Here is a 57,671-nt window from a genome sequence, read left to right as displayed (position 1 = left end):
TCAGCCAGCCGTCCGTGACCCGCTTCGCGGTAGCCCTCGGCTTCGACGGCTACCCCGCCCTGCGCAAGCACCTGCGCGAGGTCGCGCCCACCGAACAGACGGCGGGCTCGGCGTCGTACAACGAGTACCAGCAGGCCGTCGAGGCCGAGATCGAGAACCTGCGGCACCTCGCGGAGCTGCTTGCCGACCCGCGGCCGGTGCAGAGGGCGGGCCGGCTGCTGGCGGCCTCGCGGCCGCTGGCGGTGCTCGGCCTGCGCGCCGCCGCCTCCCAGGCGTACGGCTTCGCGTACTTCGCCGCCAAGGTCCATCCGGACGTCCGGCTGCTGAACGAGGGCGGCACGATGATCCACGACCGGATCGACGCCGCCGTACGGGCCGGCGCCTCGACGCTGCTGTGCTTCGCGCTGCCCCGGCATCCGCGCGAGGTCGTGGACACGCTGGCCTATGCGAAGGAGGCCGGGCTGAGCGTGGTGACGGTCGCGGACTCGGCGTTCGCGCCGGTCGCCAAGGTCTCCGACCTGCTGCTGCCGGCCGCCGTCGGCACGGGCCTCGCCTTCGACACCGCGTGCGCGCCGATGCTGCTGGGCCGCGTCCTGCTGGAGGCGATGTGCGACGACCTGCCCGACGCGCAGGCCCGCCTGGAGGAGTTCGACGCGCGCGCGGCGGCACGGGGGCTGTTCGTGGAGTAGGCGCGCTCTCAGACTGGTCTCACGTTCACTCGTTAGCGTGACCGGTCAATGAGACTTGCCTGATCCAGGAGGAGGCGGAAGGTGGCACGCGGAGGTCAGGGGCTGGCCCGGGTGGCCGTCGTCGTACGGGCCGGGGCCGCGCCGTTGTGGTGGTGCGGAGTGTTCGCGGCGGGGGTCGGCGTACTGCCGCCCGGCGTCACGGGCCGTCGGATCGGAGTCATGGCGGGGGCCGCACTGTTCGTCGTGGCCCTCGCCGTCGTGGCGTTGCGCGGCCGCAGGCGCTATACGGGGCTCGCCGCGAGCACCGCCCGCGCGAGCAAGCACGACGTGCTCCAGGACCGGGCGGTGACCGTCCGCGCCTGGCGCCGGGGCCACCGCTGGTGGCTGCTGCTCGCCTTCGCTGCGGCGCTGGGCAGCTCCTTCGCCGTGCCCGCGACTGCGGGCCTGCTGCTCGCCGGCTGCGGCGCCGGGCTGCGGCTGAAGGCCGCCTGGCTCGGCCGGCGCGAGCGGGACGGGGACGCGCTGCTGTGGGTGCGCGTCGACTGGCTGGACCGGCGCGGCGGCCGCCCGGCGGGCAAGGCCGTCAAGGCGTACCGCAGCACCGGCGTCGCCGCGGGCGACGCGGCCCCGGGCGGGGCCCGCCGCCGCACCGCGGCTCTGGTCTGACCGGTCCTGAGGGTTTCTAGACCTCCAGGTCCTCCTCGATCTTCTTCAGCTGGTGGCGGGCCATCGCCAGATTGGCCCGCTTGGCGTCCAGGACGAGGTAGAGGAACAGTCCGTTGCCGCCGCGGCCGCTGATCAGCCGGAGCAGGTGGTACTGGTCGGAGAGGGTGATCAGGATGTCCTCGATCTGCGCCTTCAGTCCGAGATGCTCCATGGTGCGCATCTTGGCGCGCACCACGTCGGTGTTGCCGGCGGCGGCGACGTTGAGGTCGAAGCCCTTGCTGCCGCCCAGCGTGCCCAGCGCCATGCCGCTGGTGTAGTCGACGAGCGCGACTCCGGTCGCGCCCTCGATCGAGGCGAGACACTCTTTCAGTGTGGTTTCGGTGTTGGCCATGACGTTGCTCCTCGGTTCCTAACTTTCCGTGGTGGTGCGCGCGTTGGTGGTCGCTGAGCCGCGCGCCGATCTGGTCCGTACGGTGGGGGTCTTGGCGGGCGTCCGCAGGGGCGCCTTGGCAGGTGTCTTCGGCGGGGCGGGGACGGCGGGCTTCGGCTCCCGCGCTCTCGCTTCGCGGGCCTTCGCCTCCAGCGCGTCGACGAGCTCCCCGATGCGGGCGCCGGACCGGCGGCCCTCCAGGTGCAGCCGGCCGACGTTGACCCGGTCCTGCGCGAGCAGCGTCAGTACGGCGCTGTCGCCGGCCGCGTAGGTCGCCACGTAGCCGTACGCGCCGCGCACCAGCAGCTCGCGCAGGTCGCCCCGGCCGGTCGTGTCCGCCATCCGCACCGCGACGCCGAGGGCCGCGGCGGTGAGCGCGGCGAGGACCTCCGGTTCCACGCCGGGCGTGTCGTGGGCGAGGACGAGGCCGTCCACGCCGGCCGCCAGCGCGCCGGTCAGCTGGGGCACGCGGGCCCGCAGCCGCCGCAGCTCGTCGAGCAACTCCGGCTCGGCCGCCATCAGCTCTCTCCTCTCGGCGTTCTCGGACCTCTCGGCGCGTGCGGCGCTTCCGGTGCGCGTCGTGTCTTCGGCGTGTGTCGTGTCTGCGGCGCGTGCGGGGTCTGCGCCGCGTGCGGGGTCTTCTGCGTCCGGGGTGAGGGCGGCGCCTGTGGTGAGGGCGGCGCGCTCGGCCGGTACGGCGTTCTCGGTGCGCGGTCGCTGCCGGTCAAAGGGCCTCCAGCGCATCCCTGAGCCTCTTCAGCAGCGTGATGTCGGGGTCGTTGACGCGGGGCAGGGAGACGCCCGGCGGGTGGTCGGCGGTGGGTGACGCCGTGGGTGACGCCGTGGGCGACAGGGGGGACGGCGGCTGGGACGGCGGCTGGGACGGCGGTATGAGGGGCGGCGGCAGGTGGGGCAGGGGCACATGCGGCACGGGCCCATGGGCCGGGGGCGGCGGGAAGAGGGCGGTCAGCAGGCCCGCGGCGGCCAGCCGGCGGACGTCCACCAGGGTGTGGAAGGCCAGCCGGCCCAGCTCCCGGGCGATGTCGGAGGCGGTGCGCACGCCGTCCACCAGGGCCAGTACCGCGCTCTGCCGGGCGGTCGGCGCCGGCGCGGCGACGGCCTCGGCCCGCCGCAACGGCGCGCCGTCGGTCAGCGGATCCGGCCACAGCCGGTGCAGCAGCTCGCGCCGGCGCACCGTCTCCCGCTCCAGGGCGTCGACCGGGACCGGTTTGAGCGCGCCGAGCCAGTGTCCGGCGCCGTACCGGAAGCGGCCGGGTGTGCTGCTGGGGGTGAGCGCGAAGTACGCGGCGTCGTACAGCGCTCCCAGATGGCACAGCTCCAGCGCCCCGCGCGGGATCCGGTCGGCGTCGAGCAGCATCCGGGCGGCGCCGTGCTCCTCGTCGGCCCGGTCCACCGCCTGCCGCCAGGAGTCCGCGTCGAGCGTGCCGTGCGTCAGCAGCAGTACGTCGAGGCCGGGGGCGAGGGGACTCTCGGCGTGCACCACCCGCCCGTCGGCGAGATAGAGCGAGCCTCGCTCGCGCTCCAGGACGCCGGTGGCCCGCTCGGCGGCGAGCCGGGTCAGCATCGGCGACAGCCCGCTGCCCGGGAGGCCCTGGGTCGCCGTCTTCTCCCGCACCGGCAGCCGGGGCGGCGGGGTCGTGCCCGGCGGGGTCGTCTCCACCATGGTCATCCCAGCACCAGCCGTCCGGCCATCTCGCCCAGCCGGATCCGGGCCAGCGCGAGATTGCCGTCCGACCGGGCCAGCCACACGTGCAGGAACACACTGCTGTCGAAGGACGTCGGCACGAAGCGCAGGACGTGGTAGCTGTCCCGGTTGCTGATGATCAGGTCCTCGACCGGGGGGTCGGCGGCCTCCTCCGTGTCGTCGTCCGGCGTGAACGCCCGCTGCTCGGCGGTGAGCCGCGCGACCTCCGCGGCCTCGGCGGCCGCGGCCTCGTGGTCCCCGCCCGGGAACTCCCCGACCGCGCCCAGCGCCAGCCCGCTGGTCCAGTCGACCAACGCGGCTCCCCGTGCCCCGGGCAGCCGCATGGCCTCCAGTAGGCACTCGTCGATTCCGGGCACCGTGGCTCTCCCCTCCCGCCTGCGGTTCGGCTGAGTGATGAGGAGGCTACGCAACGTATGCGCGAGGGGTGAGTCTTCTGGCATTTTCCAGCGGAACATGCGCTGAGTGGCTAGGGTGTCTCGGCTGACCCCGATTCCGGCCGCTTCAGTCCCCCTCGGCCCCCTTTCAACACCCGACCCACCGGCGCGCGTCAAGGGCGCGCGAGCTGGGGATGGGTGGTGAGTACGAAGGTGTGCGCCCCTTTCGCTCGACCCCTCGGGGGATCCCTCCCGCCCCTTCGGCCCGCCTTTCCCGCCTTCCCTCCCGGTCCCCGCCCCGCCCCTCGACCGGCTCCATCCCGCCTTCCGACCGGCCCCGTCCCGCCTTCCGGCCGGCTCCATCCCGCCTCCCGACCGTCCCCGCCCCGCCCCTCGACAGGCCCCCGTCCCGCCTCCCCGCGCCCCGGACTCCCCTCACGCCGTCCCGCTGATGTATTGACTAGATCTATTCAGCGAGTCAGGATGTGAATAACAACAGCAACAACCGTCGGGATCTCCCCACCGACCGCCGGGATCACCCACCCGCAAGGAGGCAGACCATGTCAGGACCCCGCCCCGTACGAGCGCCCCGCGGTACGGAACTGAGCGCCCTGGGATGGCAGCAGGAAGCCGCCCTGCGGATGCTGCAGAACAACCTGGACCCCGAGGTCGCCGAGCACCCCGACAAGCTCGTCGTCTACGGCGGCACCGGCAAGGCCGCCCGCGACTGGCGCTCCTTCGACGCCATGGTCCGCACGCTGCGCACTCTCAAGCAGGACGAGACGATGCTGGTCCAGTCCGGCCGCCCGGTCGGCGTGATGCAGACCCACGAGTGGGCCCCGCGCGTCCTCATCGCCAACTCCAACCTCGTCGGCGACTGGGCCAACTGGGAGGAGTTCCGCCGTCTGGAGGCCCTCGGCCTCACCATGTACGGCCAGATGACCGCCGGCTCCTGGATCTACATCGGCACCCAGGGCATCCTCCAGGGCACCTACGAGACCTTCGCCGCCGTCGCCGCCAAGAAGTTCAACGGCACCCTCGCCGGCACGATCACCCTCACCGCCGGCCTCGGCGGCATGGGCGGCGCCCAGCCCCTCGCCGTGACGATGAACGACGGCGTCGCGATCTGCATCGACGTCGACCCGCGCGCCATCGAGCGCCGTATCGAGCACCGCTACCTCGACGTGAAGGCCGACTCCCTGGAGCACGCCCTCCAGCTCGCCGTCGAGGCCCGCGACGCCCGCCGCCCGCTCTCCATCGGCCTGCTGGGCAACGCCGCCGAGCTGCTCCCGCGCATGCTCGCCGAAGGCGCCCCCATCGACATCGTGACCGACCAGACCTCGGCCCACGACCCCCTCGCCTACCTCCCCGTCGGCGTCGACTTCGACGACATGGCAGACGCGGCCGCCAAGGACCCGGCGGGCTTCACCACCCGCGCCCGTGAGTCCATGGCCAGGCACGTCGAGGCGATGGTCGGCTTCATGGACGCCGGCGCCGAGGTCTTCGACTACGGCAACTCGATCCGGGGCGAGGCCCAACTCGCCGGATACGGGCGGGCGTTCGCCTTCCCCGGCTTCGTGCCCGCCTACATCCGGCCGCTGTTCAGCGAGGGCAAGGGGCCCTTCCGCTGGGCCGCCCTGTCCGGTGAGGCCTCCGACATCCACAAGACCGACAAGGCGATCCTGGAGCTCTTCCCGGAGAACGAGTCCCTGCACCGCTGGATCAAGATGGCCGGCGAGCGCGTCCACTTCCAGGGCCTGCCCGCCCGTATCTGCTGGCTCGGCTACGGCGAGCGGGACAAGGCCGGCGAGCGGTTCAACGACATGGTCGCCAGTGGTGAGCTGGCCGCCCCGCTCGCCATCGGCCGCGACCACCTCGACTCGGGCTCCGTCGCCTCCCCGTACCGCGAGACCGAAGCCATGCTCGACGGCTCCGACGCGATCGCCGACTGGCCGCTGCTCAACGCCATGGTCAACGTGGCCTCCGGCGCGTCCTGGGTCTCCATCCACCACGGCGGCGGCGTCGGCATGGGGCGCTCCATCCACGCCGGCCAGGTCTCCGTCGCCGACGGCACCGCACTCGCCGGCGAGAAGCTGCGCCGCGTGCTGACCAACGACCCAGGCATGGGCGTCATCCGCCACGTCGACGCCGGCTACGACATCGCGGAGTCCGTCGCCGACGAGCGCGGTGTCCGCGTCCCCATGCGCGAGGGTGACGACGCGTGACCATGCTCGACGGCGAACACGGCAGCTCTTCGGCTCCCGTACGACCCACCGGCTCGGCGCCCGTACCGACCGGCGGTACCTCCCGCTCCTTCCACGAGATGTGGCGCGACCTGCGCCCCATCGGCCGCCACGCCGACTCCGGCGGCTACCGCCGCTACGCCTGGACCGCGGCCGACGCCGACTGCCGGGCCTGGTTCAGGGACCAGGCCGAGGCGCGCGGACTGACGTACGAGCTGGACCGCAACGGCAACCAGTGGGCGTGGCTGGGGGACCCGGCCGCCGGGGACGCCGTCGTCACCGGATCGCATCTCGACTCCGTGCCCGACGGCGGGGCCTTCGACGGGCCCCTGGGCGTCGTGTCCTCCTTCGCCGCCCTCGACGAACTCCGCGCCCGCGGGGCCGAGTTCGCCAGGCCCCTCGCCCTGGTCAACTTCGGCGACGAGGAGGGCGCCCGCTTCGGGCTCGCCTGCGTCGGCTCCCGGCTCACCGCCGGGCAGCTCACCGTCGAGCAGGCCCACCAGCTCACCGACGGCGACGGGATCACCCTCCCGCAGGCCATGGCGGCCGCCGGTCACGACCCCGACGCCATCGGCCCCGACCCGGAGCGGCTCGCCCGCATCGGCGCCTTCGTCGAACTCCATGTCGAACAGGGCCGTGCGCTGGACCTGTCCGGCGACCGGGTGGGCGTCGCCAGCGCGATCTGGCCGCACGGACGCTGGCGGTTCGACTTCCGGGGCGAGGCCAACCACGCCGGCACCACCCGCCTCCTGGACCGGCGCGACCCGATGCTGTCCTACGCCGAGACCGTCCTCGCCGCCCGCCGCGAGGCACAACTCGCCGGAGCCGTGGCCACCTTCGGCAAGATCTCCGTCGAGCCCAACGGAGTCAACGCCATCCCCTCCCTGGTGCGCGGCTGGCTCGACTCCCGCGCCGCCGACCAGGACACCCTGGACACGGTGGTCACCGGCATCGAGAAGGCGGCCCGCGAGTACGCCGAGGCGCACGGCGTCGACCTCGACATCGTCCGCGAGTCCTTCACCCCCGTCGTCGAGTTCGACCACGCCCTGCGCGACGAACTCGCCCGCATCCTCGGCAGCGGCGCGGACCTGAAGGTCCCCGTCCTGGGCACCGGCGCCGGACACGACGCCGGAATCCTCTCCGACCGCATCCCGACCGCCATGCTGTTCGTGCGCAACCCCACGGGCGTCTCGCACTCCCCGGCCGAGTTCGCGGCGGAGGACGACTGCGTGGCCGGAGTGCACGCCCTCGCCGACGTACTGGAAGGACTGGCCTGCAGGTGACCTCCACGCAGCGGACACGGACGTACTGGCTGGAGCACGCCTGGCTCGACACCAACGTCGAGCCGGGCGTCGCCCTGGAGGTGACGGGCGGCAGCATCACCGCCGTCCGTACCGGGGCCGACGCCCCGCCCCCCGGCGCCGAGATCCTGCGCGGCCTCACCCTCCCCGGCCTGGCGAACGCCCACAGCCACGCCTTCCACCGCGCCCTGCGCGGCACCGTCCAGGTCGGCTCCGGCACCTTCTGGACCTGGCGCGAGGTCATGTACTCCGTCGCCGACCGGCTGACCCCGGAGACCTACCACGCCCTCGCGCGCGCCGTGTACGCCGAGATGGCGCTGGCCGGCATCACGGCCGTCGGCGAGTTCCACTACGTGCACCACGCCCATGACGGCACCCCCTACGCCGACCCCAACGCCATGGGCGAGGCCCTGATCGAGGCCGCCGCCGAAGCCGGCGTCCGCATCACCCTCCTCGACACCGTCTACCTCTCCTCCGGCTTCGGACAGCCCCCCAACGCCCACCAGCGCCGCTTCTCCGACGGCGACGCGGACGCCTGGGCCACACGCTGTTCACTTCTCAAGGAACGGGATCACGCGAGGATCGGAGCGGCGATCCACTCCGTACGGGCCGTGCCCGCAGACCAGTTGGGAACCGTGGCGAGCTGGGCGCAGGAGCGGCGGGCGCCGCTGCACGTCCACCTGTCCGAGCAGACCGCCGAGAACGACGCCTGCCGCGAGGCCCACGGCCGCACGCCGACGCAGCTCCTCGCCGACCACGGCGTCCTCGGCCCGCGCACCACCGGCGTCCACAACACCCACCTCACCGACGAGGACATCGCCCTCCTCGGCCGCTCCGGCACCGGCACCTGCATGTGCCCGACGACCGAACGGGACCTGGCCGACGGCATCGGCCCGGCCGTCGCCCTCCAGGCCGCGGGCTCCCCGCTCTCCCTCGGCTCCGACAGTCACGCCGTCATCGACCTGCTCGAAGAGGCCCGCGCGATGGAGCTGAACGAGCGCCTGCGCACCCGCACCCGCGGCCACTGGACGGCAGCGGCCCTGCTGCGCGCCGCCTCCGCCGACGGTCACACCGCCCTCGGCTGGGACGGCGCGGGCGTCCTCGAGCCGGGCGCGCCCGCCGACTTCACGACGATCGCCCTCGACTCGGTCAGAACAGCGGGACCGCGACCGCGCCTCGGCGCCGAGACGGCCGTATTCGCGGCGACCGCGGCCGACGTGCGGCATACGGTCGTCGGCGGCCGGCACGTCGTACGCGACGGAGCGCACACGCTCGTACCGGACGTGCCCCGAGCCCTCGCGCAGGCTGTCGAAGCCCTGCGAGCCTGACGACCACCCACGAGGACGCCATGAGCAGCACTGTCATCACCAACATCGCCACGCTGGTCACCAACGACCCCTCCCTCGGTGACGGCTCTCCCCTCGGTCTGGTCCGGGACGCGGCCGTCGTCGTCGACGGCGACCGCGTCGTGTGGACCGGTGAATCAAGCAAAGCACCCGCCACTGACAACCGGGTCGACGCCGGCGGCCGGGCGGTCCTCCCCGGCTTCGTCGACTCCCACTCCCACCTGGTCTTCGCGGGCGACCGCACGGAGGAGTTCAACGCCCGCATGTCCGGCCGCGGTTACACGGCGGGCGGCATCCGCACGACCGTCGCGGCCACCCGGGCGGCGAGCGACGAGGAACTCGAACGCAACCTCACGCGTTTCCTCGACGAGGCCCTCCGCCAGGGCACCACCACCTTCGAGACCAAGTCCGGCTACGGCCTGACGGTCGCCGACGAGGCCCGCGCCCTGCGCCTCGCCGCACAGCACACCGACGAGGTGACCTACCTCGGCGCGCACATCGTCTCCCCCGACTACGCCGACGACCCCGCCGCCTACGTCGCCCTGGTCACCGGCGAGATGCTCGACGCCTGCGCCCCGCACGCCCGCTGGATCGACGTCTTCTGCGAGAAGGGCGCCTTCGACGGCGACCAGGCCCGCGCGATCCTCACCGCCGGCAAGGCGAAGGGCCTGCACCCCCGCATCCACGCCAACCAGCTCTCCTACGGCCCTGGCGTCCAACTGGCGGTCGAGCTGGACGCGGCCAGCGCCGACCACTGCACCCACCTCACGGACGCGGACGTCGACGCGCTGGCGAACAGCGACACGGTGGCCACCCTGCTCCCCGGCGCCGAGTTCTCCACCCGGGCCGAGTGGCCGGACGCCCGCCGTCTGTTGGACGCGGGCGTGACCGTCGCCCTCTCCACCGACTGCAACCCGGGCTCGTCCTTCACGTCCTCCGTCCCGTTCTGCGTCGCGCTCGCCGTGCGGGACATGCGGATGACCCCGGACGAGGCGGTCTGGTCGGCGACGGCGGGCGGCGCGGCCGCCCTGCGCCGCACGGACGTGGGCCGCCTGGCCCCCGGCACGTACGCCGACCTGACCTTCCTCGACGCCCCCAGCCATGTCCACCTGGCCTACCGGCCGGGCGTGCCGCTCGTCTCGGAGGTGTGGCGGCGGGGCGTACGGGTGGTCTGAGCAGGCTCGTCAGACAGGGCCGGCCCGGAAGACCCGCCCGGCTCGGCAGCCACGATCGGCTCGGCAGCCACGATCGGCTCGGTCGGTTCGGCAGACTCGGACGGACGCCCCCGGTCCGCCGTCGCGCGCCCCCACCCGGTCCCCACCAGCACCAGGAGCGCGCCCGCCAGCCCCAGCCACCCCGGCCGGTCCCCGGCGAGCGCGATGCCCACGACCGCCGCCCACACCGGCTCGGTGCCCAGCAGCAGACTGACCCGGGACGGCGAGGTGCGGCGGACCGCCCACATCTGCACGAAGAACGCGAACAGCGTGCAGAACGCGGAGAGATACACCAGCCCCAGCCAGTCCCCGCCGTCGAAGTCCGCCGCGGCCGCCCACGGCGACGCGCCCGTCCCCGGGATCGCCGCCAGCACCGTGAACACGACGACCGCACCGCCCAGTTGGACGGTCGTGAGCGACAGCGAGTCAGCCCCGCGGACCGACTCCATCCGCGCCATGGCCAGCACATGCACGGTACGGGCCACCGCGGCCCCCAGCATCAGCAGATCGCCCCCGGACGGCGCCGTGAACCCGGCGCCCTGCGTCAGCAGCGCCACGCCGAGCACCGAGAGACCGGCGGCCGCCATGAACGCCCCCGGCAGCCGCACCCGGCGTGTCCGGCTCTCCGCGAGGGGCGTGAACACCATGGTCAGGCTGATGATCAGACCGGCGTTGGTCGCCGAGGTGTGGACAACCCCGTACGTCTCCAGCAGGAAGATCCCGGCGAGGATCAGCCCCAGCAGCCCGGCCCCGCGCAACTGCTCCCGGCTCAGCGCCCGCAGCCGCCGCCACCCGACGACCACCAGCACCGGCAACACCACGGCGAACCGCAGCACCAGCACCGCGAGCACGGTGTCCGCGGTGGTGACCCCCTTGGCGGCCAGATAACTGGACCCCCACACCACGGCGACCAACAGAACGGGAAGATCGGCCGACATCGGACTCCTCAAGGACGGGTGACCTCGCCCTGCTGCAGGTCAGAGGGTCGGGTCAGCGTAGTCATCCGGCGAAATCCCGCCACTGGGTTTCCACCATGAGGACAAGGCCCGCGTCAGCGCGTCAGAACGGGCGGGCGTACGGATGCTCGTTCACACGATCGAGGATCGCGCGCAGCCACGGCTGCCGTACGGCGGGCAGCCGGGCCAGCGTGCGCAGAAACACGGACGAGTCGGGCCGGAACGGCCCCCAGGGATGCGCCGGCAGCGGATAGTCCCGGAAGACACCGTCAGGCATGCCGCCGACGCCCCCGGTCACGGGAACCGGCAGCCGCTCCCGGTCGAACGCCAGATGCATCCACACCTCGGCGGCCAACGGCACGAGGTCTGCGCTGCCGGAGGACGGCCGCCAGACTTCGCCGGTCCGCGGATCCCGGGGGACGAGGAGGATGTCGGGGGTGGGCGTGGAGGTGGGGGAGGGGCCGGCGGAGGAGCTGGGACCGGGGACGGGCAGACCCGGTCCGGCCAGAGCCGCTCGCTTCACCGGCGATCCCGGCAGCCCTGGCGTTCCCGGCGGGAGAAGGGCGTCGAGCGGGCGGCCGAGCGTGTCTCTGACGAGCCCGCCGGGGACGGTCACCCGCCCACCCCCCGAGGCCGCCAGCAGATGGGCCAGCGCCATCCCGACCGCCGCCGAGAACGTCGGGCTCCACGACCCGGGCGACTCGATCGGCGGCGTGCCCTGCCACTCCCGCGCCGAGGCCTCCCAGTCGACCGTTCGCGGAAGGGGGTCGTCGCCGTCGCCGGGAACACGCCGCACGGCGTCCGGGGCGAGCCACACCGCCTGCCAGCACGAGCAGTCGTCGACGCGAGTCGCCACCGCCTGCCCGCAGCCGGCGCAGGCGAGGTTCGGCCCGTCCCTCCCGTCCAGCCCCATGCAGTGGCCGCCACAGCGCTCCGGGATCAGAGCCATGCCACGGGTATCCCCCGGCGCGACGACGACAGCGCCGGCCGCCCCGAAGGAGAGACCGTGCAGAACCGGCGCGAACACACCACGGGCCTGCGCCTCGCCCTCCCCGATCTCGCTCCAAGGCCGAACAGGCCACCCCGAAGGCTCCGGATCGACGGCGTACGTCCCCTGCTCCATGAGCGGAGGAAGCATGTCATGCCCGTACAGCTGATGCGCATGGACAGGAAGCGCGACCTGCGCCACAGAAGCAGTCAATACGGCGTCACACCGCGCGCACGCGAATACGGTCATGCGTCCTTCCCCCGGCCGGGTCCGAGCAGGGGATTATCCCGACGCGAGCACCAAGACCCAACTCCTTTTCTCCGTGCAGAGACTGCCTGCGCTGCACTGCCCCCTGCCGGAGACGTGGCCGTGCGGCCCGACGTTCGCTCACAGGCAGTCGGTGCGTGTGGCGTGCGGGAGCGGGGGCGGTCCAGTCACGCCGCCCCCGCTCCCGCCCGCCACAGTTGGTCCCCGGCCTCGTCCAGCGACTCCAGGGAAACCCCGCCGCCCGCGTCCGCTGTCAGCGCCGTCTCGATGGCGATCGCCGGTCGGATCGTGCCGTCGGCGTCCGCGGTGAACCGTAGGTTGTCCCCGTGATCGCCCTCCGCCGAGGAGCACTGCCACACTCCGACCCCGTCGTCGACGGAACCCCGGCTGTCCAGACAGAAGTCCGGGTCGGCGTACGACTGCACCACCCCGCGCGCCGAGTCGACCCGCCAGCGTTGGCTGGGGGAGGAGGTGCAGGGCACGGTGACGACGTCCGTACCGTTGTCGAAGTCGCCGGCCACCTCCAGGCAGCGTCCCGTGGCGATGTTCACGACCTGGGCGTACGTCGCACCGGGCGGGCGCGTGGGGGAGGGGGTGGGGGTCGGGCGAGGCGAGGTCGAAGTCGGTGTGGTGGAAGGGGACTTGCCGGACGACGCGCCGGTCGGTGTGGGCGCGGGGGCGGATATCGTCGCGGTCTCCGTCGCCGTCACGGTCACCGGAGGCGGAACGACCGACGGCCCGGTGACGACCGCGCCCGCCGCGCCCCGGTCCGGTGAGCCGCCCGAGGTCAGCAGCAGGATCAGCAGCGGAGCCACGGCCACCCCCAGCGCCGCCGAGGCCAGCACGACCCGGCGGGACGGCGGCCGGGTCCCGTTCCGTGAAGCGCGTGAAGCGCGTGAAGACCTCGTGGGGTCGGCAGGCTCGCGGTCGTCCATGACGTACGCCGTTCCGCCCCACGGCAGCAAGCCCTCGGCGAGGGCCGTGCGTGGGGTGTCCCGCAGCGCGCGCTGCTCCTCGTAGGCGGTCGCGCAGTGCGGGCAGTGCGCCCGGTGGGCCTCCAGGTCGGGGCTGTGACGCGCGCCGTCCGGACGTACGGACTCCTCGATCAGCCGGCGGAAGTCCCCGCAGCTGGGGTCGTCCGAGGCGGCGAGGCACAGCCGTAGGGAGGCCTGGGCCAGGGCCTGGAGCGCGGGGGCGGTTCCGTAGGCGACGTCCTCGGGGGTCAGGTCGAGCAGCGCGGCCGTCCGCTCGACCGGCTCGCGCTCCACGACGGCGTACCAGAGGAGCCCCTGCGCGCGGGAGGGCAGGGAGCGGAACGCGGCGAGCAGGGATGGGACCGGGCCGCCCGGTGCGGGCGCGGTGTTGAGGACGAGAAGCAGTCCCGCGTCCAGCCCGCCGGCCCGCTCGTCCCCGGCCCACTCCGCCGCCACCTGTCCGGCCAGGGTCAGGAGTCGGTGTCGCCAGGGGCCGCCGGGGTCGTTGCCGCGTGCCGTCTCCCGGGACGCGACGGTGAACGTCTCCGCCGCGAGTCGCCGCGCGGCCGGCTCGCCGGTCGTGCACAGACGGGCGTAGGCCAGGAGCGCGGGGTGGTGGTGGGCGCGGAGCGCGCGCAGCGCCGGGTAGGCGGCGGCGGGGGCGGCGCGGAGCCGGTCGGTGAGGCGGGCGTCGGAATCGCCGGAACCTTCAAAGCCACCGGGGCCACCGGGGCCACCGGAGCGACCGGGACCACCGGAACCGTCAAAGCCGCCGAAGCCACCCGAACCGCCGAAGCGACCGGAGCCACCGGGACCACCGAAGCCACCGGAACCGCCGGGATCGCCCGGATCGCCGGTGTTCGCACCGCTTCCGTCGGTACGGACCATCAGGCCGCCTCCTCGCCTGTTGCTGACGTACTGGTCAGTCTGGTGTGGGGGTGACCCTAGTGGCGAGAGGGGCGGCGCGGGGAGGTTTCCGGGGGTAACCGAAGGGGCCGTCGACGGGGGCGAAGGGGAGGGGGCAAAGGGGAGGGGACCGGCCAGGGGCGGCAGGGGCCCGAGGGAGCGCCGGAGAAAGTCGGCGCTCACCCTCGACTCCTTGGTCCTACTCCTCGACCGTCAACCCCTTCCGCAACTGCACCAACGTCCGTGACAGCAGCCGCGACACGTGCATCTGCGAGATGCCCAGCTCCTCGCCGATCTCCGACTGGGTCAGGCCCGCGACGAAGCGAAGGGAGAGGATCTTGCGGTCGCGGAGCGGGAGTTCGGCGATCATCGGCTTCAACGACTCGACGTACTCGATGCCTTCGAGGCCGTGGTCCTCGTAGCCGATGCGGTCGGCGAGGGCGCCCTCCGCGTCGTTCTCCTCGGGCTGGGCGTCCAGTGACGAGGCGGTGTAGGCGTTCGACGCGGCCATGCCCTCGACGACCTCCTCCCGGGAGAGGCCGAGCCGCTCGGCCAGCTCGGCCGCCGTGGGGGCGCGGTCGAGCTTCTGGGCGAGTTCGTCGCCGGCCCTGGCCAGGTCGAGCCGCAGCTCCTGCAGGCGGCGTGGGACGCGCACCGACCACGAGGTGTCGCGGAAGAAGCGTTTGATCTCGCCGACGATGGTCGGCATGGCGAAGGTCGGGAACTCGACCCCGCGGGACAGCTCGAAGCGGTCGATCGCCTTGATCAGGCCGATCGTGCCGACCTGGACGATGTCCTCCATCGGCTCGCTGCGCGTACGGAAGCGGGAGGCGGCGAACTTGACCAGGGCGAGGTTCAGCTCGACGAGCGTGTTGCGGACGTACGCATAGTCGTGCGTGCCCTCTTCGAGGGACTCCAGGCGCGCGAAGAGGGTCTTGGACAGCGCCCGTGCGTCTACGGCGCCGATCTCGTCGTACGGGGGGATCTCGGGGAGCCCCGCCATGGGATCCGTGGGATCCGTGGGATCCATGCCGTCTGTGGGACCCGTGCGATCCGTGGGGTCCAGTTGTCGCGGTGGAAGTGTCGACTGTTCCGGTGGGGGTGTCGACGTCGTCGTCCGGGCGGTCGTCCGGGTATGCGAGGCGTCGAGCCGGGGTGACATGATGTCCTCCATCGTTCTCGGCATTCGGCTGCCGAAGCCAGTGCGTGCACTGCGGTGTGCGGCGCCTCCGAAGCCGGTCGTGTCGGATACGTGCTTCTCCTAGCCCTACCCGGTTCACGGAGCCCACCGCAAGTGCCTTTTGTTGGACTATGTCCGTTTGTGGGCGATTGTTCGGCTGTTGGGGTGCGAGTCTGAGGCGTAGTGTTCGAGGGTGTGAACCAGTAGTAAACGACCCCTGGAGAGAGACGGCATGGACCGCGGGACTGTCGGCAGCGCACAGTCTGGCCGGCTTCTGGTCGAGGTGCGGGAAGAGGGCGTCAGCGCCGTCGTGACCCCGGCGGGTGAGTTGGATCACCACACCGCCGATCTGTTGCGTGAGCCACTCGAGAACTGCCTCGCCACGGGGCGCAGCCGACTGGTCGTGGACTGCTCCCGGCTGGAGTTCTGCGACTCCACCGGGCTGAACGTCCTGCTGGGCGCTCGGCTGAAGGCCGAGGCGGCCGGCGGCGGGGTCCATCTGGCGGGGATGCTTCCCGTGGTGGCGCGGGTCTTCGAGATCACCGGCGCGGACGCGGTCTTCACCGTGCACGACACGCTCGAGTCGGCCCTCGCCGACGGGAACGACGAGGGCGACGGGAACGGCGGGGGCGACGAGGACGGCTGATCTTCGGCGGCTGTCGGGAATGGGTGCGAACGGGGGGTGTTCCGCCGGTTCCCTCGGGCAGGAGACATCCTGAACCCGAATGCGTCGGCGGTGATCTCGACCAGACCGGCTCGACCGACTCGGCTGGTACGACCGGCTCGACCGATCGGCTGGCACGACTAGCTGGAAGAGATCGACGAAATCGCCTTCGCGCCACGTATCACGTACTGACGTACGGACCGACGTACTGAACGGTGTAGTGAATCTTGAACTGTGAACCGGTGAATCGGTGAGGTGAAGCGCTGATGAGCACCACCCGGCCTTACTCGCCGGGCGACCGCGATCGCGGCCCGGAGCCCACCGGCGCCTCCGGGGCGGCTTCGCCGGGTCGTCAGGTGCGCAGGCTGAGCCTGCGCGGCGAGAGCGGCGTCGTCCCGCTGGCCCGCGACTTCGCCCGCCAGGCGCTGTACGCGTGGGGCTGGCTGCCGGCCGCCACCGCCGATCAGCGGGCCGCCGCCGAGGACGTCCTGCTCGTCGTCTCCGAACTGGTCACCAACGCCTGTCTGCACGCCGAGGGCCCGGAGGAGCTCGTCCTCGGCTGCGACAAGAAGGTGATCCGCGTCGAGGTCTCCGACGGCGGCGCCGGCCAGCCGTCCCCCCGCACCCCGCACCGCGCGGGCCGCCCCGGCGGGCACGGCATGTTCATCGTGCAGCGGCTCTGCCTGGACTGGGGGGTCGTACGGGCCCCGGGCGTCGCGGGGAAGACCGTCTGGGCGGAGCTGGGCGCACCCGCCTGACCTCGGGGCACGCCTGACCTCGGGACCGCCTGATCTCGGGATCAGCCTGGCCTCGGGACCCGCCCGACCTCGGACGACCCGCCTGGCCCAGCCCGATTCCCCCGATTCAATTCGCTGGCCCCCGGGTACGGCCGCGCCCTACTCTCGCTGCAACGCGCTGACGGAGACAAGTAGCCCCGGGCCCCGCGAGTCGAGAGAGCTGCCGCATGCTGGAAAGGCAGTCTCGCGCCCCGAGACGAATCCGCTCCCGAGTGCGGGGAGGAAATGCCCCGCCGGCCGGCCCCCGTCACCGGGCCCGAACGAGACCGCCGTACACCTGACCAGGGTCGATACGGCGGTGAAGGCGTGGTGGCACCGCGAGTACCCTCTCGCCCACGCCCCGAGGGACCACCCCGGGGCGGCCCGCGTCCGTCCCGGCCCGACCGGACGGAGCGCGCCATGCTCGACGTCACCCTCATCCGACAGCACCCCGACCGCGTCCGCGACGCCCTGCGCAAGCGGGGCACGGACGCCGACCTCCCGGCCTTCCTCGCCCTGGACGACGCCTTCCGCGAGGCCCGCGCCACGGTGGAGCGACTGCGCGGCGAACGCAAACGCGTCTCGGCCGAGATCGCAGCCCACCGCCGGGCGGGACAGACCCCTGACGACCTCCAGGCCCCGCGAACCGGCCCCCACCAGCCCCCGCGAACCGACCCCCTCCAGACCGACCTCCTCCAGACCGATCCCCTCCAGGTCGGCGCCAAGGCCCTCGCCGACCGCCTCACCGCCGCCGAAGCCGACCTGACCCGTCTGGCCGCCCTCCGGCAGGAGTTCCTCGACGGGCTGCCCAACCTCCCCGACGACGACGTCCCCGCGGGCGGCAAGGAGAACAACCAGGTCGTCCGGACCGTCGGCGCCCGGCCCGACTTCGCCTTCCCCGCCCAGGACCACGTCACGCTCGCCGAGAAGCTCGGCCTCGTCGACCACCGGCGTGGCGTCGCGCTCGCCGGCAGCGGGAACTGGGTCTACCGGGGGCAGGGCGCCGCGCTGGAGTGGGCGTTGCTCAACCACTTCCTCGACACCCATCGCCGGGCCGGCTACGAGTTCGTGCTGCCGCCGCATCTGCTCGGCTACGACGCCGGGTACACGGCCGGTCAGTTCCCCAAGTTCGCCGACGAGGTGTACGTCGTCGAGCGCGGCGACGGCGGCAGGCCCGAGCGGTTCCTGCTGCCCACCGCGGAGACCGCCCTCGTCTCGCTGCACCGGGGCGAGACCCTCGACGAGCGCGAGCTGCCCCTCAAGTACGTGGCCTACACGCCCTGTTACCGCAAGGAGGCCGGCGGCTACCGTACGGCGGAGCGCGGGACGCTGCGCGGCCACCAGTTCAACAAGGTCGAGCTGGTCCAGTACGCCCGGCCCGAGGACTCGGCGGCCGCCCAGCTCGAACTGCTCGCCCGCGCCGAGGAGTTGGTCGCCGGGCTCGGTCTGCATCACCGCGTCACCAAGCTCGCCGCGGGCGACGTCAGCCCGGCGCAGACGAAGACGTACGACGTCGAGGTCTGGCTGCCCAGCCTCGGGGCGTACGCGGAGGTCAGCTCGGTGTCGAACGCCCACGCCTACCAGGCCCGGCGCGGCGGCATCCGCTACCGTCCGGCCGACGGCGGCAGGTCGCGGTACGTCCACACGCTGAACGCCTCGGGCCTGGCCACCAGCCGTCTGCTGCCCGCGATCCTGGAGCAGCACCAGCGGCCCGACGGAACGGTCGCCGTCCCCGAGGCGCTGCGCCGCTGGGGAGCGCCGGACGTCCTCGAAACCGCCTGAACCCGCGCGCCGGATCCCCACAACTCCGGCGCGCACCTTCTCTTCCCTCCTCACGACCCCGGGCGTACCTTGACGGCTCAATCTGATGCCTCGTCAGTAAATGGGGCACGCCAGGCACGTGATGGTCTGCCCGTACGGGGCTGTCGGAAATGAGGGGACCGTGTCGAACCGGAAGCGAACCGCTGCGCTCGCGACTGCCACGGCCCTGGCCGGCTCGGCGGTGCTGATGGCCGCCCCCGCGGCCAGGGCCGACGTCGTCGACGTCAACTACGCCTGCGAGACGCCCATCGGCCCCAAGAGCGCCGTCTCGCCCATCGACATCAAGGGCGTCAAGAGCGGCAGCGGCTACAAGATCACCATGTCCTGGCAGAAAGGCGTCTCCTCCAGCCCCGTCGAACTCGGCAAGGGCTCGATGAACCCGAGCGCCACCGTCAAACTGGGCGGCGCGGACAGCGGCACCCTGAACGTGACCGGCCCCGCCAACCAGGCGGCGGTTCCGGCCAACACCCCCATCAAGATCGCTGACTTGACGGGCACGTACACCCCGAAGAAGTCCGGCAAGGTCACCTTCACGGCCGGGGTGCTCACCATCAAGGCGCTCGGCACGACCACCACCTGCACCCCGAGCAACGGCCCCGGCCCGTCCCTCACCCTCGACGTCACGGCGGCGAGCGGAGGCGCCAGCGGGGGTACGAGCGGGGGCTCCACCGGCGGGACGAGCGACGGGACGACCGGCGGCGGCTCCGGGGGAGACCTTCCGCAGACCGGCCCCGCGGACTCGGCGATCGCCCTCGGCACCCTCGGCGGCACGGTGCTGCTCGCGGGCGCGGCGGGCGCGCTGTGGCTGACCCGACGCAACCAGCCCCGCTGAGCCGACCTCGTACGCCCGCCTGTCGCCCCTCCACGAGGCGCTTGACGCCGCCCCGTCACGATGGAGCCGCCGATGCCGTTCGCCGCCGCCCGTGTTCCGCTGCTGCCCCTGCCGCTGCCGCCGGCCGCCGCCCCGGAGGCCTCCGGCGGCTGGTCGGCCGCGCCCTCGGGCGGCGGGCGGCCGTCCTTCCCGGACCGCGCCCCGCGCACCCTGCCCGTGTCGGAGCACCCCTGCCCGGAAGTCCAGTCGACGGGAGCGGCGAAGTGAGCGGCAAGCTGCGGATCCCGGCCTTGCTCGTCCTGTCCATGCTGATGCTCCTGTCGCCCCTCGCGGGCGCCGCCTCCGCCGCCGGAGAAGCCGCTGCCGGGAAACCGGTCGTCACCCTCTCCACCGCGCAGGCGGGGGCGGGCGGTTCGATCACCGTCAGCGGGAGCGGCTGGCGGCCGCGCACTCTGCTGATGCTGTTGATCTGCGGACAGGCGACCCCGGCGAGGGGAGTCGTCGGCGGCACCAACTCCTGTGCCAACGGCGACGGCCGCGCCGTCACCACCGACGCCGACGGCCGCTTCAGCCGGGCGCTGCCGGTGTCCGAGCCGCCGGCGCCGTGCCCGTGCGTGGTGCACGTGGCCACCGCGACCGGCGCGCAGGCGCAGGCCGACGCGGTGTTCCAGGTGGCCGGGCATCCCGTCGAACCGCTGCCCGCGGAGCCGGCCGGCGGACGGCTGGCCGTCCTCACCGACACCCGGCTCGACGGCTCCAGCGGGCTGCTGACCTGGTTCGGGGCGCCGCCCGCCCGCACGCTGGTCCTCACCGTCGGCAATCTCGGCGCCGGGTCCGTGAAGGACCCCGTCTTCCAGATCGGCACCGCCCACGGGGTGTTCGCCCCGCAGTGGGACGAGCAGCAGTGGCGCGGCACGATCGCCCCCGGCAAGAAGGCCCGCATCGAACTGCCGGTCGAACTCGCCGCCGGCGCCCACGGCGACTACACCGTCTCCCTGAAGTACGGCGGGAAGGTCCTCGCCGAGCAGCCGTGGGGCGTGGGCCGCCCCTGGGGCGTGACCCTGTTCTGGCTCCTGCTCTGCCTGGTGGCGCCGTCGGCGGTGTTCCGCATCGGGATGGCGGTGGTGGACCGGATCCGGCCACACCAGGCCGCACGGACCGCCCGAACCGCCCGAACCGCGCGGACCTCGCGCCCGGCGGCCGGTCACCGCGAACCACGGTGGACCGCACGGTGGAGATCACGGATGCCGTGGCGCGGGCCGCCGCCCGAGCCGGACCCCGTCCCCGAGTCCCCCTCCGCCGCCGCCTCCGCCCCCACCCCCTCGACGACCCTGCCGTGGTTCGCCCCGGACGCCGGTCCGGCCGCGCCAGGCCGGCTCTCCGCACCGCACGAAGACCACCCGACGAGTCCCACGACTCCCGGTAGGACCGGTAGGACCAGTAGGACCAGTAGGAAGGGAATGACGTGAGAGAGCGAGAGAGCGAGAGGGCCGCACCGCCCGGGCGGAGGAGGGCAGCCGTGGCGGGCGCGGCCGTTCTGTTCGCCGGGTCCGCCGTCCTGCTGGGCGTGACCGCCGGGCAGGCCCAGGCCGCCGAGGTGTCCTACAAGACCCACTGCGTCCCGCCCTCGGGCGTCGGCCTGCCCGAGATCGACGGCACCACCAAGGTCGACATCACCGCGCCGGCCACCGCGAAGGTCGGCGACACCGTCGACGTCACCTGGAGGTTCGTCCAGGCCGCGTCGAAGAACCCCGACATCATCGACCTGCCCGCGAACTCGGTCCAGCCGTCCGGCACCCTCAAGGCGGCGGGCGCGCAGACCGCGGACATCGCGATGCAGGGCCCGCGCCAGAACCCGGTGATCCCCAAGGGCAGCGACATGGTGCTGTCCGCCATGACGGGCACGCTGAAGCTGACGGCCCCGGGACAGGTGACGCTGGCGCCGGACGCGTACGTCGTCAACGCGCTGTCGACGAACACCACGTGCACGCCGACGGAGACCGTCCCGACGGCGGCGACGATCACCGTGACGGAGGGGACGGGGAGTTCGAGCGGGACGTCCGACCCCTCCGCGAGCCAGAGCCAGAGTCAGAGCCCGAGTTCGAGTTCGAGCGAGACGGCGAGCCAGACGCCGACGTCGAGCGAGTCCACCACGCCCAGCGCCTCCTCGACCGCCACCGGCGACGGCCAGACCGACTTCACCGGCAAGGTCGTCGACATCCCCTACACCTGCCAGTCGCCCCTCGGCGAGAAGAAGGCGATCTCGCCGGTGCAGATCAACGCCAAGAAGAACGACGGGAGCTACGACCTCACCGTGCAGTTCAAGAAGTCGGTGATGGACAGCCCGGCCGACATCCCGGCGGACTCGGTGAAGCCGACGATGCAGGTCGTCCTGGGCGGTTCGGACCAGGGCTCGGTGAAGACGACGGGCCCGACCAACTCCGCGGCGATCAAGACGGGCGACCCGATCCAGATCCCCGACCTGACCGGCACCTACAAGCCCGGCGCGACCGGCGAGTCCACGCTCTCCCCGGGCGTCCTCACGATCGCGGCCCTCGGCACGACCACCACCTGCACCCCGGACAGCACGGCCGTCTCCCTCACCCTCGACACCACCGAGCAGGCGAGCGGAGCCTCCGGCGGCAGCGACTCGTCGTCGGGCGGGAGTACGTCGACCAGCGGGGGCCTCGCCGAGACGGGCGCCGGCGACCACGGCGCCCTCAAGGCGCTCGGGCTGATCGCGGGCACGGCGATCCTGCTCGGCGGCGCGGTGTTCACGTATCTGCCGGGACGGCGGCGGACGGGCTGAGGCCAGGTTCCTGAAGCCGGCAGACGACGAGCAGACGACGAGAAGGGCCGTCGCACCGTGTGGGTGCGGCGGCCCTTCTCCGTCGGATCAGACGCGGACGTCAGCGGACGTCAGCGGACGTCGGTCATCAGTTGACGTCGCCCATCAGCGACTTCACCTTCCGGCGGTACATCCAGACCGCGACGCCGGCGAGGGCGGCGAGGGCCGCCTCTCCGAACACCGCGCCCGTGCCGCCGAGGTCGACGCCGGCGATCGCCGGGTTGGACAGCAGGCTGGTGACGGAGTCGCCCGCGGTGACCGCGAGGAACCACACGCCCATCATCTGGCTGGCGTACTTGGCCGGGGCCATCTTCGTGGTCACCGACAGGCCGACCGGGGAGAGGCACAGCTCGCCGACGGTCTGGATGAAGTAGATGCCCACCAGCCACATCGGGCTGACCGCCGTGCCGCCCTCGGCCATGCCCAGCGGGATCAGGAAGAAGAAGAACGAGACGCCGATCAGGACCAGGGCCATCGCGAACTTCACGATGGTGCTCGGCTCCTTGCCCTTGCGGTTCAGCCACAGCCAGACGAAGGCGAACACCGGGGCCAGCGCCATGATGAACAGCGGGTTCAGCGACTGGTACCAGGAGGACGGGAAGTCGAAGCCGAGCAGTGAGCCCGCGGCCTTGCCCTCGCCGAACGCCTGCACCGTGGACGCGCCCTGGTCGTAGATCATCCAGAACACGGCGGCCGCGACGAAGAACCAGATGTAGCCGGTCATCCTCGACTGCTCGGTGACCGACAGCTCCTTGTCCCGCTTGATGCGCACCAGCACGCCCGCCGGGACGACCAGGCCGATGATCGTGAGCGGGATCATCGCCCAGTTGAGGGTGAAGTGGCCGCTGATGCCGACGGCGCCGTAGAAGACGGCCGCCACGGCCACCCAGAGCAGGCCCTTGCGCAGCCAGGTCGCGCGCTCCTGTGCCGCCAGCGGCTTGGGGACGACGCTGCTGCGCGCGCTCAGGTTGCGGGTGCCGAGGAGGAACGAGGCGAGACCGATCGCCATGCCGACCGCGGCCAGGCCGAAGCCGAGGTGCCAGTTGACCTCCTGGCCGACGGTGCCGATGACCAGCGGGGCGAAGAACGCGCCCGCGTTGATGCCCATGTAGAAGATCGTGAAGCCGCCGTCGCGACGCGGGTCCTCCGGGCCGTCGTACAGGTGGCCCACCATGGTGGAGATGTTGGCCTTGAGCAGACCGGACCCGGCCGCGACCAGCGCCAGGCCCGCGAAGAACGGCGCCTGGCCGCCGGGCAGCGCCAGCACCAGGTGGCCGGACATGATCGTCACGGCGGCGACGGCGACCGTCTTGCGGGGGCCCCAGACGCGGTCGCCGAGCCAGCCGCCGGGCATGGCGAGCAGGTACACCATCGCCGAGTAGACGGAGACGATCACCGTGGTGGTCGCCACGTCCATCGCCAGGCCGCCGCCCATGCTCCCCTTGCCGGCGTCGGGGCCGCCGGAGAGCAGGTAGACGGTGAGCAGTGCCTTCATGCCGTAGTAGGAGAAGCGCTCCCACATCTCGGTCATGAACAGTGTGGCCAGTCCGCGGGGGTGGCCGAAGAAGGTCTTCCCGGAGCCGGGGGTGCCCGGGCGGACCGAGTCCTTCGTCAGGCTGGACGCCATGGTCGTTCCTTGCCAGGTCGTTGCTTTCCGGGCCGGCGGTGGCCGGCCCGCACACAAAAAGGACCCTCAGCGTCAAGCCGACCGCCGAAGGTCCTTGCGTACTACAGGCGTTCTTTCACCATACGGCAGGACAATGCCGGATATGAAAGGACTTGAGATATGGATCACAGGTGATCATGGAACCGTGGGGGTGTTTTGAAGGTTGGCACCATGGTGCCATCCCTCGACCGTAGGTCCGTACCAAGATCGGCGACGAACCGGCACACACGGGACACGTGCGGCGCGCACCCGGGACAGGCCTGTTGTCCGGCATGTCCGTAGGTAAGAAACAGCGGGGCGATCACACCTCGACGTCCGCCCGGCGCGGACTACCATCAGCTCATGACCCGTGTACTGCTCGCCGAGGACGATGCGTCCATCTCGGAGCCTTTGGCCCGCGCACTGCGCAGGGAAGGGTACGAGGTCGAGGTGCGTGAGGACGGCCCCACTGCGCTCGACGCAGGAATGCAGGGCGGTATCGACATGGTCGTGCTGGACCTCGGCCTGCCCGGCATGGACGGCCTCGAAGTGGCCCGTCGGCTGCGTGCCGAGGGCCACGCCGTGCCCATCCTCATCCTGACCGCGCGCGCCGACGAGGTGGACACCGTCGTCGGCCTGGACGCGGGCGCCGACGACTACGTCACCAAGCCCTTCCGGCTCGCCGAACTGCTCGCCCGCGTCCGGGCCCTGCTGCGGCGCGGCGCCGCCGAGCCGTCGCAGCCGCCGGCCACCCACGGGGTGCGCATCGACGTCGAGTCGCACCGCGCCTGGATGGGCGACGAGGAGCTCCAGCTCACCGCCAAGGAGTTCGACCTGCTGCGGGTCCTGGTGCGCGACGCCGGCCGGGTCGTCACCCGCGACCAGCTGATGCGGGAGGTCTGGGACACCACCTGGTGGTCGTCCACCAAGACCCTCGACATGCACATCTCCTGGCTGCGCAAGAAGCTGGGCGACGACGCGGCCAACCCCCGCTACATCGCCACGGTGCGCGGAGTCGGCTTCCGCTTCGAGAAGAGCTGAGCAGCACGCGTCCATGCGCCGCCGACTGATCCAGTCCACGCTCGCCGTCGTTCTCGTGGTGATCGCCGTGTTCGGCGTCTCCCTCGTCATCGTCGAGAGCCGCACCATCAGCAACAGCGCCCAGGAACGGGTGGACTCCGAGGCGGTGCGGCTGGTCGGCATCGTGGACAGCCGGCTGCTCGGCTCGGAGGAGGTCACCTCGGAGATCCTGCGCGACCAGGTCACGCAGGACCGCTACGCGGTGATCAGCATCCCCGGCCGGGCCCCCATCACGGTCGGCGACAAGCCGTCCGGCGACGTGATCCACGCCGAGGAGCGGGGGGAGGGCGGCGAGACCGTCCGGGTGGAGGAGCCCCGCTCCACCATCACCCGCGAGGTCGGCCGCACCCTGCTGATCATCGGCCTGGTGGCTCTCCTGGCGGTGGTCGCGGCCGTCCTGCTGGCCATCCGCCAGGCCAACAAGCTGGCCTCCCCCCTCACCGACCTGGCGGAGACGGCGGAACGCCTCGGCTCCGGCGACCCCCGCCCGCGCCACAAGCGGTACTCGGTCCCCGAGCTGGACCGGGTCGCCGACGTCCTCGACGCCTCCGCCGAGCGCATCGCCCGCATGCTCACCGCCGAGCGCCGACTGGCCGCCGACGCCTCCCACCAGCTGCGCACCCCGCTGACGGCCCTCTCCATGCGCCTGGAGGAGATCACCCTCACCGACGACCCGGACACGGTGAAGGAGGAGGCCACGATCGCGCTCACCCAGGTCGAGCGCCTCACGGACGTCGTCGAACGCCTGCTGACCAACGCCCGCGACCCGCGCACCGGCTCCGCCGTCTCCTTCGACCTCGACGAGGTCATCCAGCAGCAGCTGGCCGAGTGGCGTCCCGCCTACCGAGGCGTGGGCCGGGCCATCGTCAGCTCCGGCAAACGGCATCTACGGGCCGTGGGCACCCCCGGCGCGGTCGCCCAGGTCCTGGCCGCCCTGATCGAGAACTCCCTCATGCACGGCGGCGGCACGGTCGCCCTGCGCACCCGCGTCACCGGCAACCAGGCCGTCGTCGAGGTCACCGACGAGGGTCCCGGCGTCCCGGCCGACCTCGGCGCCCGCATCTTCGAGCGCACCATCAGCGGCCGCAACTCCACCGGCATCGGTCTCGCCGTGGCCCGCGACCTGGCGGAGGCCGACGGCGGCCGCCTGGAGATGCTCCAGACCAAGCCCCCCATCTTCGGCCTGTTCCTGTCACGAACGGCTCCCCAGAAGAGAACGCAGACGGACGAGGAACCGACGGTGAGGTGACACTCTTCAGCGCCGGTCGGCATCTCTCAGCTTGTGGGGGCCACCCGCTCAACCCACCCGCTGCTTGGCCGGAGGCCGAGGCTTCCTGGACTGCTCCGCCAGGAACGACTCCGCGCCGGCCACCGCCTCCTTGGCGGGCAACGCCCGAAACACCCACGTCCGGTACGACCAGAACCGGAACAGCGTCGCGATCCCGATCCCCACGAACTTGGACACGTTGCTCTGCAGCGGACTGTCCCACCCGAACCCGTACGTCGCCGCGAACAGCAACCCGTTCTCGATGACCAACCCCACCGCACTGAACAGCAGGAACAGCGTCAGTTCCTTCGTACGCCCATTCTTGTCGCGGTCACGATAAGTGAAGTACCGGAACCCGACGTAGTTGAAGGCGATCGACACGATCGTGGCGATGACGCTGGCCCGCACCACCGGAAGGTCGGTGAGATGCCGGACGAGGTTGAACACGCCGAGGTTGACCAGCAGCCCCGCTCCGCCCACCGCACCGAACTTGGCGAGCTCGCGGACGACCCGCCGTAGCCCCGAGGAGCGCTCCGGGGAATGCGCCGCAGAGCGCTCCGAGGAGCCAGAGGAACCATGCGCCATGGTCGTACAGGCCCCCGTTCGGGTTCGGTTTCGTCAACCCAGCCATGCTAACCACCACGCTTCTCGGTTTCCTGTGCTCCGGCTCACGGGTCGGGTAAGAAGCCCGGCGGAGATATGGAAAGAGACATGGAAAGAGCCAGGCAAGGAGGCGGGAAGCAGGCGGGAAGGAGACAGGAAGGAGGTACGAATTCGGCCGCCACGGCGTGACCGATACCCTGGGGGAGTGACGTTCCCGGTAGTCGGCATGGTCGGCGGGGGGCAGCTCGCTCGTATGACACACGAGGCGGGCATCCCGCTAGGCATCAGGTTCAAGCTTCTCAGTGACACCCCGCAGGATTCCGCGGCGCAGGTCGTGAGCGATGTCGTCATCGGCGACTACCGCGATCTCGACACGCTGCGCGCGTTCGCACGGGGCTGCGACGTGATCACTTTCGATCACGAACACGTCCCCACCGAGCATCTGCGTGCTCTCGAGGCGGACGGCATCCCCGTCCGCCCGGGCCCGGAGGCGCTGGTGCACGCCCAGGACAAGGGCGTGATGCGCGCGAAGCTCGACGCGATCGGGGTCCCCTGCCCACGGCACCGCATCGTGACCGACCCGACGGACGTCGTGCGCTTCGCCGAGGAGGGCGACGGCTTCCCCGTCGTCCTGAAGACCGTCCGCGGCGGCTACGACGGCAAGGGCGTCTGGGTCGTCGACAACGCGACGGAGGCCGAGGACCCGTTCCGCGCGGGCGTCCCGGTCCTCGCCGAGGAGAAGGTCGACTACGTCCGGGAGCTCGCCGCCAACGTCGTACGCTCCCCGCACGGCCAGGCCGTCGCCTACCCGGTGGTCGAATCCCAGCAGGTGAACGGCGTCTGCGACACGGTGATCGCCCCCGCCCCCGACCTGGACGAGGCCCTCGCCCTGCGGGCCGAGGAGATGGCGTTGCGGATCGCCAAGGAACTGGACGTCGTCGGGCACCTCGCCGTGGAGCTGTTCCAGACCCGCGACGGCCGCATCCTCGTCAACGAACTGGCGATGCGCCCGCACAACTCCGGCCACTGGACGCAGGACGGCGCGATCACGTCCCAGTTCGCCAACCACGTCCGCGCGGTCCTCGACCTCCCCCTCGGCGACCCGCGCCCGCGCGCCAGGTGGACGGTCATGGTCAACGTCCTGGGCGGCGACTACCCGGACATGTACTCCGCGTACCTGCACTGCATGGCCCGCGACCCCAAGCTCAAGATCCACATGTACGGCAAGGACGTGAAGCCGGGCCGCAAGGTGGGACACGTCAACACCTACGGCGACGACCTGGACGACGTCCTCGAGCGCGCCCGACACGCAGCCGGTTACCTGAGAGGCACGATCACCGAATGAGCCCTGTTGTTGGCATCGTCATGGGGTCGGACTCCGACTGGCCCGTCATGGAGGCCGCTGCCCAGGCCCTCGACGAGTTCGAGATCGCCTACGAGGTCGACGTCGTCTCCGCCCACCGCATGCCCCGCGAGATGATCGCGTACGGCGAGCAGGCGGCCGACCGCGGCCTGAAGGCGATCATCGCGGGCGCCGGCGGCGCGGCCCACCTCCCCGGCATGCTCGCCTCCGTGACCCCGCTGCCGGTCATCGGCGTGCCCGTGCCCCTGAAGTACCTCGACGGCATGGACAGCCTGCTCTCCATCGTGCAGATGCCGGCCGGCGTCCCCGTCGCCACGGTCTCGGTCGGCGGCGCCCGCAACGCGGGCCTGCTCGCCGCCCGCATCCTCGCCACCCACGACGAGGAGCTGCTCGCCCGGATCCGCGACTTCCAGCAGGAGCTGAACGACCAGGCCACCGAGAAGGGCAAGCGCCTGCGCGCCAAGGTCGAGGGGGCCGGCGGCGGCTTCGGCTTCGGGAAGTGACGGCGACATGACAGACGTGACAGGCCAGACCTCACTGGACGCGGCCCGCGACCTCCTGCGCGCGTTCCCGGTCGTCGACGGCCACAACGACCTGCCCTGGGCCCTGCGCGAACAGGTCCGCTACGACCTCGACGCCCGCGACATCGCCACCGACCAGCACACCCACCTGCACACGGACATCCCCCGGCTGCGCGAGGGCGGCGTCGGCGCGCAGTACTGGTCGGTGTACGTCCGCGCGGACCTGCCCGACGCGGTCCCGGCGACCCTGGAACAGATCGACTGCGTACGTCGGCTCATCGACCGGCACCCACGGGACCTGCGCGCCGCGCTCACCGCCGCGGACATGGAGGCGGCGCGCGGGGAGGGCCGTATCGCCTCGCTCATGGGGGCGGAGGGCGGCCACTCCATCGCCAACTCGCTGGGCGTCCTGCGCGGCCTGTACGCGCTCGGCGTGCGCTACATGACCCTCACCCACAACGACAACGTGGACTGGGCGGACTCCGCGACCGACGTGCCGAAGGCCGGCGGACTGACGGCGTTCGGACGGGAGGTCGTGCGGGAGATGAACCGGCTCGGCATGCTCGTCGACCTCTCCCACGTGGCCGCCACGACGATGCGGGACGCGCTGGACGCGGCCTCCGCGCCGGTGATCTTCTCCCACTCCTCCTCGCGGGCCGTCTGCGACCACCCGCGCAACGTCCCGGACGACGTCCTGGAGCGCCTGCCCTCCAACGGCGGCATGGCGATGGTGACGTTCGTGCCGAAGTTCGTGCTCCAGGCGGCGGTCGACTGGACGGCCGAGGCTGACGACAACATGCGCGCCCACGGCTTCCACCACCTCGCCACCACCCCCGAGGCCATGAAGGTCCACCGCGCCTTCGAGGAGCGCCGCCCGCGCCCGATCGCCACGGTCGCGACCGTCGCCGACCACCTCGACCACATGCGCGAGGCGGCGGGCGTCGACCACCTCGGCATCGGCGGCGACTACGACGGCACGGCCTTCACCCCCGACGGCCTCGACGACGTCTCCGGCTACCCGAACCTGATCGCGGAACTCCTCGACCGCGGCTGGTCCACCGCCGACCTCGCCAAGCTGACCTGGCAGAACGCGGTGCGCGTGCTGGGCGCGGCGGAGGACGTCTCCCGCGACCTGACGGCGACGCGGTCGCCGTCGAACGCGACGATCGAGTCGCTGGACGGCTGAACGGAGCGGGAGGCCGGCCGACAGGCCGGCTGGACAGGTGACTGACGGGCCCATCGGCCGGGCGGCGGGGCAGCGGGGCAGCGGGGCGTTCGCGGGGCCTTCGTACCCCCGAACGCCCCGTCCACCAGGAAGGCTCCCGCACTCCGTGCGACGGTGACCGTACTGCTGATCGACGTACGGAGACCGCCATGGCCGACCTCCAGGACGAAGTGCACAACCCGCCCGAGGTCGGCGGACTACCGATCGCCTACGCCGCGTACGCCCCGGACCCCGAGCCCGCCTCCGAGCCGGGGCCGGACGACCTCCCGGACCGGGTCGCCGCCGCCCGCACCCTCCTGGGCGCGCACCCCGTCGCCGACGGCTACAGCGGCCTGCCCTGGGCCCTGCGCCACCTGCCCTGGTACGACCTGGAGCTGGGCGAGAGCGCCGTCGACACGGACGTGCCCCGGCTGCGCGAGGGCCACGTCGGCGCGCTGTTCTGGTCGCTGCACCTGCCCGAGGGCCTCGCGGCCGACCGGGCCGTCGGCGCCACCCTGGAACAGCTGGACCTGGTCCGGACGGTGATCCACGCCCACCCCGATGGCCTCCGGCTGGCCCGCACCGCCGGGCAGGTCATCGACGCCCACAACTGCGGCCGCGTCGCCGTCGTCCTCGGCCCGGCGGCCGCCGCCGCGCTCGACGACTCCCTCGGCATCCTGCGCGTCCTGAACTCCCTCGGCCTGCGCGTCCTCACCCTCGCCGGCACCTCCTGGGCGAGCGAGGCGGGGCTGACCCGGTTCGGCGAGGAGGTGGTGCGCGAGATGAACCGGCTCGGCGTGCTCGCCGACCTCTCCGGCGCCTCCGACGCCACGATCAGCCGCGCCCTCACGCTCTCCAAGACCCCGGTCCTGTGCACCCGCTCCGCCGCCCGCGCCCTGCGCCCCCACCCCGACAACCTGACCGACGAGCTGCTCGCCGAGCTGGGCGCGGCCAAGGGCCTGTGCATGGTGCCGCTGACCGCCGAGCAGACCGGCCCGAGCGTCCGGGACGTCGCCGACCACCTCGACCACGTCCGCGCCGTCGCCGGCGCCGAGTGCGTCGGCCTGTCCGGGGCCTACGACTCCGGCACGGCCCACCCGCAGGGCCTCGCCGACGCCTCCGGCTACCCGCGCCTCATCGCCGAGCTGCTGCGCCGAGGCTGGCCGGAGACCGACGTAGCCCTGCTGACCTGGGGCAACGCCCAGCGGGTGCTGCGCAGCGCCGACTTCATGGCCCGGGCGGCACGGGAACGCAGGGAGCCGTCGACGGCGAGGATCGCGGAGCTGGACGGATAGGAGCCGACGGACAGGAGCCGGACGGACAGGAGCTGGACGGGCAGCGGACGGCGGGCAGCGGACGACGAACGCCGGGCGTGGGGCTCAGGGGTGATCGATCCGGCACAGGCAGAACGGGTGCCCGGCCGGATCGGCGTACACCTGGAAGTCCTTCTTCTCCCGGTCCTCCAGGTCCAGCGGCCGTGCGCCCAGCGCCAGCGCGCGCTCATGGGCCGCGTCGACCTCGGCCCAGGTGGAGCCCGCGTCGAAGTCGAGATGGAACTGCTGCGCATTGCGGTCGGCCCGCGGCCACTCGGGCGGAGTGAGATCCGCCACCAGCTGGAACCCGAGCCGGGGCCCGCCCGGGACCTGGAGGATCACCCAGTCCTCCTCGCCCTCCTCGCCCTCCTCGCCGTCGGCCTGGGGCGTGCCGCCCAGGAGCCCGGCGTAGAAGTCGGCGAGCGCCCGGGGGTCGGGACAGTCGAGCACGACGTTGCGAAGACGTACGACGGATGTCATGCGGAACTGGTGCCCGTGTGTGGATCGGCCGTAACCCACAGGCGGTTCACGCGTCACGGGCGTCACGGGTGGGGCAGAATGCAGACAGACGCCGGTTCGGCCGACTGAGCCTCGGCCGAACCGGCGTCACCTCGCCTACGCATGACCCGTCACCGCACGTACGCGGGACTAGGCCGTCGGCCGGCCCATCGCCCGGTACGTCCACCCGGCCTTGCGCCACAGCACCGGGTCGAGCGCGTTGCGGCCGTCGAGGATCAGCCGGGTCGCGGCGACCTCGCCGAGCGCCGCCGGGTCCAGCTCCCGGAACTCCCGCCACTCGGTGAGGTGGAGCACGACGTCGGAGCCCCGTACGGCGTCCAGGGCCGTGTCGGCGTATCCGAGGGTGGGGAAGACCCGTCGGGCGTTGTCCATGCCCTTGGGGTCGTAGACGGTCACCTGGCCGCCCTGGAGATGGATCTGCCCGGCCACGTTGAGAGCGGGGGAGTCCCGGACGTCGTCCGAGTCGGGCTTGAAGGTGGCCCCGAGCACGGCGACCCGCTTGCCGAGGAAGGACCCGCCGCCCAGCGCCTGCCGGGCCAGTTCGACCATCTGCCCGCGCTGGCGCATGTTGATGGAGTCGATCTCGCGCAGGAAGGTGAGCGCCTGGTCGGCGCCCAGCTCGCCGGCGCGCGCCATGAAGGCCCGGATGTCCTTGGGCAGACACCCGCCGCCGAAGCCGATCCCGGCCCGCAGGAACTTCTTGCCGATCCGGTCGTCGTGCCCGATGGCCTCGGCCAGCTTGGCGACGTCCCCGTCCGCGGCCTCGCACACCTCCGCCATCGCGTTGATGAAGGAGATCTTGGTGGCGAGGAAGGAGTTCGCGGCGGTCTTCACCAGCTCGGCGGTCGGGAAGTCGGTGACGATGAACGGCGACCCCTCCCCGATCGGGGTGGCGTACACCTCGCGCAGCGCCTTCTCGGCGCGCTCGCTGCGCACGCCGACGACGATGCGATCGGGGTGCAGGGTGTCGTCGACGGCGAAGCCCTCGCGCAGGAACTCCGGGTTCCAGGCCAGCTCGGCGTCCTGCCCGGCGGGCGCGAGGTCGGCGATCAGCGCGGCCAGCCGGTCGGCGGAGCCCACGGGCACGGTCGACTTGCCGACGACGAGCGCGGGCCGCGTCAGATGGGGGGCGAGCGAGGAGAGGGCGGACTCGACGTACGACATGTCGCAGGCGTACTCGCCGTGCTTCTGCGGGGTGTTCACGCAGACGAAGTGGACGTCGCCGAACGCTCCCACCTCGGCCCAGTCCTGGGTGAAGCGCAGCCGCCCGCTGGTCCCCTCGAACCCGGCGACGTGCCGGCGCAGCAGCTCCTCGAGACCCGGCTCGTACATCGGGGTCTCACCGCGCTCGAGCTTCTCGATCTTCTCCCGCACGACGTCGAGAGCGAGTACCTCGAAGCCGAGCTCGGCCATGGCCGCGGCGTGGGTGGCGCCGAGATAGCCGGTGCCGATCACGGTGATCTTGAGGGCCATGGATGCTCCTGGTGAGGACGGCGTAGCTGCGCGCCTGAGCATAGTCGGGGCGTGTCGGGGCCCTTCACCGGGCACTTACCGGGTAGATCTCCGAGGGGATCCGCCGGTGATCGCCTCTGTCGTGAAGCTCACGTATCACTCGGGTGGGCGGCCCCTTAAAATTTGAGTTACTTAACGGTAATTAGCGTGATCACCCCAGTCACGTCACTTCAGCGTTCATGGAGCGTGAGAGACCTTGGCCGGATCGGCTGACTTCGACCTGTACCGCCCGGCTGAGGAGCACGACATGCTCCGTGACGCCATCCGCTCACTGGCCGAGGCGAAGATCGCGCCGTACGCCGCCGCGGTGGACGAGGAGGCGCGTTTCCCGCAGGAGGCGCTGGACGCGCTCGTCGCGAGCGACCTGCACGCGGTGCACGTACCCGAGTCGTACGGCGGCGCGGGCGCGGACGCCCTGGCCACGGTGATCGTGATCGAGGAGGTGGCCCGCGTCTGCGTGTCCTCCTCCCTCATCCCCGCGGTGAACAAGCTGGGCTCCCTCCCGGTGATCCTCTCCGGCTCCGAGGACCTGAAGAAGAAGTACCTGGGCCCGCTGGCCAAGGGCGACGCGATGTTCTCGTACGCCCTCTCCGAGCCGGACGCCGGCTCGGACGCGGCGGGGATGAAGACGAAGGCGGTCCGCGACGGCGACGCGTACGTGCTGAACGGCGTGAAGCGCTGGATCACCAACGCGGGCGTCTCGGACTACTACACGGTGATGGCGGTGACGGACCCCACGAAGCGCTCGAAGGGCATCTCGGCCTTCGTGGTGGAGAAGTCCGACCCGGGGGTCTCCTTCGGGGCCCCGGAGAAGAAGCTCGGCATCAAGGGCTCCCCGACCCGCGAGGTCTACTTCGACAACGTCCGCATCCCGGCCGACCGCATGATCGGCGCGGAGGGCACCGGCTTCGCCACCGCGATGGCGACCCTGGACCACACCCGCATCACCATCGCCGCCCAGGCCCTCGGCGTCGCCCAGGGCGCCTTCGACTACGCCAAGGGCTACGTCCAGGAGCGCAAGCAGTTCGGCAAGCCGATCGCCGACTTCCAGGGCATCCAGTTCATGCTCGCCGACATGGCCATGAAGATCGAGGCGGCCCGCCAGCTGACCTACGCGGCGGCGGCGAAGTCCGAGCGCGGCGACAGCGACCTGACCTTCCAGGGCGCGGCCGCGAAGTGCTTCGCCTCGGACGTGGCGATGGAGGTCACGACGGACGCCGTCCAACTCCTCGGCGGCTACGGCTACACCCGTGACTACCCGGTGGAGCGGATGATGCGCGACGCCAAGATCACGCAGATTTATGAAGGCACGAACCAAGTCCAGCGGATCGTGATGGCGAGGAACCTGCCTTAGCAGGGTTTTTGCAGGTCAGAAGCTGTTTCGAAGGTCCGGAGGGACGCCCTCGGCTTTCTGCCCGTTGCGGCCCGATCAGGACCGTTCCTGGGCGTCATGCTGGGGGAATCCTGGGTGGATGCCGGGCTGAAAACGGCCACTGACCTGCACAAACAACACAGCCCCCGGCGTACTGCCGGGGGCTGTTGTCGTTCGTGGATCAGGCGACCTCTGTCGCCTCCGTGGGGTCGTCCGAGCCGGGCGTCAGCATGGTTGCGATGGCTGCACGGCCGCGCTGCTCGGCCCCTTCGAAGATGTAGTGGTAGTGCTCCCTGAGCACGTCAGTACTGCTGTGGCCCATCCAGTCGGCCACGTCGTTCTCGGGGACTCCGGCGTACAGCAGCCGCGACCCGTAGTAGTGCCGGAGCGAGTGAGCCTTGCAGTACTTCACCTGTCCCTTGCCCAGAGCCTCCATCCAGATCTTCGGGTAGAAGTACGACGCGTAGAGGTAGCCAGTCCGCGTCACGTTGGGGAAGAGAAGTCGTTCCGGCCCCCATACGCCGTGGTTCCTGATGTGCCGCCGAAGCTCGAAGGCGACGTTCGGCGGGAGGGGGACGGAACGCCCTGGCTCGCCTTCGTCACGAGCCTTGATGTGCCGACGTTGAATCGCGCTGTTCTTCCCCGACTCCGTGTCTCCGTCCTCCGCGATCTGGAAGTCGACGCGAAGCGTCTCGGCCTTGAAGTCGATTTGATCGCGGGACACCGCCATGGCCTCACCCAACCGCAGGCCGCACCCGGCCATGAGCCACAGCATCGCGCGGTATCGCGGAGGAGCGGCATCGAGCATGGCCAGGACTTCCCGCGTCGTGAGTCGCCGCGCGGTGCTCTTGTGCTCCCGGATCTCCTTGGCGCGGCTGCCCGCGCCCTGGACCTTCTTGCACGGGTTCCGGCCGATGATCTCGTTGACGACAGCCCGGTCCATCATCCCGGAGAAGAACGAGAACCGCTGACGCCGTGTGCGAGCGGAGAGCTTCCGGTCCTGTTCCATCCACAAGAGCCACTGCTCAACGTCAGCGACCTTCAGGGACACGATGGAACGGGCCTTGAAGAACGGCTCAAGAGTCGTCTTCTGGATGGACCGGTACTGCTTCTTGGTGCTGTTCTCCAGCTTCCTTTGATTCGTCCACTGCTCCCACACGGCCGTCACAGGCTGCTTGCCCAACCGGTCGTCCAGGTAGGTCCCGGCGTCGAGTTCCTGTTCCTTGCGCTTGCGCTGGTCGTCGGCTCGCCTCTTGGTCTCGAAGGTCTTCTGCCGCTGCTTGCCGTCTGGGTCGTACCAGTACGTCGTCCACTTCTTCGGGTCGTCCTTCGAACGTGCAACCCAAGCTCTAGCCACGGAAGTGCTGGCCTCTCTGTCCAAGGGGAGTGCTCGCCGATGCGCCGGGAGCACCTAACTTCAGACTGAGCTTGTCCACCCTGTGTTGTCAACCCTAGGTGGAACACCCGGGGTGGTGTACTCTGAGGGTATGCGAGCAGATGAGAGCGGCTTCGAGATCGAGCAGCAGCAAGGGGGGTGGACGATTCGGATGTGGTGGCCCACAGGGCCCGTGACTGGCGGGCCTCAACGCATCACCATCGAGTCGGCCGCCGACGCACCCGCGCGCGACGTGGCGCGGGGCATCTCCACGACCGTGCTGCGCAGGCTGGATCTCGCGGCGGCCCTGAACCTGGCCAAGATGGCACCGGAGGCTCAGAGCACCCTGGAGACCGCAGCCAAGAAGCTCACCGAGTCGGGTGAGGCGGCTGGGCTGCTGTTGGCCAGTGAAGGCGTCTCGGAGAGGTACTTGGCCATGCTCGCGTCTACATACAAGGCGATGGCGGACACAGGAGCGGTGGCCCCAGCGCGGAAATTGGCAGTCATGATCGGCCGTCAGCCGGAGACCATTAAGGACCACTTGAAGAAAGCTCGGCGCGAAGGCTACCTCAGCACTGTGGCAGGGAAAGCTGGAGGAGATCTGACCGAGAAGACATTGAAGGTCTTGGAATCCATGGGGAGCGGAGAGGACTAGCCGCCACCGCTAGCTCTTAATTGCATATCAAAATTGGGCCCCCGAGGCGACTCGGGGGCTTTCTTTTTCTGGAGAGTCGATTGACCAAGCTGATGACCGTTGGTGATGTTGCCGATTACTTGAACAAGCCCCGGTCGTGGGTGTACGGGAATTGGAAGGACGAACAGATCCCGTTCCGGAAGGTGGGTCAGTCCCTCCGCTGTCGACCGGCTGACTTGGAAAAATGGCTGGACGAACAGAACTGAAGAATTGCCAGTAGTGAACGCCCCCGAGGGAATGGCCGGGGCTTCGTTGCTTCGACTACGCGACTGGGCAGGCCAGTTCAGGAATCGCATGATTCAGGGAACACGTCACCACCGCCAGGGACAGATACGAGGGGCGTTCGAGGTAGCAGCCGTAGGACACATCTTTGCCCGAGTGCAGTCGTTCGGCAGCAGCGTTCACCATCTGGGCCAGACGTGTGGTGTCTCGGTCCTTCTCCGACGCGAACCGAGGGGCGTACTCGGCCAGTCGCTCGCCGAGCCAGGCCGCCGCCTCCTTGGCCTCCTCCCAGGTTCCAAGAACGAGGGAGCGGGGCTTGATGAGCCAGTACGCCGTTTCGATGGGCGGCAGATCGGCAGTGGGGAACTCCGCCACCACTTCCCGATAGCGCTGGATCAGTTCCGGTCTGCTCCCAGCCGGGGGCGGCTCAGGATGAGGGGGCCGTCGCAATGCTTCCTGGTCGAAACGCTCTTTCGGGCCGGTCCACAGATAGCCGTGGTGGTGCACCTGTTGTTCCCGTTCGGTGTCAGCGGTCGGAGGACCAGTCGGGCCCGACCCAAGAAAGCGGTCGGGCCCGACTGGCGGGGGAGGGGGGATCAGACGTTCAGGCCGAACCGCGCCGGGTCGATACCGGCCGCGTCCAGCTCCTCCGTGGTGAACCGCAGCGGCTGCGCGTCCGGCCGCTTGCTGTCACCGAGAGCCCAGGCGTCCTCGCCGATCTGGGCCAGCGTCACACACCCTTCGGTACAGGGGCCGCCGCACGCCTGGACGAACGAGGCCCCGTTGATGTCGAGCGCGTACAGGTCGGTTCCGTTCTGCATCACTGCACCTTCCTGCTCAACTAATCGCGGCCATGGCTGACCGCCGCCGCCCATACCGGGCGGGAGTCTGTTCCCCTAGATCAGTTGGGGACCGTGCGAGGAGAGATCAATGGGGAGCTGTCGCGAGTCGCTGGGATGTCCGTAACGCTTGTGCAGCCGCATCGCTTCGACGGTCTCCAGCGCCTTGGCCCGATTCCCGGATCGATTTGCTGCGCGAACCCGCTTGCGGAGCGTGGCGCATTGGACGCATGACGCCGGGTCCACCTGACCCGTCCGGGGTGCAAGCAGGTTCAGCAGGTCCTGAACGGACACGGAGTTCTCCCAAGCGATCAGCGGACTTCAGACACGCCTTACTTGCTGTGGTGGGGCCAACCACTCTCGACCGCCGCCCTCGGGCCAGAGGAAGGCAACAGGGCGCTTCAGGCGTTCACCCGGCGGTTCTCCGGGGTCCTCGTAATCCCGGATCACGTCGCGGAGGATGCCGACCCTTCCCGATGCGTCCCGGACCCGCTTACCGATGTCGTCGGCCGTGACGCTCACCGCTGGTCCCCCGCGTGCTCGTCTCTCTGGTGCTGACGCAGCTTCACGTTGGCATCGGATACGGCGCTGTAGTCCCCCGTGGAGCGGGCGTTCTCTCGGGCGACCGACTGAGAAAGGCACACGGGACAGCCGGGCATGGGTGACGGTTCGCGCGGCAGCTCCGACAAGCACGTCCCCACCGTGGGTTCGGTCGCAGGACCGGACGTTCTTTCTTCGCTCTCCATGCCGCCATCTTCGGCGGCCTGCGGATGCGTATCTAGCCTGTTTCCTGTTCCCGCAAAAAGTCGTTTCGGATACCCTCGATCAGATTCCGCATATCAGCGCCGGCCAGCGCCACTTGCTCGAACCTGTCGAACTTATCAACATGCAAAGCTACGTCCCGGGGGTCCGTGACAACCACCTCGGCGTGAACCGTTTCTATGGTGACCATTCGGTCGTCACGGATGACGAACGCGTGATTTGCAATGTCGTGCTGCTGAATCGCTAGCGGAACCACACGGATGTCCACATGGGGCAGCCGGGATATGGAAACGATGCGGTCCAACTGCGCAGCCATCATCTGTGGCGGGACGATTTGCCAGCGCAGAACTGTTTCTGTGATGACGAACCGCAGGGACTTGGCGTTGTCATAGAGAATCGCTTGTCGCTCAAGTCGCCCGTTGATCGTTCGCGTGAGGGCGTCATCGCTGAAATCATGGCGTTGCAGGATGGCCCGGATGTACTCAGGTGTCTGGAGCAGGCCGGGAACCAGCGCGGGTTGAAACAACCGCAGCACCGACATCTGCGCTTCCAGGGCCTTGGCTGCCTGCTGGCCCTTGCGAACGCCGATCCGTTTCAGGAGCCGCCATGCTGTTGCCTCCGTCGCAGATGCTCGGGCTGCCTCCGTGTATTCAGCCTTGACCTCGTCCGATACGCCGATGGCGGTGAGGATGCGCTCAACGTCTGTTGCGCTGGGTGCCAGCTTGGCATTCTCGATCTTGGACAGCTTGGACGGAGACATGAGGGCGCTGCGGGCCACTGCTTTGGCTTCCTTTCCGGATGCCACTCGCAGCGCCCGCAGCGCGGCCCCAAGCTGTGCTCTGTTCACGCCCCGTACTTGGCCCACCATTCGTTAAATGGTTCTGCGTGTGCGAGTGCCGCGTCACGGTACTGCGCGAATTCCGCCGTACGTTCCGGTGGCAGCACTTCCGATCCGAGGTACTTCCCGTTTTCGTCATAGTTCATGACGGCCACGGAGGAGGAGTCGAAGAACCAGAAATCCGGGACGTTTTCCAGCGGGTTGGGATTCTCGGTGACGTCGAGGATGAAGAACTCTTCGCCTCCGGTCATGTTCTTCCGGTAGCCCCACCCGAGTTCGAAGCAAAGATAGTCCGTGAGTGGGCGCGACAGAATGTGCACCCGGTAAACCCGCTTCCCCTTCTCGGTGTGTGAGCGGAGTTCTTCGATCCAGCCCGCGTTGTAGTCCTTCGGCTGAGGCTCCCCGGCCTGGAATGCCTGGAAAGCGTCCACGTTCCCCGACTGGCTGTAGTCGTCCAGAGTCTCCAGGCGGAACGCCTCGCGCTCGAAAGATTCGAAGAGGTCGCCGAGGGTCTTAGAGGAGGTTGTCACGAATGGCCTTCTGAATCAGTTCCATGGGGATCTCGACCAGGGTTTCGTGAGCGGGAATTTCCAGCCTGTGATCGGTGGGCGTCTCGCCTTGAACCAGGAGGGTGCCTCGGTCTGTCGCGTAGATGGTCGGACAGTCCTTGATGTCGCACGTGCTGACCAGCTTGGTGACCTTCATGGTCTGGGTTCCCCTCTCCCATGCCGCTGCCAGTGCCCCGCACTGGGTTGATGCTCCCGAGGGTGAGGCGCACCGGTCAAGCGATCACGGTTGACGGAACAGGAAACCGCGTAACCTGCCCGGAGCCTGCCACTCCTCGGACCGGTCGGAGGAGATGCCATCAGTGCCCCCCTACCTGGGCAGACTCTTGACGATCATGGAGAAATGCTGGGCAGGTCCCTCTGAGAGGGTTGTTCGTGCAGGTCAGCGCGGTATGGCCTGTAAAGCACCCAGATTTATGAAGGCACGAACCAAGTTCAGCGGATCGTGATGGCGAGGAACCTGCCGTAGGGGCCGTAGGGGCCGTAGGGGTCCCCGGAGTCCTTGGACGCCACCGTCGCCCTTCGCCCGCTCTTCCGGGGCGGAGGGCGAGGTGCGTATGCCGCCACCTCAGTCCCTCTCCGTCCCCTTCAGTCCCCCTCGGTTTCCTTCAGTCCCCCAACCCCTCCGCCACCCTCCGCTCCCGCAGCTCCCGGATGGCCCGCCGCCGGGCCAGTCGATGGGTCCGCCGGATCTGGGCCTCCTGGTAGCGGCGTTCGTCGCGTTCCGTCTCCGGGAGGACCGGAGGGACCGCGCGGGGCTTGCCGTCGGCGTCGACGGCGGCGAAGACCAGATAGGCGGAGCCGACCTGGGTGGCGGGGGCGGACTCGTTCCAGCGTTCGGCCAGGACGCGGACGCCGACCTCCATCGAGGTCCGGCCGGTCCAGTTGACCTGGGCCTTGACGTGGACGAGGTCGCCGACGCGGACCGGCTCCAGGAACGCCATCTCGTCCATGGACGCGGTGACCGCGGGCCCGCCGGAGTGCCGGCCGGCCACCGCGCCCGCCGCGTCGTCCACGAGCTTCATGATCACACCGCCGTGCACCGTGCCCAGCAGGTTGGTGTCGTTGTGGGTCATGATGTGGCTGAGGGTGGTGCGGGACGCGGACGTGGGCTTGCCCGGGATATCGGGAAGGTCCTGAATGTCTGGAGTGCTGCCCGAGTCCGCTGCGGTGACCTGGTCTGTCATGTCCTCCACCTTATGCCGAGGGGGACAACTCGGGACTTTGTGTCAGCTTGGCAACAGCGGGGCCCTGATTCTCCGACGACCCTTGTACGGCACACAGTGCTGCCCTGCACACTAAGGCGCATGAACGATTGGCCCGAGGGATGGTCGGACGACGACCGCGGCAACCGCAACGGCAACCGCAACCGGTACGGCAGCGGGTACGGCAGCGCCGGCGCGGAGCCGGACAGCGCGCGTGTCATGCGGCAGACCCGCCGCGGCCCGACCGCCCCGCCGTACGGCTCGGGCCCCGGCGTCCCGCCGCAGCCCTCGTACGTCGACGGCCAGGGATACGGCAACGGCGAGGGCGACTACACGAACGCCCGGCAGGCCGGCTACGACAGCGGCTACAGCTCGGGCCAGGTCTACGGCGCGCCCGGCGGCCCCGCGGGACCGGGCGGCCCGGGTGACGTCGGCGCCAGTGGCCCGCGCCCCGCGCCGAACTGGCGCCGCCGGATCAAGTGGACCGCGATCACCGTCGTGACCGTGCTGGTCGTGACCTCGGTGAGCACGTACTTCTGGGCCGACTCCAAGCTGCGCCGCGAGGTCGACCTCTCGAAGGTCATCGACCGGCCCGAGGCGGGCGACGGCACGAACTACCTGATCGTCGGCTCCGACAGCCGTGAGGGCCTGTCCGCGGCGGAGAAGAAGGAGCTGCACACCGGTTCCGCCGAGGGCAAGCGCACCGACTCGATGATGATCCTGCACGTCGGCTCCGACGGCGACACGCTCATCTCGCTGCCCCGCGACTCCGACGTGGAGATCCCGACCTTCGTCGGCTCCGAGTCCGGCAAGACGTACAAGGGCACGGGCCGGCATGTGAAGCTGAACGCCGCCTACGCCGAGGACGGCCCCGAACTCCTCGTGCGCACCGTCGAGTTCAACACCAACCTGCGCATCGACCACTACGTCGAGATCGGCTTCGCCGGCTTCGCCAAGATCGTGGACTCGGTGGGCGGCGTCGAGATCACCATCGACAAGGCGTTCAAGGACAGCTACTCGGGCGCCGACTTCAAGGCCGGCAAGCAGACCCTGAACGGCGAGGAGGCCCTGGCCTTCGTCCGCACCCGCCACGCCTTCGCCGCCTCCGACCTCCAGCGCACCAAGAACCAGCAGAAGTTCCTCGCGGCCCTCGCCCACCAGGTGGCGACCCCCTCGACGCTCCTCAACCCCTTCAAGCTCTACCCGACCCTGGGCTCGGGCCTGGACTCCCTGATCGTCGACAAGGACATGGGCCTGTACGACCTGGCGTCGATGTTCTTCGCGATGAAGGGCGTCAACAGCGGCGACGGCGTGTCCATGAACATGCCGATCTCCGGCTCCTCCGGCGGCAACCTCGTCTGGGACAAGACGAAGGTGAAGCAGCTGGTGAACGAGCTGAACAACGACGAGAAGGTCACGGTGTCGAGTGACTGACGGCGCGGGCGACAGAGCGGGCGGCAGAGCGGACGGCGGACCGCCCTTCGACGCGGTGCTCTGCGACATCGACAACGTGGTGCGTCACTTCGACTCCGCCCACCTGGAGGCGCTGGAGCGCGCGGCCGGGCTGGCGGAGGGCACCACCAAGAAGGTGGCGTTCGCCCCCGAGGCGGCCGAGCCGCTGCTGCTCGGGCACATCACCGAGCAGGAGTGGGTCGCCGCCATCGCCCAGGGGCTGGCCGGTCTGGTGGAGGACGAGGACACGGCCTGGTCGCTGGGCACCGCCCTGCTGGAGTCGCCCTTCCGCGCCGACGACACGGTGGTGGGGCTGCTGCGCAGGGCCCGCACCCGGGTGCCGCTGGTGCTCGTCAGCAACGCGACGACGGGCCTGGAGTCCGACCTGGCGGCGATGGGCCTGACCGACCTCGCCGACGAGGTCGTCAGCAGCGCCCGCGTAGGCCTCGCCAAGCCCGACCCGCGGATCCTGGAACTCGCGGCGGTCCGGGCCGGCGTACGACCGGAGCGGTGTCTGTTCGTGGACGACTCCGAGGAGAACGTCGAGGCCGCCGCCGCACTCGGCATGCGCGCCGTCCACTACCGCGAACCCACCGACCTGGCACAGGCGCTGGAACCGCTGTTCACCTAGGGGAGGCCAGGGATGCCAGGGAGGCCAGGGCTGCTACGCGCAGCCCACCTCGTCTCCCCGCACCACCCCGGACTCCCCCTGATCGACAGCTGCCGCCCGCACCTTGCGCACCTCGCGGAAGTCCGCCCCCGCGATCACCTTCAGCGTCGGGCCGAGCCCGGGCGCGGCCCGCAGTTCCGCGCCGGGCAGCGCGGCGGCCAGGGACTTCGCGGAGCGGTCCCAGCGGGGGTCGTAGGCGATGACCGTACGTCGTACGGCGTGGTCGGCCGAGTCGACCGGGCGCCGGGTCGTACGGAAGCCCGTCGCCGCCAGCGCCGAGTCGACCCGCCCGCCCAGTCCCGGCGTCGTCGTGCCGTTCTCGACCTGGACCAGGATCTGCTGCGGGGCCACGTCCACCCGCACGGCCTCGGTGCGCGGGCGCGGGGCGGTGGCCAGGGGCTTGTCGTCGCGCAGGGACTGGAAGAGGCGCTGCGACTTCACCGGGTCCCACTTCAGCGTCGAGCCGATGCCCTTGACCAGGAATCCCATCCGCCCGATCGGGACCGTCGTGAACTCGGAGGACGAAGGGGAGAAGGTGCGCATGGCGCGCCCGAGGTCCAGCAGCTCGTCCGTGCCGAAGCCGCGGTCCGCCCGCACCGACCCGAGCACCGCCCGCGTCACGTCCCGGAACTTCAGCGGGTTCAGCAGGATCCCGGAGGACGTCGTACGGTCCACCAGGGCCGCCAGGAAGCGCTGCTGGCGCTTCATCCTGCCCAGGTCGGAGGAGGCGTCCGCGTGCCGTGAGCGGACGTACTGCAGGGCCTCGCCGCCCTTCAGGGTGTAGGAGCCCGGGGCGAGGTTCAGACCGGTGTACGTGTCCCTCAGGGGCGCCGCCGTGCAGATCTTCACCCCGCCGAGGACGTCGACGGTCTTCATGAAGCTGGTGAAGTCGACCTCCAGGTAGTGGTCGATCTTCACGTGGGTCATGTTCTCGACCGTGCGCACGGTGAGCTGCGGGCCGCCCTCCGCGTACGCCGCGTTGAGCTTGATCGGGTGGCCGTGGTGCACCTTGCCGGTGACCTGGTCGGTGTGCGGGGGCGTGTCGGCGTACGAGTCGCGCGGCAGGCTGACCACGCTCGCCCGTTCCCGGTCCTCCGAGATGTGCACGATCATGATCGTGTCGGTGCAGTAGCAGGGCGCGCCGCCGAGGCGGTAGCGGCGGCGCTCGTCCTGGGTGATCCGGTCGCGGCCGTCCGTGCCGACCAGCAGCACGTTCATGCCGTGTCCGGCGCGTGGACGGTTCTTCATGTCCTTGAAGGGGTCGACCCGGGCGATGTCCGCGTCGAGGCTGCTGATCACCGAGTGGCCGATTCCCGCGGAGGCCAGCACGACGACCGACAGCGTGGTCGCCGCCCGCATGGCCCAGCGGGGACGTTTCCTTCGTACGGGGCGTGCGGCGCGGCGCGCCGGGGGGCGCTGCGGGCGGGGCGCGGGCCGGGAGGGGGACCGGGTCGGAGTGGTGGGCATGCGGGACACCTCCGGGCGACGGCCGTGGGCGAGGGAGCCGGGATTACCGTAGGCCGGTACGATCTGTCGCCCGGCGCAGCGCACCGGCGGGGCGGGCCGTGTCCCCCGTTCGCGGTAACGTGAGCCCCTGTGAACGCCAAGTCCGACGTGCAGCTCCCCGCCGTGTCCGTGATCATGCCCGTCCTCGACGAGGAACGGCATCTGCGCGGAGCCGTCCAAGCGATCCTCGCGCAGGAGTACGCCGGCGAGATGGAGGTCGTGATCGCCATCGGTCCCTCGACGGACCGTACGGACGAGATCGCCGCCCAGCTCGTGGCCGAAACTGCGGCGGACGAAAACAAGCGGGTGCACACCGTGCCGAATCCCACCGGCCGCACGCCCGCCGCCCTCAACGCCGCGATCAAGGCCTCCCGGCACCCGATCGTCGTCCGCGTCGACGGCCACGGCATGCTCTCCCCGAACTACATCGCCACCGCCGTACGGCTCCTGGAGGAGACCGGCGCGCAGAACGTCGGCGGCATCATGCACGCCGAGGGCGAGAACGACTGGGAGCACGCCGTCGCCGCCGCCATGACCTCGAAGATCGGCGTCGGCAACGCCGCCTTCCACACGGGCGGCGAGGCCGCGCCCGCCGAGACCGTGTACCTCGGCGTGTTCCGGCGCGAGGCGCTGGAGCAGCAGGGCGGCTACAACGAGGAGTTCATCCGCGCCCAGGACTGGGAGCTGAACTTCCGCATCCGCGAGGCCGGCGGGCTGATCTGGTTCTCGCCGGAGCTGAAGGTGTCGTACCGCCCGCGGCCGAGCGTGAAGGCGCTCGCCAAGCAGTACAAGGACTACGGCCGTTGGCGGCACGTCGTCGCCCGCTACCACGAGGGCTCGATCAACCTGCGCTACCTCGCACCGCCCACCGCGGTGTGCGCGATAGCCGCCGGGATCGTGGTGGGCGCGGCGCTCACCCCGCTCGGCTTCCTGATCCCGGGCGGTTACCTCGCGGCGATCGCCGCCGGGTCGCTGCCGGCCGGCAAGGGGCTGCCGCTCAAGGCGCGGCTCCAGATCCCCGTCGCCCTCGCCACCATGCACATGTCGTGGGGGTTCGGTTTCCTGACCAGCCCCAAGTCGCTGGCGAAGAAGGTCATCGCCTCGCGCCGCCCCGCGGTCCTCAGCGACGCGCACTGAGGCCCACGGGACGCCGTTCCGCTCGCCGCCCGCCGGACCCGGACTGCTCCTGCTACCAGGTGTAGGCCGGGTCCACGTGCATGCACTGGCTGGTGTCGGCGCCGTTCATCGCCTGCGCCGAGGCGGGCGTCGAGTCGTCCGCCTTCGCCGCCTTGTACGTCGTGCCGGACCGCCAGTCCGCGCCCACGAACAGCGTGACGCCGGAGACGGCGGTGGACTTCTTGACCTGGCTCGTCGGGATGCCGAGGACCTTCGCCACCCGCAGGGCGTCGCCCTGGAGGTCGGCGCTCGGGTAGCGGATCACCGTCTTCGCCTCGGAGGTGGCCGCCGAGGGGTCCGCGACCGCCTTGGTGAGGCCCTTGCCCGTCAGCAGCTGCGTCACCGCGCCCGCCCGCCCGCTGACCGGGGCCAGCGTGTCGGTACGGGTGCCGTTGTGGACCTGGACCGCGAGGTCGTCGTCCGCCGCGGCCGCGTCGGTGACCGTCGGCGACGGGCTGGCGGTGGCCTTCTTGTCGTCCTTGCCGTCCAGCGCGATGTCCTCGCGGACGAGCCGGAACACCTGGTCGGCGTCCGCGGTGGGCACCACCCGACCGGTCTGGATCGTGTCGTAGGCGTTCGGCATCGTCGTCATGGTGATGCGCTCGGTGGGCACCTTCTGCAGCTCGCCCGCCAGGTCGTACATCTTGGTGATGGTGTCCAGGCCGTCGTCGACGGTGATCGCCTCGGTGGCCGCCTCGGCGAGCTTGCGCAGCTTGTTGGGGTTGGTCAGCTTGGCGTTGGCGCGCAGCTCGCGGACCATCGAGTTCATGTACATGTGCTGGGCCTTGGCGCGGGCGAGGTCGGTGTCGTCCTCGAAGCCGTAGCGGGTGCGCAGCCACTGCAGGGCCTGCTTGCCCTTGATGGAGTGCGTGCCCTCCTCCAGCTTCAGGCCGGAGCCCTTGCCGCTGCTGGTGTGCGAGTAGACGTTGGCGTCCACGCACACCGGGACGCCGCCGATGGCGTCCGCCATCGACACCACACCCGAGAAGTCGATCATCATGAAGTGGTCGATGTGGATGTCGGTGAGCTTCTCCCAGGTGGCCACCGTGCAGCCCGGGCCGCCGCGGGCGAGGGACTCGTTGGTCATGGACCGGGTGCTGGCCGCGTACGTCTTCTTGGTGTCGGGGTCGGTGCACTTGGGGATGTCCACCAGCGTGTCGCGGGGCATGCTCACCACCGACATGTTGCTGCGGTCCGCCGAGATGTGCAGCAGCATCTGGACGTCGGCGAGCGGGGTGCCGTTGAAGGTGTCCTTGGCGCCGCCCAGCTTCTGGTTCTCCGCGGAGTCACGGGCGTCCGAGCCGATCAGCAGGATGTTCATGGCCTTCTGGCCCGCGGAGTTGGCCTTTGTGTCGGCCGCCCGGTCCTTGGCGTCGCCGAGGTTCAGGTCGTCGCTCTTGATGTTGGCGTTGAGATGCTCGTAGTAGAGGTATCCGGCCCCCGCGCCGCCGAGTATGACCACCGCCAGGATCGTCGCCGACCAGCGCAGCACGCGCCGTCTGCGCCGGGCGCGCTCCGCGACGAGCACGCCTTTGCGCACGCTGCCGCCGCGTCCGCCCTTCCCGTCCGGTCCGCCGGGACCGCCGGGTCCCTCGTGATCCTGATGGTCCTGCGGTGTCAGGGACATCGTGTCCTCGACCGCGGGAACATCCCCCTGCACCCCACTGTTCCCCGCCACTTCCCCTGCCCCTCCCCGCCCTGCGCCTGACACGGGCCCGTCCCGCGTCCAGTCAGACGCACGACGGGCCCGAAGGGTTACCTGCTCGGACCTACTTGGCGCACTCGACCTTGTCCGCCGTGGACTTCTGGACCGAGTCCGGCACCGTCGTCGGAGCCGTGAGCGAGACGCCCGCGCCCTTGAAGTCCTTGCCCAGCGTCAACGTCATCGTCGGGAGCCCCTGGGCGTTGGTGACGCTCTCGCCCGGCTTCAGAGCCGTACCGGGCAGCCCCATGATGTCGGCGAGCCTGCGTGCCTGGTCGGCCTGGTCGGGGTCGTACTCGAGCGTCGTCTTGCTCAGTTCCTTCGGCGCGTTGCCCGCGTTCTCGGACTTCGTCACGCCCTCATCATTCTGCAGCCAGTTAAGAGTCTCCTGTGCGCTGCCGGCCGGGGCGCCGCCGTTCATCACCTGCACCCGCACCTCGGAGGCCGCGGACTTGGCGCCCTTGAGCCGGGCGGCGGCCGCCGCGGACGCCGCGTCCTTCGAGGCCGCCGCCTTCTTCTTCACCTCGGAGAAGGAGACGTCGTCCTTGATCATCTGGAAGACGGTGGGCGCCGTGGTGGGGTTGACGACGACCGTGGCCTTGACCTTCTCCGCGGGGTTGTCGATCACCGGCACGGTGGTGAAGGTCAGGTTCTTGACGTTGAGCTTGCCCAGCTCCAGACCGAGGTCCTTGAGCTTGTCGATGCTGTCCAGCTGGGAGTCGACGGTCAGCGCCTTCGTGCCCGCCTCCGCCAGCTTGATCATCTTGGTCGGGCTGGTGAGCGTGTCGTTCGACTTCAGCTTGCGCATCAGCGCGCTCAGGAACTGCTGCTGGAGCTCGATCCGGCTCAGGTCGCCGCCGAAGCCCACCGAGTGCCGGGTGCGCACGAAGGCCAGCGCCTGCTCGCCCTCGATGGTGTGCGTGCCCTTGGACAGCTTCAGATGCGAGTCCGGGTCGTCGATGTCCTTGGCCAGGCACACCTCGACGCCGCCGACCGCCGAGGTCAGCGTCTTGACCGCGTTGAAGTCGGCGACCATGAAGTTGTCCGGGGTGATCCCGGTCAGCTCCGTCACCGTGCGCATGGTGCAGCTCGGCGTACGTTCGTCCTGCCCGAGGCTGGTGTTGAAGCGGACGTCGTCCGTGCCCCCGATGACCTTGGTGGTGCCGTCCTCCTGCTTGGTCTGGCAGTCCGGGACGTCCACGATCAGGTCGCGCGGGATGCTGAGCGCCGTCGCGTTCGTCCGGTCCTTGGAGACGTGCAGCAGGATCGTGGTGTCGGCGTGACCGACGCTGCCGGAGTCGCCGTAGCCCTCGTTGCCCGAGCCGGTGCGCTTGTCGGTGCCGATCAGCAGGAGGTTGATCGCCTTGTCCTTGCTGAAGCCGCCGGTGCTCGCGCCGTCGTCGGAGACGGACGTGATGTTGTCGTTGAGGTGCTCGAGATAGAGGTAGGCGGCGCCGGCCGTGCCCACCAGCGCGAACGCCGTGATCCCGCCCGTCCAGAGCAGGATCTTCTTCGCTCTCGACTTCTTCTTCGTCTTCTCGGGCCGGCGCCCGCGCCGACCGGGCGCGGTCTCCTCCGGCACGCCTCGCCGACGGCGCGGCGACGGCACGCTCGGCGCCTCCTGAGGCGACGCGCGCTCCGACTCCGTCGTGCGACCGCGTCCCGCACCTCCGGTGCCGGGGCCCGCCGGGGCTCCCGCGCGGGAGCCCGCTCTACGTGGCCCGGGCACCGCCGACTGCGGTGCGGAAGGACTCAGTCGCAGTTCGTATTCGCCGGTGTTCGGATTGAGCACCCACTGGTCTGCGGGATCGATGTTGTCCGCCCGCCCACGGCCTTGCGCGTCCACGGTTGTCCGAATCCTCCGTTGGGGCCACGCGGCGCCTTTCCCCCCACTGAGGCGCTCGGGTCTCGGTCACAGTGCACGAGACCGGGAAGGACCTAGCGGCCGGGTGCACTGGGGCGCTCACACTATCCGCCCAGTTCAGCGTCAAGCGACGGTCGTGACAAATTCCACGCTCCTACAACCGGGCAATCCCCCGCATTTCTTTGAACTGCAGTTCGTTACAAGGGCCCGACTTGGCAAGCGCTTTACCCGCAGCCCTCCTCCGCGGCCGTGTTTCCACGGAAGGTGGGGGCCGGGGGAGTCGGCGAAGCCGCCCCGGAGCCCCACCGGGATCCGTACGCGCCGTAGTCGCCCGACTCCTCAGAGGCGGAATTTCTGGGAACTTCCTTAAATTCCGCGGGCGAGACCACGACCGGCGCGTCGGTGCGCAGCCGTTCGAAGAGTTTCTCCGCCTCGGGCTCCACGAGTTGATCGCGATTGGCGTTGTAGGCGTACGACTCCCGCGGAACGGTGAGGAACTGCACCTGTTCGGTGGGAATGTCGCTCAGGCCGCGCACGAGTTCGTAGAGCCCGCGCAGACTCGCCAGATCCGGGTCGGTAGTGAGAGAGGACGTGGCCGCGTCCAGCACCGGATACAGCTTCACCGGATTCAGCAGGACGTCATTGCTCTGCACCTTGTTGACGAGCGCCCCGAGGAATCGTTGCTGCCGGTCCATCCGGTCGGTGTCGCTGCCGTCGCCGAGGGACTTGCGGGCCCGGACGTACCCGAGGGCCTCCTCGCCGTTCAGCGTCACCTCCCCCGCGGGCAGCCGCAGCCTGGCCGCCTTGTCGTCGACCGGCTCCTTCAGACACACCTCGACCCCGTCCACGGCGTCGACCATGTCCTTGAACCCGCTGAAGTCGACGACGACGTGATGGTCGATCCGCACACCGGTCAGCTTCTCCGCCGTCCGGATGGTGCAGGCCGAGCCCCCGGTCTGGAACGCGTAGTTGAACATCGCGAACATCGGCTCGGCCCGCGTTCCGTCCGCCCGCAGACAGCCCGGCACGTCCACCATCAGATCGCGGGGCAGGGACACGGCGGTCGCGCTGCGCCGCCCGGCGGCCAGATGCAACAGGATCGTCGTGTCCGACCGCTCGGTCCCGGAGTCCCGTCCGTACTTCTCGTTCCCGTCCCCGGAACGCGAGTCCGACCCGATCAACAGCACGTTCTGCGCGTCCTTCACCAACGAGGTGGGCCGCTCCTTCGCATACCGGGCGAGCTCCGCCGCGGCCGCCTCGTCGGGCGTGATGTTCCCGTCGAGCTTGGCGTACACCGCCCACCCGGCGACCCCGGTCCCCACCACGACCACGACGACCGCCCCCACCCCGTACCGCACCCATCGCCGCCGACGCCGCCGCACCGGCCCCCACCCCTCACCAGACGCCCCCACCCCAGGCCCCAGGGGCCCACGCGAACCCAGGAACTCCCTCACGCCCACTCCACCCCTCCCGCCTCTACGAGCCTGTAGTGCCGCTCCTACGACGATGGCGCGAAGTCGGCCGCGGGGGCGGCCGGGGATGGACCGAACGAGTGAAGGTTCCGGGGGCGCTCCAGGGGCGCTCGAGTGGGGCTCGAGTGGGGCTCGACGGGTGCCCGAAGGGGGCTCGAAGGGGGCTCGAAGGGGGATCGGGAGAGGCTGGAGGCGGGCCACGCCTGGGCCTGCGGGGGGCCTTAGAGGTTCTTCGGAGGAGGCCGAATCCGGGACACGCCGGGCCGTGCGGGCCCCCGGAGGGGACGGGGGTCTCCTCGGGCTCACCCGGCCTTCCGGGTCACCTGGTCTCCGTGGAGGAGGCAGGGGGTCTCCCCCGAAGGGGTTGCCCGGCTTCCATCGAGGGGCAGCGGGTCTCCTCGGGGTCACTCGGCCTCCCCGGAGGGGGAGCAGGTCTCCTCGGGATCACCCGGCCTTCCGCGGACACCCGGCCTTCCGGAGAGTCACTCGGCCTCCCTGGAGGAGGCAGTGGGCCTTCCCGGAGGGTTTGCCCGGTCTCCCCGGAGGGGGCACCCGGTCTCCCCGGGCGGGATCACCGGGTCTCCCCGGAGGGGTCAGCGGGCCGTCGTCGTGACCCGTTCGCTCTCGATGCGCTTGGCCACGGTCTCTTCCCCGGCCTGCGCCAGGTTTCGGCAGAGGACCACGGACCCACCGCTCGCCAGCGGCGCGTACAGACCGGCGCTCAACCCCTCCCAGGTGTCGTACGACAGTCCCGACAGCAGTCGGGAGCCAGGTCCCGTCAGTCCCAGTCCCGCCGCCTCCGCCCGCGCCCGCTCCACGATCTCCGCGCCGGTGTACTCGGCCCCGGCCACGACCAGCGCGGGCGCCTCGGGATCGACGGGCGCGTACGGCGCGAAACGGTCGCCGTGGCTCGGAACGTCCACGGCGTAGTCGGCGTACCCCTCCGGAGGAGCCGGCACGAACCGTCGGCCGAGCGGCGCGAGCGACAGCGCGTACCGCTCGCCCCGGCACGCCAGCCCCGCCTCGAACCCTCCCGGCCCGGCCACGACGAAGTCCGCCCGCGCCGGATCCCCGGCCACGTCGGCGACGACCCCCACCGACGCGCACGCCAGCAGCCACGCGGCCGTCTGCCAGTGCGCGGGCAGCAGCAGCGCGACCCGGTCGCCGGGCTCGGCGGACAGGCCGTCCTGGAGGAGGTTCGCCGTCTTGGCCACCCAGTTGGCGAAGGTGGCCACGGACAGTTCGACGCGTTCGCCCGTGGCGTCGTCGTAGAAGGTCACCAGGGGGCGTGCGGGGTCCGCGGCGAGCGCGGAACGCAGCAGGTCGGCAGGGGTGCGATCGGTGGCGTTCACGCGCGCAAGCGTACGCGCCGCGCCGCCGCCGCACGGGTCGCCGGACCACCGGTTCGGCCGAACGGCGCCGGGCGCCGCGCCACCGGTTCGGCGCAACGCACCCGACGGCCCGTCAAGTCCCCGATGGACAGATATAGATAGATATGTCCAGGATCGTTGGCATGCGTGGATTGCTTGCTTCCTCGATCGGCGTCACCTGTGCGGCGGCTCTCGCCCTTCCGCTGACGCTGCCCGCCACCGCGGCGACGGCGCGACCCGCGCCGGCAGCGGAGGCGGCGACCGCCGAGACGACCAGGGCCACAGGCCCCGACAACCCCAACACACCGAACGCCCCGGGCACATCGAACGCCCCGAACGCACCAGATGCACCGAACGCCCCGGGTATCCCGGGTATCCCGGGTATCCCGAATGCCGCGGACATCACTGATACCCCAGGCGTCCAGGGCATCCAGGGCATCCTCGACGCCCTAGGCATCCCGGGCATCCCCGACGCTCCAGACACCCCTGACGCCCAATCCGCCCCCGAACTCCGCGAACTCCCCGATCACCCCGACCTCCCCGGCAGCACCCAGTCGCTGCCCCTCGCCCCCCTCGCCCGCGACCGCGCCCTCGGCGGCGCGAGCCCGGACCGGGGTCTGACCCGCCGGGACGTACGCCGCTTCTCCCTCCTCGGCGTCGTCTGGGACGACCCGGTCGCCGAACTGCACGGCCGCGTCCAGGTCCGCACCCGCCCGGCCGCCGGCGGCGACTGGTCCGGCTGGCAGGACCTCGAGACGCACAACGCCGACCACGGCGCCGACCCCGACACGCCCGAGAGCTCCTCGGGCCACGTCCGCGGCGCCACGGCCCCGCTGTGGGTCGGGGACTCCGACGGCGTCGAGGTCCGCGTCCACCCCGACGCCCAGCGCCGTACGCAGGACACGGGCCGTGGGCTGCGTACGGTCTCGGCGACGGAGCCGTTGCCGTCGGGCCTGCGCCTGGAGTTGGTCGACCCCGGGGCGGCCGCCCCCGCCGCCACGCCCGTGCCGGCGGGCCCGCAGCGCAGCCGTGGACGGTCGGTCAGAGGTCCGGGAGACGGCCCGAAGGCCCCGAACGGCGAGACGGCGACCTCGGCCGCGGCCACCGCGGCCTCCGCCGTCAACGCGGGCCTCGCCCCCCTCGGCGCGCGCGAGATCCCGGCCCTGGACCGGCTGGCCACCGAGCGCGAACTGTTCGCCCTGCGGGGGACCGAGTTGACGTCGGAACAGCGCCGGCGACAGGAGCAGCGGGCGAAGCCGTACATCGGCCCGCGCCCGCGCATCGTCACGCGCCGCGGCTGGGGCGCCGACGAGTCGCTCCGGGAGACCGGTTTCCGCTACACGACGAAGGTCAAGGCGGCCTTCGTTCACCACACGGCCACCGGCAACAGCTACAAGTGCTCACAGGCGCCGTCCGTCATCCGCGGTATCTACCGCTACCACGTCAAGAGCATGGGCTGGCGGGACATCGGCTACAACTTCCTCGTAGACAAGTGCGGGAACATCTACGAGGGCCGGGCCGGGGGAGTGGCGAAGGCGGTCCTGGGCGCCCACACCCTCGGTTTCAACACCAACAGCATGGGGATCGCCGTCCTCGGCTCGTTCGCCACCGCCAAGCCGACCTCCGCCACCGTCACGGCCGTCGCCCGTCTGACGGCATGGAAACTCGGTCTCTTCGGTGGGAATCCGAAAGGAAAGACATACCTGAAGTCCGGAGGTGGCAATCTCTACCGAAAGGGAAAGAACGTACGACTGAATGTGATCTCCGGCCACCGGGACGGGTTCGCCACGGAATGCCCCGGAAGGCAGCTCTACGGCAAGCTCGGCTCGGCCCGCTCGACCGCGGCGCGCTATCAGGGGCGTTGAGGTCGACCCGTGAGATCCCGGGGCCGGGGGAGGCCCCGGGAGCGACGGGGAGCCGACGGGAACGGTCGGAAAACGCATCCAGTGGGGGCACATTCAGCAGCCGTCGGGGGGACAGTCGCCTCGGGACTGGGACGGAACACCACACGGCCTGGAAAGCGCCACACAACGGTCTGCATACACTGGCCGGCCGAAAGACAGTTCGGCCGGTCCCGGCAGGAAGCAGAGACGAAGGTGACAGAAGCGATCCTCCTGGTCGGCGGCAAGGGCACCAGGCTGCGCCCGCTCACGGTGCACACGCCCAAGCCCATGGTCAGGGCGGCGGGGGTGCCGTTCCTCACGCACCAACTGGCGCGGGCGAGAGCGGCAGGCGTGGACCACATCGTCCTCGCGACGAGCTATCTGGCCGAGGTCTTCGAACCGCACTTCGGAGACGGCTCGGCCCTGGGCCTCCACATCGAGTACGTGACCGAGGACGAACCCCTCGGCACCGGCGGCGCGATCCGCAACGTGGCGTCCCGACTCCACTCCGGCCCCGACGACCCGGTGCTGGTCTTCAACGGCGACATCCTCACGGGCCTGGACATCCGAAGACTGGTGGCCACGCACGAAGCGACCTCGGCGGACGTGTCGCTGCACCTCACCAAGGTGACGGACCCCAGGGCCTACGGCCTGGTCCCCACCGACGACACGGGCAAGGTCCTGGCCTTCCTGGAGAAGCCCCAGACCCCCGAGGAGATCGTCACCGACCAGATCAACGCGGGCGCGTACGTGTTCCGCCGCTCGGTCATCGACACCATTCCGCCGGGCCGGCCCGTGTCGGTGGAACGAGAGACGTTCCCCGAGCTCCTGGCGGCCGGCGCCCATCTGCAGGGCATGGTGGACTCCACCTACTGGCTGGACCTCGGCACGCCCGCCGCCTTCGTCCGCGGCTCGGCGGACCTGGTCCTCGGCCGCGCCCCGTCCCCCGCGATCCCCGGCCGCTGCGGAGACCGCCTGGTCCTCCCGACCGCCCAGGTCGCCCCCGACGCGAAACTGACCGGCGGCACGGTGGTCGGCGAGGGCGCCTTCGTGGCGGAGGGTGCGCGGGTCTTCGGCTCGACGATCCTCCCCGGCGCCGTCATCGAACCCGGCGCCGTCATCACCGACTCCCTCATCGGCACCCGAGCCCGAGTCGGCACCCGCTCCGTCCTCACCGGCACCGTCATCGGCGACGGCGCGATCATCGGCCCCGACAACGAACTCCGCGAGGGCGCGAGGGTGTGGTGCGACGCGAGGATCCCGGCGGGGGCGGTGCGGTTCTCGTCTGATCAGTAGGGCTGGTCGGTCGGGGGTACTTCGCAAGCCGGACGGGTTGGATGCGCTTTCAGCCCGTCCGGACCTGTCAGCCCGTGGGGTCCCCCTCTGGGGGAGTTCGAGGACGAGGCCCTTTCGGGGCCGAAAGCGGGGGTCTGGGGGCGGCAGCCCCCAGGTTCGGGACGGGAAGGGGCGGCGGGGGCGAAAAAGCCCGCGGCCCGCCCCCCTTCACAACCGCCCGATGTCCCCCCGAGGCATCCGAGGCGCCCGCCGAGCCGGAGTCCTCCCGCTCAACAGAATCAACCGAGCCGCCCGATGCCGCTGCCCCGCATAGGGCTCCAGCAACGACAGCATCACGGCGTCATCCGCCCCCCGATCCCCCGCCAACGCAAACCCCACGATCCCCGGCAGATGCAGATCCCCCACCGTCACCGCATCCGCCGCCCCGTGACTACGCTGCACAGTCTCCGCAGACGTCCACGGCCCCACCCCCGGCACGACCTCCAGTCGAGCCCGCGCCTCCCCGGGAGGCATCCCCACCGCCTGCTCCAGCCGCGCAGCAACCCGCACGGCCCGCAGCACGGTGGAAGCCCGTTTGTCGTCGACCCCCGCCCGATGCCACTCCCATGACGGAATCAACGCCCACGTCCGCGGCGCCGGCATCACCCACAGCCGCCCACCCGCCGCAGGCCCCGGTGCCGGCTCCCCGAACTTCCGCACCAGCAGCCGCCACGCCCGATACGCCTCGTCGGTCGTGACCTTCTGCTCCAGGATCGACGGAATCAACGACTCCAGCACCAGCCCGGTCCGCGTCAGCCGCAACCCCGGCCGCCGATGCCGAGCCATCGCCACCACCCGATGCCGAGGAACGAAGGCCTCTGGATCGTCCGAGGCCCCGAGCATCTCCGGCAACTGCTCCAGCAGCCACCGAGCCCCCGGCCCCCAAGCCTCCCCCCGCACGGCCGCGGAGACCTGCGAGACCCGCAACGTCCCCGGCCCCTCAGGCGTCAGACTGGCCCGCCACACCGACCCGTCGGGCATCGCCCGGAACGTCGGATCGGCGGGGCCCCGCCGCAACGGACCCAGCACCAGTCCCAGATCGAGCGCCCCTTCAGGCGTCCACATCCGCACCGTCCCGGGCTCATGAGCAGGCCGAGGCACCCCCGAAGGCAAGCCGACATAGCCCCCGCGCACGCTGGTACGCGTGGGCCGCGGTGCGAAACGTCCTGCCACGAGTGATCCCCTGAGATCGCCGGCGCCTGCTACTTGCGTGCCCTCAACCTACGTGCCCTCTACCTGCATGACCTCTACGTACATGACCTCATACGACAGCCCCCTCACCGCACCTCGATGAACCCCTCCACCGCCCGCTCCCCCCGAGCCCGCGGCTCCTCCGCCGCATGCCCCACGGCCACCGCCCCCATCGGATCCCACTCCTCCGGCAGCTTCAGCGCCTCCCGCACCACGTCCCGGCAGAACATCGTCGAGGACACCCACGCGGATCCCAGCCGCTCCCCGGCCAGCGCGACCAGGAAGTTCTGCACCCCGGCGCCGGTGGCGACGACGAACATCTCCCGCTCGGCGCCGTCCCGCCGCGCGTCCCCGTAGGTGTGCGAACCGTCCATCACCAGACACGGGACCACCAGATACGGTGCGCGCCGCAGCACATCCCCCCGCCGTACCCGCTTGGCGATCGACTCCTCGGACTTCCCGTCCCGCCGCAGATCGGCGACCCACGCGTCCCGCATCGCGTCCAGCAGCTCGGTCCGCGCCCGGGCCGACTCCAGCAGCACGAACCGCCACGGCGTCGTGTGGTGCGGCGCCGGTGCGGTCACCGCCGCGGCGACCGCCCGTCGTACCGCCCCGGGATCCACCGGCTCGTCGGTGAAGGACCGCACGGTCCGCCGCTGGGTGACCGCCAGCCGCACCGCCTCCGACGTCCCGAGCCGGAACATGTCGTCCCGCGCCCCCCGGACAAGGGCCCGGGCGCCGTCTTCGTCCGCTTTCGCGTCGCTCTCGGCCAGGACGACGTGCCCCAGCCCCCGCACCACCGCCACCGGCAACCCGGCGGCCTTGCCCTTCACCAGATCCCCGGCGGCGGCCAGCTCGTCCGCCGTGGCGACGACGGTCGCGCTCAGCGGATTGCCGTGTGCGTCCGTGCCTCCGCGCAGATCGTCGAGCACCCGCACGCCGGCGGCGC

At 70.9% G+C, this 57,671-nt stretch carries 53 protein-coding genes (2 of these 53 only partly in view); 27 read left to right on the top strand and 26 right to left on the bottom strand.

Translation table 11 applies throughout. From position 1 onward, the window contains the following. Both OG562_RS17020 and OG562_RS17015 read left to right on the top strand, forming a co-directional pair. Nucleotides 1–689, top strand: the 3' portion of a protein-coding gene (locus OG562_RS17020) for a MurR/RpiR family transcriptional regulator (protein ID WP_323187655.1). It extends 160 nt beyond the left edge of the window; 689 of the gene's 849 nt are visible here — the last part of the coding sequence; the start codon falls outside the window, past its left edge; its stop codon occupies nt 687–689. Between the two features lie 81 nt (nt 690–770). Next, the gene (locus OG562_RS17015) at nt 771–1,355 is read left to right on the top strand and encodes a hypothetical protein (RefSeq protein WP_266398456.1); all 585 of its coding nucleotides are present in this window, start codon (nt 771–773) and stop codon (nt 1,353–1,355) included. A 16-nt stretch (nt 1,356–1,371) separates the two neighbouring features. Here OG562_RS17015 and OG562_RS17010 read toward each other — a convergent pair whose 3' ends face one another. The 4 genes from OG562_RS17010 to OG562_RS16995 form a co-directional block, all read right to left on the bottom strand. Continuing rightward, the gene (locus OG562_RS17010) at nt 1,372–1,746 is read right to left on the bottom strand and encodes a hypothetical protein (RefSeq protein WP_266398454.1); all 375 of its coding nucleotides are present in this window, start codon (nt 1,744–1,746) and stop codon (nt 1,372–1,374) included. Nucleotides 1,747–1,764: 18 nt separating this feature from the next. Further along, nucleotides 1,765–2,304: a roadblock/LC7 domain-containing protein gene (locus OG562_RS17005; protein ID WP_266409320.1), complete on the bottom strand. Its 540-nt coding sequence runs from the start codon at nt 2,302–2,304 to the stop codon at nt 1,765–1,767. A gap of 205 nt (nt 2,305–2,509) precedes the next feature. Then, the gene (locus tag OG562_RS17000; protein WP_266398452.1) at nt 2,510–3,475 is read right to left on the bottom strand and encodes a transcriptional regulator; all 966 of its coding nucleotides are present in this window, start codon (nt 3,473–3,475) and stop codon (nt 2,510–2,512) included. After that, on the bottom strand, nt 3,472–3,867 hold the full coding sequence (locus tag OG562_RS16995; RefSeq protein WP_266398450.1) for a hypothetical protein: 396 nt from the start codon (nt 3,865–3,867) through the stop codon (nt 3,472–3,474). The genes OG562_RS17000 and OG562_RS16995 overlap by 4 nt, the downstream gene beginning before the upstream one ends. Nucleotides 3,868–4,445: 578 nt before the next feature. Between OG562_RS16995 and hutU the strand changes: the two genes are divergently transcribed. The 4 genes from hutU (at nt 4,446) to hutI (ending at nt 9,950) form a co-directional block, all read left to right on the top strand. Continuing rightward, nucleotides 4,446–6,110: a urocanate hydratase gene (gene hutU, locus OG562_RS16990; protein WP_266398449.1), complete on the top strand. Its 1,665-nt coding sequence runs from the start codon at nt 4,446–4,448 to the stop codon at nt 6,108–6,110. Nucleotides 6,111–6,208: 98 nt separating this feature from the next. Further along, nucleotides 6,209–7,411 (top strand): allantoate amidohydrolase, encoded by a 1,203-nt coding sequence (locus OG562_RS16985; RefSeq protein WP_266409317.1) that lies wholly within the window; start codon nt 6,209–6,211, stop codon nt 7,409–7,411. Beyond that, the gene (locus tag OG562_RS16980) at nt 7,408–8,757 is read left to right on the top strand and encodes a formimidoylglutamate deiminase (protein ID WP_266398447.1); all 1,350 of its coding nucleotides are present in this window, start codon (nt 7,408–7,410) and stop codon (nt 8,755–8,757) included. Before OG562_RS16985 ends, OG562_RS16980 begins: the two co-directional genes overlap by 4 nt. 20 nt (nt 8,758–8,777) lie before the next feature. Further along, nucleotides 8,778–9,950 carry an imidazolonepropionase gene (gene hutI / locus OG562_RS16975; protein ID WP_266398444.1) on the top strand — a complete coding sequence of 391 codons (1,173 nt, stop codon included), beginning with the start codon at nt 8,778–8,780 and terminating at the stop codon, nt 9,948–9,950. Here hutI and OG562_RS16970 read toward each other — a convergent pair. The 4 genes from OG562_RS16970 to OG562_RS16955 all read right to left on the bottom strand — a co-directional run bounded on the left by OG562_RS16970 (nt 9,890) and on the right by OG562_RS16955 (nt 15,254). After that, entirely contained in the window at nt 9,890–10,927 is a 1,038-nt protein-coding gene (locus OG562_RS16970) for a DMT family transporter (RefSeq protein WP_266398443.1), read from the bottom strand. The two genes, hutI and OG562_RS16970, sit on opposite strands and share 61 nt — an antisense overlap. A gap of 121 nt (nt 10,928–11,048) precedes the next feature. Beyond that, complete coding sequence (locus tag OG562_RS16965) at nt 11,049–11,894, bottom strand: hypothetical protein (RefSeq protein ID WP_323187527.1); 846 nt, start codon at nt 11,892–11,894, stop codon at nt 11,049–11,051. Nucleotides 11,895–12,367: 473 nt separating this feature from the next. Next, nucleotides 12,368–14,062, bottom strand: a complete 1,695-nt coding sequence (locus OG562_RS16960) for an RICIN domain-containing protein (protein WP_266398441.1) — start codon at nt 14,060–14,062, stop codon at nt 12,368–12,370. Nucleotides 14,063–14,279: 217 nt separating this feature from the next. Continuing rightward, entirely contained in the window at nt 14,280–15,254 is a 975-nt protein-coding gene (locus tag OG562_RS16955; RefSeq protein ID WP_266398440.1) for an RNA polymerase sigma factor SigF, read from the bottom strand. Nucleotides 15,255–15,492: 238 nt separating this feature from the next. Here OG562_RS16955 and OG562_RS16950 point away from each other — a divergent pair, with 238 nt between their 5' ends. From OG562_RS16950 to OG562_RS16920, 7 genes are all read left to right on the top strand, one after another. Beyond that, nucleotides 15,493–15,906, top strand: coding sequence for an STAS domain-containing protein (locus OG562_RS16950; RefSeq protein WP_266398439.1), 414 nt, complete (start codon nt 15,493–15,495; stop codon nt 15,904–15,906). A 284-nt stretch (nt 15,907–16,190) separates the two neighbouring features. Next, complete coding sequence (locus tag OG562_RS16945; protein WP_266398425.1) at nt 16,191–16,682, top strand: ATP-binding protein; 492 nt, start codon at nt 16,191–16,193, stop codon at nt 16,680–16,682. 438 nt (nt 16,683–17,120) lie between these two features. Then, entirely contained in the window at nt 17,121–18,482 is a 1,362-nt protein-coding gene (gene serS, locus OG562_RS16940) for a serine--tRNA ligase (protein WP_266398422.1), read from the top strand. 160 nt (nt 18,483–18,642) lie between these two features. Beyond that, entirely contained in the window at nt 18,643–19,353 is a 711-nt protein-coding gene (locus OG562_RS16935) for an LPXTG cell wall anchor domain-containing protein (RefSeq protein WP_266398420.1), read from the top strand. 72 nt (nt 19,354–19,425) lie between these two features. Next, complete coding sequence (locus tag OG562_RS16930) at nt 19,426–19,620, top strand: hypothetical protein (protein WP_266398418.1); 195 nt, start codon at nt 19,426–19,428, stop codon at nt 19,618–19,620. A gap of 38 nt (nt 19,621–19,658) precedes the next feature. Then, nucleotides 19,659–20,822 carry a hypothetical protein gene (locus OG562_RS16925; RefSeq protein ID WP_266409315.1) on the top strand — a complete coding sequence of 388 codons (1,164 nt, stop codon included), beginning with the start codon at nt 19,659–19,661 and terminating at the stop codon, nt 20,820–20,822. A gap of 50 nt (nt 20,823–20,872) precedes the next feature. Beyond that, nucleotides 20,873–22,162 carry a hypothetical protein gene (locus tag OG562_RS16920; RefSeq protein ID WP_266398415.1) on the top strand — a complete coding sequence of 430 codons (1,290 nt, stop codon included), beginning with the start codon at nt 20,873–20,875 and terminating at the stop codon, nt 22,160–22,162. 127 nt (nt 22,163–22,289) lie between these two features. On the opposite strand, the gene OG562_RS16915 is transcribed toward OG562_RS16920, so the two are convergent. Then, nucleotides 22,290–23,828 carry a peptide MFS transporter gene (locus OG562_RS16915; protein WP_266398412.1) on the bottom strand — a complete coding sequence of 513 codons (1,539 nt, stop codon included), beginning with the start codon at nt 23,826–23,828 and terminating at the stop codon, nt 22,290–22,292. A gap of 381 nt (nt 23,829–24,209) precedes the next feature. On the opposite strand from OG562_RS16915, the gene OG562_RS16910 reads away from it, so the two are divergent. Both OG562_RS16910 and OG562_RS16905 read left to right on the top strand, forming a co-directional pair. After that, on the top strand, nt 24,210–24,887 hold the full coding sequence (locus OG562_RS16910; RefSeq protein WP_266398409.1) for a response regulator transcription factor: 678 nt from the start codon (nt 24,210–24,212) through the stop codon (nt 24,885–24,887). A 13-nt stretch (nt 24,888–24,900) separates the two neighbouring features. Further along, complete coding sequence (locus tag OG562_RS16905; RefSeq protein WP_266398407.1) at nt 24,901–26,175, top strand: ATP-binding protein; 1,275 nt, start codon at nt 24,901–24,903, stop codon at nt 26,173–26,175. 48 nt (nt 26,176–26,223) lie between these two features. On the opposite strand, the gene OG562_RS16900 is transcribed toward OG562_RS16905, so the two are convergent. Then, entirely contained in the window at nt 26,224–26,778 is a 555-nt protein-coding gene (locus OG562_RS16900; RefSeq protein ID WP_266398404.1) for a GtrA family protein, read from the bottom strand. A gap of 223 nt (nt 26,779–27,001) precedes the next feature. On the opposite strand from OG562_RS16900, the gene OG562_RS16895 reads away from it, so the two are divergent. The 4 genes from OG562_RS16895 (at nt 27,002) to OG562_RS16880 (ending at nt 31,179) form a co-directional block, all read left to right on the top strand. Further along, complete coding sequence (locus OG562_RS16895; protein ID WP_266398402.1) at nt 27,002–28,141, top strand: 5-(carboxyamino)imidazole ribonucleotide synthase; 1,140 nt, start codon at nt 27,002–27,004, stop codon at nt 28,139–28,141. Next, nucleotides 28,138–28,662, top strand: coding sequence for a 5-(carboxyamino)imidazole ribonucleotide mutase (purE, locus tag OG562_RS16890; protein ID WP_266398398.1), 525 nt, complete (start codon nt 28,138–28,140; stop codon nt 28,660–28,662). Before OG562_RS16895 ends, purE begins: the two co-directional genes overlap by 4 nt. A 7-nt stretch (nt 28,663–28,669) precedes the next feature. Further along, entirely contained in the window at nt 28,670–29,866 is a 1,197-nt protein-coding gene (locus OG562_RS16885; protein ID WP_266398394.1) for a dipeptidase, read from the top strand. 188 nt (nt 29,867–30,054) lie between these two features. After that, complete coding sequence (locus OG562_RS16880) at nt 30,055–31,179, top strand: dipeptidase (RefSeq protein ID WP_266398390.1); 1,125 nt, start codon at nt 30,055–30,057, stop codon at nt 31,177–31,179. 84 nt (nt 31,180–31,263) lie between these two features. Here OG562_RS16880 and OG562_RS16875 read toward each other — a convergent pair whose 3' ends face one another. Together OG562_RS16875 and OG562_RS16870 are read right to left on the bottom strand one after the other, a co-directional pair. Continuing rightward, nucleotides 31,264–31,677 (bottom strand): VOC family protein, encoded by a 414-nt coding sequence (locus OG562_RS16875; protein ID WP_266398387.1) that lies wholly within the window; start codon nt 31,675–31,677, stop codon nt 31,264–31,266. Between the two features lie 168 nt (nt 31,678–31,845). Next, nucleotides 31,846–33,189 carry a UDP-glucose/GDP-mannose dehydrogenase family protein gene (locus OG562_RS16870; RefSeq protein ID WP_266398385.1) on the bottom strand — a complete coding sequence of 448 codons (1,344 nt, stop codon included), beginning with the start codon at nt 33,187–33,189 and terminating at the stop codon, nt 31,846–31,848. Between the two features lie 235 nt (nt 33,190–33,424). Between OG562_RS16870 and OG562_RS16865 the strand changes: the two genes are divergently transcribed. Beyond that, nucleotides 33,425–34,582, top strand: coding sequence for an acyl-CoA dehydrogenase family protein (locus OG562_RS16865; protein WP_323187526.1), 1,158 nt, complete (start codon nt 33,425–33,427; stop codon nt 34,580–34,582). Between the two features lie 199 nt (nt 34,583–34,781). Here OG562_RS16865 and OG562_RS16860 read toward each other — a convergent pair whose 3' ends face one another. Beyond that, nucleotides 34,782–35,957, bottom strand: a complete 1,176-nt coding sequence (locus tag OG562_RS16860; RefSeq protein ID WP_323187654.1) for a site-specific integrase — start codon at nt 35,955–35,957, stop codon at nt 34,782–34,784. A 130-nt stretch (nt 35,958–36,087) separates the two neighbouring features. Between OG562_RS16860 and OG562_RS16855 the strand changes: the two genes are divergently transcribed. Further along, on the top strand, nt 36,088–36,630 hold the full coding sequence (locus OG562_RS16855; protein WP_266398376.1) for a hypothetical protein: 543 nt from the start codon (nt 36,088–36,090) through the stop codon (nt 36,628–36,630). 92 nt (nt 36,631–36,722) lie between these two features. Next, the gene (locus OG562_RS16850) at nt 36,723–36,875 is read left to right on the top strand and encodes a helix-turn-helix domain-containing protein (protein ID WP_266409313.1); all 153 of its coding nucleotides are present in this window, start codon (nt 36,723–36,725) and stop codon (nt 36,873–36,875) included. Nucleotides 36,876–36,930: 55 nt separating this feature from the next. Here OG562_RS16850 and OG562_RS16845 read toward each other — a convergent pair whose 3' ends face one another. From OG562_RS16845 to OG562_RS16820, 6 genes are all read right to left on the bottom strand, one after another. Further along, a complete protein-coding gene (locus tag OG562_RS16845) occupies nt 36,931–37,398 on the bottom strand; it encodes a hypothetical protein (RefSeq protein ID WP_266398372.1) in 468 nt (155 codons plus the stop codon). Nucleotides 37,399–37,487: 89 nt separating this feature from the next. Then, nucleotides 37,488–37,712, bottom strand: a complete 225-nt coding sequence (locus OG562_RS16840; RefSeq protein ID WP_266398369.1) for a DUF397 domain-containing protein — start codon at nt 37,710–37,712, stop codon at nt 37,488–37,490. Nucleotides 37,713–38,508: 796 nt separating this feature from the next. Continuing rightward, nucleotides 38,509–39,339 (bottom strand): helix-turn-helix transcriptional regulator, encoded by an 831-nt coding sequence (locus OG562_RS16835; RefSeq protein ID WP_266398365.1) that lies wholly within the window; start codon nt 39,337–39,339, stop codon nt 38,509–38,511. Next, nucleotides 39,336–39,860, bottom strand: coding sequence for a DUF6879 family protein (locus tag OG562_RS16830; protein WP_266398362.1), 525 nt, complete (start codon nt 39,858–39,860; stop codon nt 39,336–39,338). Before OG562_RS16830 ends, OG562_RS16835 begins: the two co-directional genes overlap by 4 nt. Beyond that, a complete protein-coding gene (locus OG562_RS16825) occupies nt 39,844–40,035 on the bottom strand; it encodes a hypothetical protein (protein ID WP_266398359.1) in 192 nt (63 codons plus the stop codon). The genes OG562_RS16830 and OG562_RS16825 overlap by 17 nt, the downstream gene beginning before the upstream one ends. Nucleotides 40,036–40,504: 469 nt before the next feature. After that, nucleotides 40,505–41,083 carry an acyl-CoA thioesterase gene (locus OG562_RS16820; RefSeq protein WP_266398356.1) on the bottom strand — a complete coding sequence of 193 codons (579 nt, stop codon included), beginning with the start codon at nt 41,081–41,083 and terminating at the stop codon, nt 40,505–40,507. A 120-nt stretch (nt 41,084–41,203) separates the two neighbouring features. Between OG562_RS16820 and OG562_RS16815 the strand changes: the two genes are divergently transcribed. Then, complete coding sequence (locus OG562_RS16815) at nt 41,204–42,535, top strand: LCP family protein (RefSeq protein ID WP_266398353.1); 1,332 nt, start codon at nt 41,204–41,206, stop codon at nt 42,533–42,535. Then, nucleotides 42,528–43,184, top strand: coding sequence for an HAD family hydrolase (locus OG562_RS16810; protein WP_266398351.1), 657 nt, complete (start codon nt 42,528–42,530; stop codon nt 43,182–43,184). Before OG562_RS16815 ends, OG562_RS16810 begins: the two co-directional genes overlap by 8 nt. Nucleotides 43,185–43,217: 33 nt before the next feature. Here OG562_RS16810 and OG562_RS16805 read toward each other — a convergent pair whose 3' ends face one another. Continuing rightward, nucleotides 43,218–44,582 carry an LCP family protein gene (locus OG562_RS16805; protein WP_266409310.1) on the bottom strand — a complete coding sequence of 455 codons (1,365 nt, stop codon included), beginning with the start codon at nt 44,580–44,582 and terminating at the stop codon, nt 43,218–43,220. A 237-nt stretch (nt 44,583–44,819) separates the two neighbouring features. Between OG562_RS16805 and OG562_RS16800 the strand changes: the two genes are divergently transcribed. Beyond that, complete coding sequence (locus OG562_RS16800; protein WP_266398348.1) at nt 44,820–45,866, top strand: glycosyltransferase family 2 protein; 1,047 nt, start codon at nt 44,820–44,822, stop codon at nt 45,864–45,866. 52 nt (nt 45,867–45,918) lie between these two features. On the opposite strand, the gene OG562_RS16795 is transcribed toward OG562_RS16800, so the two are convergent. From OG562_RS16795 to OG562_RS16780, 4 genes are all read right to left on the bottom strand, one after another. Continuing rightward, complete coding sequence (locus tag OG562_RS16795; protein ID WP_266398345.1) at nt 45,919–47,532, bottom strand: LCP family protein; 1,614 nt, start codon at nt 47,530–47,532, stop codon at nt 45,919–45,921. Between the two features lie 142 nt (nt 47,533–47,674). After that, nucleotides 47,675–49,453 (bottom strand): LCP family protein, encoded by a 1,779-nt coding sequence (locus OG562_RS16790; protein WP_266398343.1) that lies wholly within the window; start codon nt 49,451–49,453, stop codon nt 47,675–47,677. Nucleotides 49,454–49,695: 242 nt separating this feature from the next. Next, on the bottom strand, nt 49,696–50,853 hold the full coding sequence (locus tag OG562_RS16785; RefSeq protein ID WP_323187525.1) for an LCP family protein: 1,158 nt from the start codon (nt 50,851–50,853) through the stop codon (nt 49,696–49,698). A 683-nt stretch (nt 50,854–51,536) separates the two neighbouring features. Further along, complete coding sequence (locus OG562_RS16780) at nt 51,537–52,295, bottom strand: TIGR03089 family protein (protein ID WP_266398341.1); 759 nt, start codon at nt 52,293–52,295, stop codon at nt 51,537–51,539. A gap of 161 nt (nt 52,296–52,456) precedes the next feature. Between OG562_RS16780 and OG562_RS16775 the strand changes: the two genes are divergently transcribed. After that, a complete protein-coding gene (locus OG562_RS16775) occupies nt 52,457–54,178 on the top strand; it encodes a peptidoglycan recognition protein (RefSeq protein ID WP_266398339.1) in 1,722 nt (573 codons plus the stop codon). A 231-nt stretch (nt 54,179–54,409) separates the two neighbouring features. After that, nucleotides 54,410–55,492, top strand: coding sequence for an NDP-sugar synthase (locus OG562_RS16770; protein ID WP_266398336.1), 1,083 nt, complete (start codon nt 54,410–54,412; stop codon nt 55,490–55,492). Between the two features lie 207 nt (nt 55,493–55,699). Here OG562_RS16770 and OG562_RS16765 read toward each other — a convergent pair whose 3' ends face one another. Then, the gene (locus OG562_RS16765) at nt 55,700–56,704 is read right to left on the bottom strand and encodes a DNA-3-methyladenine glycosylase (RefSeq protein ID WP_266398335.1); all 1,005 of its coding nucleotides are present in this window, start codon (nt 56,702–56,704) and stop codon (nt 55,700–55,702) included. Between the two features lie 104 nt (nt 56,705–56,808). Beyond that, a protein-coding gene (locus OG562_RS16760; protein WP_266409304.1) for a coenzyme F420-0:L-glutamate ligase crosses the window boundary here: on the bottom strand, nt 56,809–57,671 show its 3' portion. Its footprint extends 487 nt past the window's final position; only the last 863 of its 1,350 coding nucleotides appear in the window; its start codon lies beyond the right edge, outside the window; the stop codon is at nt 56,809–56,811.

Source organism: Streptomyces sp. NBC_01275 (assembly GCF_026340655.1).
Lineage (GTDB): Bacteria > Actinomycetota > Actinomycetes > Streptomycetales > Streptomycetaceae > Streptomyces.
Note: the sequence above shows the minus strand (reverse complement) of the source record. Positions and strands in the feature narration are given on the sequence as shown.

Coding starts and splice junctions, on each gene's coding strand:
- hutI (WP_266398444.1), top strand. CDS start 8,778: ATGAGCAGCACTGTCATCACCAACATCGCCACGCTGGTCACCAACGAC.
- OG562_RS16855 (WP_266398376.1), top strand. CDS start 36,088: ATGCGAGCAGATGAGAGCGGCTTCGAGATCGAGCAGCAGCAAGGGGGG.
- purE (WP_266398398.1), top strand. CDS start 28,138: ATGAGCCCTGTTGTTGGCATCGTCATGGGGTCGGACTCCGACTGGCCC.
- OG562_RS16955 (WP_266398440.1), bottom strand. CDS start 15,254: ATGGAGGACATCATGTCACCCCGGCTCGACGCCTCGCATACCCGGACG.
- OG562_RS16875 (WP_266398387.1), bottom strand. CDS start 31,677: ATGACATCCGTCGTACGTCTTCGCAACGTCGTGCTCGACTGTCCCGAC.
- OG562_RS16910 (WP_266398409.1), top strand. CDS start 24,210: ATGACCCGTGTACTGCTCGCCGAGGACGATGCGTCCATCTCGGAGCCT.
- OG562_RS16900 (WP_266398404.1), bottom strand. CDS start 26,778: ATGGCGCATGGTTCCTCTGGCTCCTCGGAGCGCTCTGCGGCGCATTCC.
- OG562_RS16960 (WP_266398441.1), bottom strand. CDS start 14,062: ATGGTCCGTACCGACGGAAGCGGTGCGAACACCGGCGATCCGGGCGAT.
- OG562_RS16850 (WP_266409313.1), top strand. CDS start 36,723: ATGACCGTTGGTGATGTTGCCGATTACTTGAACAAGCCCCGGTCGTGG.
- OG562_RS16905 (WP_266398407.1), top strand. CDS start 24,901: ATGCGCCGCCGACTGATCCAGTCCACGCTCGCCGTCGTTCTCGTGGTG.
- OG562_RS16885 (WP_266398394.1), top strand. CDS start 28,670: ATGACAGACGTGACAGGCCAGACCTCACTGGACGCGGCCCGCGACCTC.
- OG562_RS16930 (WP_266398418.1), top strand. CDS start 19,426: ATGCCGTTCGCCGCCGCCCGTGTTCCGCTGCTGCCCCTGCCGCTGCCG.
- OG562_RS16965 (WP_323187527.1), bottom strand. CDS start 11,894: ATGGCTCTGATCCCGGAGCGCTGTGGCGGCCACTGCATGGGGCTGGAC.
- OG562_RS16870 (WP_266398385.1), bottom strand. CDS start 33,189: ATGGCCCTCAAGATCACCGTGATCGGCACCGGCTATCTCGGCGCCACC.
- OG562_RS16925 (WP_266409315.1), top strand. CDS start 19,659: ATGCTGATGCTCCTGTCGCCCCTCGCGGGCGCCGCCTCCGCCGCCGGA.
- OG562_RS16805 (WP_266409310.1), bottom strand. CDS start 44,582: ATGCGGGCGGCGACCACGCTGTCGGTCGTCGTGCTGGCCTCCGCGGGA.
- OG562_RS16970 (WP_266398443.1), bottom strand. CDS start 10,927: ATGTCGGCCGATCTTCCCGTTCTGTTGGTCGCCGTGGTGTGGGGGTCC.
- OG562_RS16985 (WP_266409317.1), top strand. CDS start 6,209: ATGTGGCGCGACCTGCGCCCCATCGGCCGCCACGCCGACTCCGGCGGC.
- hutU (WP_266398449.1), top strand. CDS start 4,446: ATGTCAGGACCCCGCCCCGTACGAGCGCCCCGCGGTACGGAACTGAGC.
- OG562_RS16880 (WP_266398390.1), top strand. CDS start 30,055: ATGGCCGACCTCCAGGACGAAGTGCACAACCCGCCCGAGGTCGGCGGA.
- OG562_RS17000 (WP_266398452.1), bottom strand. CDS start 3,475: ATGACCATGGTGGAGACGACCCCGCCGGGCACGACCCCGCCGCCCCGG.
- OG562_RS16815 (WP_266398353.1), top strand. CDS start 41,204: ATGAACGATTGGCCCGAGGGATGGTCGGACGACGACCGCGGCAACCGC.
- OG562_RS16820 (WP_266398356.1), bottom strand. CDS start 41,083: ATGACAGACCAGGTCACCGCAGCGGACTCGGGCAGCACTCCAGACATT.
- OG562_RS17010 (WP_266398454.1), bottom strand. CDS start 1,746: ATGGCCAACACCGAAACCACACTGAAAGAGTGTCTCGCCTCGATCGAG.
- OG562_RS17005 (WP_266409320.1), bottom strand. CDS start 2,304: ATGGCGGCCGAGCCGGAGTTGCTCGACGAGCTGCGGCGGCTGCGGGCC.
- OG562_RS16840 (WP_266398369.1), bottom strand. CDS start 37,712: ATGCAGAACGGAACCGACCTGTACGCGCTCGACATCAACGGGGCCTCG.
- OG562_RS16945 (WP_266398425.1), top strand. CDS start 16,191: ATGAGCACCACCCGGCCTTACTCGCCGGGCGACCGCGATCGCGGCCCG.
- serS (WP_266398422.1), top strand. CDS start 17,121: ATGCTCGACGTCACCCTCATCCGACAGCACCCCGACCGCGTCCGCGAC.
- OG562_RS16915 (WP_266398412.1), bottom strand. CDS start 23,828: ATGGCGTCCAGCCTGACGAAGGACTCGGTCCGCCCGGGCACCCCCGGC.
- OG562_RS16950 (WP_266398439.1), top strand. CDS start 15,493: ATGGACCGCGGGACTGTCGGCAGCGCACAGTCTGGCCGGCTTCTGGTC.
- OG562_RS16825 (WP_266398359.1), bottom strand. CDS start 40,035: ATGAAGGTCACCAAGCTGGTCAGCACGTGCGACATCAAGGACTGTCCG.
- OG562_RS16795 (WP_266398345.1), bottom strand. CDS start 47,532: ATGTCCCTGACACCGCAGGACCATCAGGATCACGAGGGACCCGGCGGT.
- OG562_RS16775 (WP_266398339.1), top strand. CDS start 52,457: ATGCGTGGATTGCTTGCTTCCTCGATCGGCGTCACCTGTGCGGCGGCT.